This is a genomic window from Algoriella sp., assembly GCF_036647415.1.
Lineage (GTDB): Bacteria > Bacteroidota > Bacteroidia > Flavobacteriales > Weeksellaceae > Empedobacter.
Genome location: NZ_JAVXKG010000013.1, coordinates 1 through 57671, shown reverse-complemented (window position 1 = coordinate 57671; position 57671 = coordinate 1). Strand labels below are relative to the sequence as shown.

Genomic DNA, 57671 nt, shown 5'->3' with positions numbered 1-57671 from the left:
CTGCCCAAAACTCATCAGACTTTTCATTTAATGCTGATTTAGCTGGATCTAATCTTTCGTAATAATAACTTTCTGGATTAGATTTTTCGAAATCATAGTTATAGTAATTGACCGTTTTATGTGCAAAAATACCTTTCGAATCTTCTTTTTTACTTAAAATAGACATATCCAACATGGCATATTCTTTTTTAGGATAAAAAACCGAATCATTTGGAATATCATACTGTAAATTCATAAAGATATTACGCACAAAATTTACGTTAATTTCTTTTGTTGTTTCCATTACAACTTCTTTTACAGCATACGAATCTTTCGAAATATACAATTCACCCTTGAAAGTTAATTCACCTTCGCGACGTGGGTAATATTTGATACGATATGATTCTACTCCATCAACATCTATGGTATCTTTCAATTCATAATCATAAACTGCAAATCCGTCTGTCGCAATTGGACTTACAAATTTGATGTCTAAAATATTAACACGATTGTCGTAAACATCTATATCTCTAAAAAGATTTTTTACAGTAGATGCTACAACTTCATTTTTCTCGAAACCTGAAGTTTTGTTTGCCACTAACTCGCGACGTTCTTTTGTAGATGGCTTATTGATACCTGCAACTTTATAAATTGACTCGTTAAGAAAAGCTGGTAAATATGTTTTTCCATTAATAGAAGAAGTATCTACTTTTTCAAAAATAAATTCCATTCCTTTGAAAATCTTACGTTTCATAAACGTAGAATCTACATTACTGATATCAAATTCTAATTTCTCATATTCATCGTATTGATAATGAGGAATAGATTTTAAACCATTTTTCTTTTTACGTTTCCAAACTTCACGCAAAATTGCATAAGCAGGATTTTCTTTCTTTTTTAGGCGCTTTTTCTTTGCAGAAACTACAGCTGTTTGTAAATCTACCGTTCCATTGTCTTCTTCTGTTTCTTCTTCGGCTACAAATAATTGGGCTACATAGTTGTAATCAATCTTATTTTCTAAAATATAATTTGCGGTTTCAAATCCAGTTTTAGAGATGCTTAATTGATTTGTATTACCTGTAGATTCGATATAAAATGTACCATCAGAATTAGATGTTGCACTTATTTTTAATTCGGGAAGTCGAATATCTGCATATGGAATTGGTTTCAAGGTTTCTGAGTCGATGACTTTACCTTGAATTTTTACTTGCGCTTGAAGAAGCGCACAAACAACTATAAAAAAAGCTGTTAGTTGACTTTTCATGGATAAATTTTGGTTAAAAAGTAAAGTCTAGCAAAATATGTGCTAGACTTTACAAATATATATGATATATCTTATCTTATTTATACATTACCGATTTTACTGCATCTACAAGATCTTTAACTTGTGGCATCCATTCGTTATATAAATTCGGTGCATAAGGCGCCGATGTATCTTTTGTTGTAATACGTTTGATTGGTGCATCTAAATGATCAAATGCTTTTTGTTGTACCATATATGTAATTTCTGAAGCTACAGAACCAAATGGCCATGCCTCTTCTAAAATTACTAAACGATTTGTTTTCTTTACAGATTTTAAGATCGCATCATAATCTAACGGGCGAACTGTACGTAAATCTATAATCTCGATATTAATTCCGTCTTTTGCTAATTCTTCTGCTGCTGTGTAAGCTTGCTTAATAATTTTACCAAAAGAAACAACTGTTACATCAGATCCTTCACGTTTAATTTCTGCTTTACCAATCGGAATAGTGTATTCTTCGTCTGGCATTTCCATTTTATCTCCATACATCTGTTCAGATTCCATAAAGATAACTGGATCATTATCACGAATAGCTGATTTTAATAATCCTTTTGCATCATACGGATTAGACGGTACAACAACTTTAAGTCCTGGTACATTTGCAAACCAATTTTCAAAAGCTTGTGAATGTGTTGCTCCTAATTGTCCTGCAGAAGCTGTAGGTCCTCTAAATACGATTGGACAGTTGAATTGTCCTCCTGACATTTGATAAATTTTTGCAGCGTTATTGATAATTTGATCAATACAAACTAATGAGAAATTGAATGTCATATATTCTACAATTGGACGACAACCTGTCATTGTAGAACCAATAGCGATACCAGAAAATCCAGCTTCAGCAATTGGTGAATCAATCACTCTTTCTGGTCCAAACTCGTCTAACATTCCTTTTGACGCTTTGTAAGCACCATTATATTCTGCTACTTCTTCTCCAATTAAAAATACAGATTCATCGCGACGCATTTCTTCACTCATTGCCTCTGCGATTACCTCTCTAAATGTTTTTATAGCCATTTTATGCGATTTCGTTACGTAATTATATTTTTTTCCTAAAGCAAATGTAATAAAAACTTAGTAATTTTTAATAGGAATTGAATGCAATAAAAAAATCCCAAAACAATTAAAAGTTATTTTGGGACAGATTATTAATTAAAATATTGATGTTTTGTTTTAGAACCAACCTTTGCGTCCTTCTACATACGTTTTATCAAAATCTTCGTCAGTTTTTGTTAAATATATAATTCCTTCAACTAATCCTGTAAGACTTCCAAAAGTTCCGCAAGTTACAAGTGATATGATTAATTGAATAACTCCTTCCTTTTTATAACCTAAATAAAATTTATGAATTGCAAAAACGCCTAATAAGATTCCTAAAATTCCTGCAACTAGTTTTTTTTCTGATTTGTAGTACGGTTGATTGTTTTCCATAATTATATAGTTATTGATTATTTATATTTTTTCTTTTTACAAAGCTACTCTACTATTTAGAGATATAATATCCCTAAAAATAATGATTTTATATCAACCTTTTACAAGCTCTTATTATTTTAACATTAAGGTTTTAACACATCACATTACGCTACACTATCTACATTTTTTTTACATTTGTACAAAATGGTGCTCAACGAGTGAGTTAAAAGGGAATTTGGTGTAAATCCATAACTGTCCCCGCAACTGTAAATTCATTAAAAACTTTTACTACAAATCCACTGTTTAATAGATGGGAAGGAAAAAAAGAAGTTTGGATAAGTCAGGAAACCTGCCATTTATAATAATTTTAAAATAAGGTGTTTTCGGAGGAAAAACAGATTTTATATGAAAAAACTTTTTTTTAGTTTCGCTTTAATTTCTTGCACGTTGCATGCTCAAAATGACACAATTAGTCTTCAACCTTTGATACTAAATGATGCGTTTTTGGCAAATCATTATAAATCGCAAAGTATTATTGCGCTTAATGATAGTATAATTAATCAAAATCCAGGACAATTAACGCAACTTTTACAGGCAGAAACACCAATTTATTTTAAAGAAAATGGACGAGGAATGGTTTCTTCTCCATCTTTCCGAGGAACTTTAGCTTCGCATACAGCAGTTGTTTGGAATGGAATTAACGTAAATTCTAACATGAATGGTCAAACAGATTTTAATGTTTTTAATAGCAATTCATACGACGGAATTTTAATTCAACCAGGTGGTGGAAGTATTGGTTATGGAACGGGAGCAATTGGCGGAACAATTCATTTGTTGAATAAATTTGATTACAACAAAGGCTTGCGTCAAAGTGTTAATTTGGGTTACGGAAGTTTTGATACGTGGACAGGAAAATATCAGTTAAAATATAGTAGCAAAAAATTTAGTTCTTCGGTAGATTATTCAAGAAATCAATCTGATAATGATTATGAAGTTCCTAATTATCTTATATATAACCGAAACGGAAAATATTATTTCAATAACATAAATGCTAATTTTGGTTATCGTTTTAATCCTAAAAATGAGGTAAAAATCTATTCGATGTTTAACTTCGGAAAAAGAGAATTTCCTTTGGTTGATATTAATTCTACGCCAAATGGATATGAAAATTTAGATTATCGCATAATGTCAGAGTGGAATTTTAAACCAAATGATAAATGGTTATCTGAATTAAAATTAGCTTATATCCACGAAGAAAATGATTTTTTCACAAATATTCATCAAGATTTTTCGACGAATCTTGAGGTTGATAATTATATTTTAAAATATTATTTGAAACATCAAATCACACAAAATTTTCAACTTGCTGTATTATCAGAAGCTTTATATAGCGAAGGTGGTGGAAATAATTTGAAATCGAGCACGCGAAACTCATTCAATTTTGCTTTGATTGCAAAGCATCAACTTTCTGATTTTTTGAGTTATGAAGCTAGTGTTCGTCAAGATTTTTCGAACAAATTTAATAATCCTTTCATTTATGCTTTGGGTATTAATTATCGTCCAATAACAGCATATCAACTTCGTACAAATATTTCTAAAAATTATAGAATACCAACGTACAACGATTTGTTTTGGAGAACTGGTGGAAATCCTGATCTGAAATCAGAGTCAGCTTATCAATTGGAAATTGGAAATGATTATTTAGGTCAAAATCTTAAAATTCAATCTAATCTCTTTTACAATAAAATTGATGATATGATACAATGGATTCCGAGTCAGAATAATAGTAATATTTGGACTCCTATAAATATCAATCAAGTAAAAACGTATGGTTTTGAATTGATCGGAAGCTACATTTATAACGCTTTTCGTTTCAACACAACATACAGTTATATAAAAACTAAAGACGAAAAAACAGGCAAAGAATTAATGTATTCGCCAAACCATAAATGGACAGCAAGTGCGCAATACACGTACAAAAATTTATCTGCTTATATACAAAATATATACACGGGTAAAGTGTATACGGTTACAGATGAAAGCGCAACACTTCGTGATTTTTGGACAACAAATATTGGTCTAAATTATACAATTTCATCAAATTACAACGTTTCATTTAAAGTGAATAATATTTTTGATCAAGATTATCAAACACAAGAAAATCGTTGGCAACCTGGAATAAATTATAACATACAAATCCAAATAAAATTTTAAAAACTATGAATAAGTTTAAATCAATCGCTCTTGTAGCACTAGCTGCTGGTCTATTTTTACAATCGTGTTCTAACGACGATGACGGACCAAGCAATGATCCTGATAATGGAAAATATACAAGTGGAATTTTCATTCTAAATGAAGGAAAATTTAATGCTGCGAATGCAGATATTACCTATTACAATCCTAGTAAAAAAGTTGAAAATGGTGTAAATCCTATTCAAGAAATTTACAAAAAGGGAAATGGAAGAAATTTAGGTGACGTTGCCCAAAGCATGATTTTTAAAGGAAATAAAGCCTATGTTGTGGTAAATAACTCGAACAGAGTAGAAGTTATGGACAATACAACTTTTAAAAATGTAGCAACAATTTCAGATAAAGTTCAAAATCCTCGCTACATCACTTCTGACAGCAAATATATTTATGTTTCGAATTGGGGAGATTCTCAAAACCCGAACGATGATTATATTTCGTTATATAGTATTTCTGATAATAAATATGAAAAATCGATTCCTGTTTTAGAAGGTCCTGGACATATTATTGTTGATAATAACAAATTATATGTTGCCTATGAAGAAAGCGGACGTTTTGGTTTTTTCGGGAAATCTATTGATATTATTGATTTAAATGGAAGCACAAAAACAACCGTTAATGTTGGTGATGCACCAACTGGAATGGTAAAATCGGGTAACTTTTTGTTTGTTTTGACACAAGGTATTATTGATTGGAATAACAATCAAAACTCTACAGGTGGTCGTTTAGTTCGTATTGATTTGGCAAATAACAATAACTCGTCTACTTTCAATTTTGCAAATACAGATCATCCAGATTTTTTAGTTGAGAAAAATGGTTTCTTATATTATGCATTAAACAAGGACGTTTATAAAATGGCTGTAAATGCGACAAATTTACCAACATCAAGATTATTCAAATCTACAGCAACTTCATTATATGGTTTAGATGTTGATGCAAATTCTATTTATGTTTTAGATGCAAAAGACTTTGCTAGCGCAGGAAATTTAGCAATCTATAACTTAACGGGAGTTTTACAAGAAGATGTTACCACTGGTATCGGACCAAATTCTATCTATGTTAAATAATAAACTAAATAGTATAAAAAACAAAAAATCCGAAGTTTAAACTTCGGATTTTTTTATGTTTCTTGATTTGAATATTGTTTTCGAATTAAAGACGATAATAGCAATTAAAATTAAAGCATATCCTGCCATTTGTAATTCCGAAACAGGTTCGCCATAATAAAATATTGCTAAAATAAAATTGACAATTGGATTCAGATAAATTAGAATTCCAACTGTAGATGAATCAATTCCTTTTAATGCAAAATTGTTCAGAAACATTGGAATAATAGTGAACAATACCACAATCATCATAATACATTGATAAAAAATAATTTCCGTTGGCACAGGTCCTGCAAATAGAAAAACAAGTGGTAACATCAAAACTGCAACAATCAATAATTGTGTCATTAAGAGATTAAAACTATCAAATATATTTAGGCTTCGCTGAATGATTAGATACAAAGCAAATGCAATTGCAACAAACAAACTATACATTAAGTCTGTAAAATGTCCAATCGAAAGAATTAAACAAGCAATAACGCTTATAAAGACTGCAATCCACTTTATTTTAGTCAAATGTTCTTTAAGTAATACAAATGCCAAAACCGTTGTAATAATAGGACAAACCAAATACGAAAGCGAAGCAGCTTGTACGCTAACTTGATTCATCACGATAATAAAAACCAACCAATTTGACATCAAAATAATAGAACCACCGACAATCAAGCTCACTAATTTATTCTGTTTCTTTTTGGTCAAAGACCTAAATAAATCCCAATCTTTTTTGATTTTATCTCGTCTAAATCCAACATTAATTACAACTAAAAAGAAAACCGAAATGTACAAACGGTAAAATAAAATATCCAAAGAAGGATATTCTGCAATAGGTTTTAGTCCGAAACTAAAAAAACCCCAAAGAAAAAAGGCGATTATTGCTGCAAGTATATATTTTGATTGATTCATAATTTGGCGTCAATTTTTACAAATGTATCGAATATCCTATTCTGAAATGATTATTTTTGCTTTAAATTTTAGCCATGGAAAATCTTTTTACAGACGAATATTTTATGCGAATTGCCCTTAACGAAGCTACTACAGCTTTTGAACGTGATGAGATTCCAGTAGGTGCAATTATTGTAACAAATAACAAAATTATTGCGAAAGCTCATAATTTAACTGAAACTCTAACCGATGTTACAGCACATGCAGAAATGCAAGCCATAACATCTGCTGCAAATTATTTGGGCGGAAAATATTTGCAAGATTGTACACTATATGTCACATTAGAACCATGTGTTATGTGTGGTGGAGCTTTGTATTGGAGCCAAATATCAAAAGTTGTTTATGGTGCGTCTGACGAAAAGCGAGGATTTAAAGCAAAGATTGGAGAATTACATCCAAAAACTGAAATTGTTTCAGGAATTATGGAAGATGAATGTTCTTTATTAATGAAAGAATTTTTTCTGCGCAAACGTTAAATTGATTTCAGAATTTGTAAAACTTCGTTGTAATGCTCGATAAAAGCCATGTGTCCCCCGTCAAATTTGTACAAATGAATATTAGGTAAATTTGGAATTAAAGTCAAAAACAATGTAGGATTTACTGTTTCATCATTCATTCCCACAACAATGTATATTCCACCTTTGAAATCATACAAAATTGATGATCGATCTGGTCGTTCTCGCATTCCTTTCAACGCTGCACAAACTCCATCAATAGGTGTTTTCAACGCAATATTTTTCACAAATTGTAATTCCTCTTTAAAATTTTCTCGATGATGAGCAGCAAACAAAGCAGGCATACTAAAATTGACCAAAACCTTAAAATTTTTCTGTGCCGTTTCGCAAGCTCGTAGACGTTGTTTTTTCTTAGCATCATCATCTGCTAAAGTCGACGAATTAAGCAAAACAATATTTTCTGTTCGTTCTGGGTACAAATCTGCCAAGGCTGTAGCCACGTAACCACCCATAGAATGTCCAACAAATGTGGCTTTATCAATGTTTAATTCATCTAAAACAGTAATTACCTCATCTGCCATCTCTTCCATCGTATTTTCTTCTTTATAAGTTTTAGAATTTCCATGCCCTGGAAGATCTAACTTTATAATCTGATATTGATCTTTTAAATCATCACGAAGATTATTCCAAATAGAATGATTTTCTAAAAATCCATGTAGAAAAACAATGCTTTTTCCCTCTCCTTCAACTTCATAGTACAACATAAAAAATATTTGGTTTAAATTTTGTTTAGAACTAACCTCAAAATTACAACAATGAAAAAATATATTCCTGTTTTAATCTTATCCATTACAATTGCAATTCTTTTTACGTATTCTAAAATTAGCGATTACATTAATAAGCCAGAAAATACAATTGCTCTTACAGATAATATTATCACAATTAAAAATAATCAAACCTTACCTCTATCTCTAAAAAATAATACTGAATTAAAGTTAGTAAATGGTGAAGGAGAATTTATACTTGATAAAAAAAATGATGAACAACAAACTTTTAGTTTTAGAAATAATGATTCGAAACAAGTTTTTATCAAATTAACTTCTATTAATGATACAGCAAATCTTCGCATCAATCAAATTATTTCACCAACCAATAAAAGCGATGGACCTTTTGATCGCGATTTAGTTTACCATTTATCAGAAAAAGGATTGTATCAAATCAAAATTGGCAAAAATTTGATACAAGGTGATCCATTTCGAGGAAAATATACCTTGAAATTGCAGTTAAAATAACTACTTTTACAACAGAATTTTTCTGTTATGAAATGGACTTTTATCGTTTTTATTACATTATTGACTTTTTACAATTGCCAAGATAAATCTACGCCTACAATTTATCCAAGCAAAATTGGTGTTGATTCGGCTTATGCCGATTTAGTAAAAAAAGATAAGCCCGTACAGGAAGATGTAATGAAAGAAGAAGTTGTAAAAACAGCTACTCCTCAGAAAAAAGTTGCGAAAAAGTCTCCTGTAAAAATTAATTCGAAAACAGATAAAATTGTTCCTTTTAGCGCTAATAATACAACCGAAAATCTTGTCGTAAGTTATGCGAAAGCAAAAGCTGAACCGACTAAATTAGCAGGACAAACGAATACATTTACTTTCAATGCGGATTCGGCTAAAAAAGTTTGGATTAAAATTTCTGCACAAGATTCTACCGCAAATATCAGAATCAATCATATCAAAGGACCTGTAGATTCTATAAAAGGTGGACCTTTTAGCAAAGAAACTATTTTTGATTTACCAGCGCGTGGCGTTTATCAATTCTCTATTTCTGAGAAACCTACAAATGCAAAACCTTACGCTGGAAAATATAAAGTTGAATTAAAATTATTGTGGAAATAAGCTAATTTTAACTTTTATAAATCATTATCAATGATAACAATTTTAATTATTTTACTTTTTTGTATAATTTTCTTTTTATTTGGAAGCTGGATTAATACGTTTGGTCTAGAAAGAATTAATTATGAGAGCGATGAAGAAATTAATAAAATTGGTATCTTTTTAAATAAAAAAATTAATGCTTTTTGTATTTTTTTTGTTCTATTTGGTAGCTTATTTCTTCTTGTATATTCTTTTCTAAATAAAAATAATCTGAAAAAAGATTATTTAACTAGTGTAAAAAATTCAACTGTAAAATTTCAAAATTTAGATCAATCATTTTTCAAAACAAATAAAATTGATTCTATTGATTTGAAAACTTCAAATAATCAAAGAATTGATTACATAAGATTTTCAAAGAAGTTTCAGGTTATATATAAAAATGATACAACAAACTACAAAATTGTAGAATCTGAAGAAAAAAAAGGAAGTCCTTTTTATTTATATCATCTTACTAAAGATAATAAAACAGAAACTCTTTTAGGAAAATTCATTCCTAAAGAACAACTTCATAAATAGCTTATTTATAGTAAATAACGTAATTTAAAGCATAATTACCAAATAATTCTTGTTTCTTAAATCCTGAATTTGGTTTGTCATTAAAATGAACAAAAATATCCGATTTTTTCTTTGTTTCTATCAAATCAAAATAACCATTGGCCTCTGAACAAAACGTGTTTTCATAAGAGGATTCTATTCCAATAAAATAGTTTTTAACTTCGGAAGGTTTTAGTTTTAGATGAATTGGAAAAATATATTTTCCAGCATAATCTTTGTCAACCGAAAACCATTTCTCATCAATCAAACTTGTTTTATTATCTACTGATTTTGTAATAATTGGTTTGAAATAATAATATTCATTGCAATAATTTTTCTTCTGAATTTCTGATTCAAATAAAATTTCTATTGCCACAATTTCTATTTCTTTTTCATTAGGAAGTAAAAAATTCGAAAATATTTTTAACCCAAAACTTGTGTGATCGGTCAACCTCACAACTTTCTTATATTTTGGTCGAAATTGTTTGTATTTGGAATAATTCTTCACCTCAACTTGATTCAAATTTATAGTATCAAGTTTTTGTGCAAAACAAATCAGAGAAAGAAGAAAAAAGAGTAGAAATTTCATTAACTTTTTTGCTTCAAAATTTCTTTTAATTCCTTTAATTCTGATAAAATTTCATTATTCTGAATTTCTAATTCTTTAATTCGTTCAGTATTTTTAAAAACATTATCAAAACGTTTAAAAAATAATCGAACAAAAAATAAAATAAAAATCAACCCAATTATTAAAATTATATTTTCCATTATTTAAAAGTAATAAAAAAACGACTCAATATTGAGTCGTTTCTATCTATAATTATATTTTTTTGATTAAATCAAACTCAAAACTTGTTCTAAATCTTCTAATAAATCGTCGATGTCTTCGATACCAACAGACAAACGAATTAAATCATCTGTAATACCAATTTCAGCACGTTTTTCTGCTGGAATAGATGCATGCGTCATGGTAGCTGGATGATTTGCCAATGACTCTACTCCTCCTAAAGATTCTGCCAAAGTGAAAACTTGTAAGTTTTCTAAAACTTTGAAAGCATCTTCTTTTTTACCAGAAACTAACGTAAACGTTACCATTCCTCCGAAATCTTTCATTTGTTTTTTCGCGATTTCGTGTTGTGGATGATTTTCTAAACCTGGATAATAGGTATGCGCAACTTTTGGATGAGCTTCTAAAAACTGAGCGATTTTCATTCCATTAGAACAGTGGCGATCCATACGAACAGCCAAAGTTTTGATTCCACGTAAAACTAAATACGAATCTTGTGGTCCTAAAATTCCACCCGTCGCAAATAAATTGAAGTGAACATCTGTTGCCAATTGCTCAGAATTTACAACGATTGCTCCCGCAACTAAATCCGAGTGACCACCTAAATATTTTGTTGCCGAATGCATGACGATGTCAGCACCCAACTCGATTGGTCGTTGTAAATATGGCGATGCAAATGTATTATCTACTGCAACTAAAACATCTGCTTTCTTTGCTTTTGTCGCATCATTTACCACTTTTATATCAACCACTTTCATCAATGGATTGGTTGGTGTTTCAATCCAAATCATTTTTGTATTATCGTTGATTAATGCTACAACCGCATCAATATTTGTCATGTCTACAAAATGGAATTTTAATCCGTATTTTGCATAAACACGTGTAAATAAACGGTAAGAACCTCCATATAAATCATCCATTGCAATGATTTCATCACCTGGATTGAATAATTTTAATACACCATCGATTGCTGCTAAACCAGAACCAAATGCGAAACCTGCAACTCCGCCTTCTATAGATGCTAATGCATTTTCTAAAGCAGAACGTGTTGGGTTTGCGCCACGAGAATATTCGTATCCTTTATAATCTCCTGGTGATCTTTGTGCAAATGTAGATGTTTGATAAATTGGCGTCATTACCGCTCCTGTAGAAGGATCGTGATGTTGACCACCGTGTATAGCTTTTGTATTGAATTTCATTTTATTGCTTTTTAAAAAGTATAACAAATATAAGCCTTTTCTTTATTCTAAGTTTTAAAGAAATGTTAGAAATTATTTTAACTAAACAATTCATGTAAAACTTGTAGTGATTTTGGTTTCTTAAAATTAGTCGTATGAATTTGATAATATTTGACTAAAATTTCGAGTAATAGTGAACGTTGTGGTTGATTGAATGTGTTTTTTGAATCTTCGGTAAAACTTAATTCTAACAATTTTTTGAACAAGACTGTTTCACCAGCTTTCAACATATTGATTGATGAATTAGAATTGGAGAAAAATCCATTTTCTAAATCAAATAAATTTCCGTCTTGTTCTAAATTTGGATAAAATCCTAAGAAATGCGATAATTGAAGTAAAAAAATCAAGTGAAAATCTGCAAAATCTTCTTTCTTTTGATCAAATTCTTTCAACGAATGTTCAATATAGAAATAAACTTCTTGATTAGATGATTCTTCTTTCAGCACTAAATTCAGAATTTCTGCCAAAAAGAAAACAATCGCCGATTTGATTGGATGAAAGTGTAACGATTCGTAATAATAGGACGCTTGCGCAGATTTTAAGAATACTAATTGTTGCTCATTTGATTTCGGCTGAAAACTTAAATCTATTTCAGACAAAGGAAAATACAACGACGTATTTCTCTTTTTTTTAGAAAAAACGCCTTTTGCTATAAATGATTTTAGACCGAATTCTTGGGTAAAACATCTAATGATTAAACTTGTTTCTCCATATTTTAAGCTAGAAAGTACAATGGCTTTAGTTTCTAAAATTTTCATTTAACGAACAACTGCAATTTTTAATGTTTTGGTTTCTGTTCCATCAGAATTTGTCATCAAAACTAAGTAAATTCCAGAAGCTACGGGCTTTCCTTTTGCATTATTTGTGTTCCATTCTACAATTCCACCATCAGCTTTTGATTCAAAAACTAGATTTCCTACAATATCTGTAATCTTTACTGAAGCACGATTTGGTAGATTTTTTATCGTGATATTTCCTCTATATTCTGGACGATATGGATTTGGATATGCAATGGCTTGACTAAAATCTGATGCTTCCGAAGAAACATCTCCGTTATAAGAAACGACACCTTTTTCTGTCGCAAAAAATACTTTACCCGTTGTTTCATCTATCGAAACATCATATACAATATCTGATGGTAAAGGTGAATTTTTCGATGTAAAATGTAAAATTGTTCGTTCTCCAGAATCTGAAACATAGTAAGCACCTGCTCCATTTGTTGTAATCCATTTACGGTTTGCATTATCTACTTTTATCGCATAGACACCAACATCTGTCAATAAGGCTTCTGGTATACCATCTTGAACTATAACAATTGGTTCTGCTTTCAAATTATTTTCATCTGCAGCAGCCTCAATCCCTGGAACAATAGCCAAACCTTGACCTGTTCCTATCCAAAGAGTTCCTGTTTTATCTAAAGCAGATGACCAAACATCATTAGTTGGTAAACTTTGTTCTCCAGATCTCAAAACACTTCCTACAAATTCGTATGTATCTTTTCTCAAAACTGCAACTCCTCCTTCTCTAGCTTGCGGAATATAGATGTATTTATTGTCTATAATTGGTGTTAATGGATTAGATACACTTTGATTAATGCGTTTATTTACTGTCCAACTTCCATTTTTTCTGACAACAAGATGATTCGTTTTTCCTGCGTCATCTCCTTCAACTAAAGTATGTGAGATATACAATGTTCCTTCATTATCAAAAGTAGAACCTGCTACACGATATAACCATGGAATTGGATTTGTGATGTGTGTTTGTTTTTTAATCGTTGAATCTGAGTTTAATTCAAATTCAAAAACACCCACTTTTTTAGATTTTGTTTCCCAATTATTGTATTCAAAATATGATGAAGCTAAGAAATGATTATCATTTGTAGGATCTACTGCAATGTTTACAATATCTTTTGCTTCGTACATACTATTTGAAGAGAAGTGTATCCATTTTTTCTTATTAAAATAACTAAAACCATCTGCGTTTACAGCCGGAGCTGCATAAGCATCCATTCCTCCAGGAGCAATCCATACTTTTCCATTTTTTGTAGTAACTGACCATGATTTGTTATTATATGGACCATCTGGTGAATAACCAAAAGGATTTTCTACTTCATAACTACTTTTTTTAGAGAAATCTATTAATCCAAATTTTGTTGTTCCTCCGTATAATTTATTATTAATGAAAATTCCTGAATTGAAATTCATTTTTAGGTTTTGTAGAATACCATCTCCATCTTTCTCTTGATAAATAATATTTTCTAGATTTTCTCCTAAAATAGAAATTTGATCATTTTGAGTAATAATTAATTGATTGCTTGATGATTTTAAATCTTCAATAAAATTATACCCTTGCGAAAATCCATTCAAATCTCTTAAATTAGAACCTTCAGAATAATAAACTACATTGTTATTTAACTCTATATTCGAAATATTTTGTCCACTAATAACAGTAGTCCACGCATTAATATTCGGATTATTTAATTTATTCTTTAATTCATTTGAATAAATTCCATTGGAAGTCGCTATATATAATGTATTATTTAAAACCGTTGCATCATTCACTACAAACAAATTAGTTCGCGTCGTTTCTTTAAATTCTTCATCTTTCAAATCATACGAAACAATTCCGAAAGCGCCTGAAATAAATGCAATTCCATCGTGAATATAAATATTATTTATTTGTTTATTTCCATTAAATCCATTCCACTTAATATCCAAAACCATTGTTGATTCGCCTGATTTCAACAAATCTAAACCACCATTTGCATAACCTACCAAAAACATATCCGAAGTCTCATCATAAGCCATTGCAGATACATCTACGTTATTCAGATAATTAGTTTTATTCAACTTAATCCAGTCAGCAGTTGGATTTTGCGGATTGAACAAGAAAATTCCGTTCTCCGTTCCACAATAAACAATTCCTTTCACTTCTTGTAAAAACTTCACGTTATTGTACGAGAACAAGTCGTTCCAACGTACTTTATCATTTTGAGCGTTTAAACAAGTGAAAATCATCGCAATGATTAAGAATAATTTGGTCTTCATATCTACAAAAATACTGTAATTTATAACATCATTTTTTGTTAAAAATTGTCTTGATTAGTGTATTAAGTCAAAAAATTTACCTGGAAGTGTTGTAATTGCATGCTTCAATTCTAAATCTAATAAAATTGGCATTAGCTCATACGATTTCAAATTAAGATCAAAAGACATTTTATCTATATGTTGTTTTCCCTGATTTTGAAGATAATTTACAATCAGTTTTTCATCTTCTGTAAAATCAAAAAATAGATTTAATTGATTTTTTTGTTTTTTCGCATCAAAATTAAAATACTCAATCATATCTTTTGAATTTTCAATTAAATATGCTTGTTGTGTTTTAATCAAATAATTACATCCAACACTTAAAGAATCTGTTGTTTTTCCAGGAAGAGCAAAAACTTCTCGATTGTATTCATTCGCAAATTTTGCTGTTACCAAACTTCCGCCTTTAAATGCAGATTCTACCACAATTGTTACATCAGAAATACCAGCAATAATTCTATTTCGTTGTAAAAAAGCTTCTGGAATAACAGTTTTAAAACTTGGCTGTTCGGAAATCCATCCTCCATTTATCAGCATTTCAACTGCTACTTTTTTATGAGCAGCAGGATAAATTCTCTCAAAACTTGTTCCCATGACCGCATAAGTAGAAAGTTTATTTTTTAACGCTTGCGAATGTGCTTCGATATCGCAGCCATACGCCAAACCACTTACTATTGTTACATCAAATTCTGCAAGACCTTCACATAACTCAGCAATAAAATTTCGTCCATAATTGGTCATTTTTCTTGTTCCAACAATTGATATTTTTTTATTATTGAATTGATTAAACTCTATATTTCCTTTCGTAAAAAGTACAATTGGAGCATCTAAACATTCTTTTAACAAAGCTGGATATATTTCATCATAAATGGTTAAAATGTTGATTTGATTATTTTTACAATATTCAATTTCATTAAAAGCTAAATCTAACCACTTTTTATTTCCAAAATCTTTGCTTATTTGCTGTCCAATTCCCGAAATTTGCATCAAATCTCTTGAAGAGCTATTCCATGCTTTTTCGGCAGATCCAAAAAATTGAATTATTTTTCGAGCTGTTATATCACCAATTCCTTTCTGAAAAGATAGTGCTAATATATAGGGTAAATCGGTTTGCATCTTGTTAAATTATTAATATTTAGCTGAAAATGAATAACTTTAAGTATTTATTTTTTGTTAAATCTAAAAAAAATGTTAATTTCGTAATATGAGGTTAGAAGAGCATATCAGTCAATTACTTTATAAGCATGATTGTGTAATTGTACCGCAGTTTGGTGCATTTATTACAAATGCTGCAAATGTGTCGTTTGACGAAAAGACGAACACATTTCTTGCGCCTAAAAAAGATCTTTCTTTTAATTCTACACTTACAAAAAGTGATGGAATTTTAGTAAATAAAATTGCCTTAGACGAACCAATCTCTTTTGATACTGCTCAGACTTTTATAGAGGAACAAGTTTATTTTTGGCAAGAACATTTAAAAAATGGTAAATCGCTTACCTTAAAAAATATTGGTTCTTTACAATTTAACGAAGCTGGAAAAATCGATTTCAAGCCTTATAATGATCAAAATTATTTTGTTGCTGCCTACGGATTATCAAATTTACAAGCCAATTACATTTTAGATTCGTCTGAAACAAACACTTCTAACAAACACATGTCAAAATTTTTAGCCGCAGCCTCTTTAATTCCAATTATTGTTGGTGGCTTCCTATATTTTAATACACCGCAACCTGTCCAAAAATTTGTAACAGAACAATGGAGCGGTTTAGTTTTACCTATGATTGGAAAAACGGAAACAAAAGATGAAAAAACTGTACAATATGATGTGTATAATATGCCACAAACTATTGCAGAACCATCTTTGGTAGAATATCAAATTGCAGAAACTGTTACGAAAACTGATACAATAGAAACTCCTAAAAAAGTTGAAATTACAGTTGTAAAAGAAACAAAAATTAACGAAAACGAAAAGGAAGTTACTGCAATTATTAAAGAAAAACCAGCTACAAAAGAAACGGTAAAAACTGAAATAAAAAAAGGAACTAAAGTAGAAAATGTAAAAATTGAAGATAAAAAATCGACAAAAGTAGACGCTAAAATTCCTTCGAAAACTGATAAAAAAGAAGTTGTTGTTGCAACAAAGTCTACTGCAAAAAAATATCAAGTTATTGCTGGATCGCTTCGCCGTTCGGAAGATGCTGATCGTATGTTAGCTGATCTTAAAAAACAAGGTTACAAAAACGCAAGTGTTTCGTATGTAAAAGGTCGTTATTATTATGTAAACTTTGGAAGTTTTAATGATATGGCAGAAGCGCAAAAATACATGAACGAAATGAACAAGAAAAACCCTGGAACTTGGGTTAGAACAGAAAATTAATCTATTTCAAAATATCATAAAATCGAAAGAAGCTGCCCAAACGGACAGCTTCTTTCTTTGTTAGAAATGAAAATGAAAACTACTTCCAGCCACCGCCTAAACTTTTGTAAATAGCGACAACTGTACTTAATTGTTTTTCTTTTGTTTCGATTAATTGCATTTTTGTTTCTAATAAATCACGTTGTGTCATCAAAACTTCGAGATAATCTGCACGATTATTTTTGAATAATTGATTCGCGATGTCAATAGATTCGACCAAAGCATCAGATTGTTTTTGTTTAAAAGCATAACTTTTTTCCAAATTATCAATCTTTGACATTTGATTTGCAACTTCTAAATATGCATTCAATACTGTTTTGTCATACTCGTATAAAGCCTGGATTTGTTTCGCATTTGCGGTATTAAATTCAGCTTTTATCGCACTTTTATTAATTAATGGTCCTGCTAAATCTCCAGCAAATGAATATAAAATAGACTCTGGCATTTTAATTAAATATGAAGGTTTAAAAGCATTGAGACCCAACGAAGCCGAAATATTAAGCGATGGATAAAATTCTGCACGCGCAACTTTTACATCCAAAGCAGAAGCTTGTAATTCTAATTCTGCTTGTTTTATATCTGGTCGATTAGATAATAATTGTGCTGGAATTCCTGCATTCATCGATTGTGGAATCATATTCGTAAACTCCGAATTATCACGTTTTATTGGTTGCGGATAACGTCCAAGCAAGGCATTCAATCTATTTTCCGTTTCGGTAATATCTTGACGAATATCAAATTCTTCACTTTCAGATTTCAACAATTCTGCTTCAAATTTCTTAACCGCCAATTCTGTTTCACGAGCCGCTTCTTTCTGAATTTTAACCACACGCAACGCATCTTTTTGCAAGGCAATATTTTGATGAATATAATCTAACTGCGTATCCAACGAAAGTAATTCATAATAAGACGACGCAATTTCTGCAATCAAATTAGAAAGCACAAAATTCTTTCCTTCTACAGTTGATAAAAATCGTGCAACAGAGGCTTCTTTAGAATTTCTCAATTTTTTCCAAATATCAATTTCCCAATTCGCCGAAAATCCAGCCATATAATCCATCAAAGGATCGGGCATTTCTTGTCCAGGCTTAATTTCTGTAGATGCATCACCAGCTCCTTGACTTGTATAACGTCCAACTTTTTCTACACCTGCGCCTAATTTTCCTTCTACAGTTGGTGTTAATTTTCCGTTTTTGTACATGACTTCATTCTTCGCGATTTCAATTTCTTGAAGCGTAATCATCAATTCTTGGTTATTTTTCAATCCTTCATCAATCAAAACAACTAAGTTAGGATCTGTAAAAAATTGTTTCCAAGGTGTTAATCCAGAGTTTAATGATGCATCATTATTCTGAATATTTTCAAAATTAGCTGGAATTTTTGGCGCTTGATGGTTTTCAATTTCTTGACTTACCGCTGGCGCTTTACAACTCCAAATCATTGTTCCGAAAACACCTATTGCTATTATATTTTTAATTTTATTATTCTTCATCTTCAACAATTTCTTCGGTTAATGGATTTTCATCTTCATATTTTACCAATTGCATTTTATCAGCTAAAGTTCCGAATGCAACATACAAACCAGGTACAATAAATAGCCCGAAAATAGTTCCAAACAGCATACCACCAGCGGCAGCTGTACCAATTGTTCTATTCCCAACAGCACCAGGACCAGAAGCGATAACCAACGGAATAAGACCTGCAATAAATGCAAATGATGTCATCAAAATTGGACGAAAACGAACGCCTGCTCCTTCTATCGCAGATTTTACAATCGAAAGACCTTTGTTGTGTTTTTGTACAGCAAACTCTATAATCAACACGGCATTTTTACCGAGTAATCCAATCAACATTACCATAGCAACTTGCGCATAAATATTGTTTTCTAATCCTAACATTTTCAAAAAGAAAAATGCGCCGAAAATACCTGTTGGTAACGAAATAATAACTGGTAAAGGCAAAATAAAACTCTCATATTGCGCTGCAAGAATCATGTAAACGAATATTAAACAGATGGCAAAAATAATAACTGCTTCATTTCCACGAGAAACCTCATCTTTCGAAATTCCAGCCCAATCTATACCAAAACCTCGAGGCAAGGTATTTTTCGCCACTTCATTTATCGCTGCAATTGCTTGTCCACTACTGTAACCTTGCGCCGGCGTTCCACTAATTTCTGCCGCATTATACATATTGTGACGCGTAATTTCTGAAAGTCCGTACACTTTTTCTATCTTCATAAAAGCAGAATATGGAACCATTTCTCCAGAATCATTTTTCACATATAATTTTAGAATATCCTCTGGTAATGCACGATACTGAGGCGCTGCTTGAACCATAACTTTATAAGGTCGATCATATTTGATGAAACTTGTTTCGTAATTAGAACCAATCAACGTTGAAAGATTATCCATCGCATTTTCTATCGAAACACCTTTTTGTTCGGCAATATCATTGTCAATTTTCAATACATATTGTGGAAATGATGCACTATAAAATGTGAAAACCGAACTTAATTCTGGACGACGACTTAATTCTTTGACAAAATCACGGCTCACTTCTTCCATTTTATGATAATCTCCACTTCCAGCTTTATCCAATAATCTCAACTCAAAACCTCCAGCAGCACCATAGCCAGGAACAGATGGTGGTTGAAAATATTCGATATTCGCACCATTAATATTTCCTGCTTTTTCTTCTAATTCTTTAATAATTTGATCTGCCGATTTAGTACGTTCGTCCCAACTTTTAAGATTAATCAAACACGTTCCTGAATTGGCTCCAGTTCCTTCCGTTAAAATCTCATAACCTGCCAAAGACGAAACTGAAGAAACACCATCAATTCCTTCTGCAATCTTTTGTAATTTTTGCGAAACATCATTCGTTCTTTCCAAAGTAGAACCAGGAGGAGTTTGAATAATCGCATAAAACATTCCTTGATCTTCGTTTGGAATAAATCCTGTTGGCAAACTATTGTTGATAAAGAAAATTCCCGCACAAAATGCTATCAATACACCAAATGTTATGGTACGTTTACTTACTATTTTAGTTAAAACTTTCTCGTATTTGAATGATCCTTTGTTGAATAAATTATTAAACTTTAATAAAAATTTATTTAACATCGTTTTCTTTCTTGGTTGATCATGATTATTCTTCAAAATCATCGCACATAATGCAGGCGTCAATGTTAACGCAACAATCCCAGAAAGAATAATTGAAGTTGCCATTGTAATCGAAAATTGTCGATAAAAAATTCCTACTGGACCAGACATAAAAGCAACTGGAATAAACACGGCTGCCATTACAAATGTAATTGCGATAATTGCTCCACTAATTTCGCGCATTGCTTCTTCCGTCGCTCGTAAAGGCGAGAGATTTTTTTCTTCCATCTTGGCGTGAACAGCCTCGATAACTACAATCGCATCATCCACAACAACTCCAATCGCCATAACTAATGCGAAAAGTGAAATTAAGTTTAATGTAATTCCGAAAAATTGCATCAACGCAAATGTACCAATCAACGAAACTGGAACCGCCAACGCAGGAATCAACGTAGAACGCCAATCGCCCAAAAATAAAAACACCACAATACCTACCAAAATAAAAGCTTCGAAAAGTGTGTGAACAACTTTTTCCATAGAAGCATCTAAGAATTTAGAAACATCGTACGAAATTTCATATTCCATTCCTTTTGGTAAATTATTTTCTTTAAGATCAGCCATCAAAGATTTTATGTTCTTAATAACCTCACTTGCATTACTTCCGTACGATTGTTTGATGACAATTGCAGCAGACGGTTTTCCGTTCAGAGTAGAATAAATATCATACATCGAACTACCAAATTCTACATCTGCAACATCTTTTAATCGTAAGATTTCTCCATCTGGATTTGATCGTAAAATAATATTTCCGTATTGCTCTTTTGTATTGTATCGTCCCGAATATTTTAAGACATATTCAAACGTTTCTGAGCGTTTACCAGAACTTTCTCCCGTTTTACCTGGCGAGGCTTCGATACTTTGTTCATCTAAGGCTTTCATTACTTCATCTGCCGAAATACTGTACGCTTGCATACGATCTGGTTTTAGCCAAATACGCATCGCATATTCTCTATTTCCCAAAATATCGGCGTCACCAACACCATTGATACGTTTCAATTCTGATAAAATATTAATATCTGCATAATTGTACAAGAACTGTTGATCTGCTTTAGGATCTTTACTATACAAGTTGATGTACATTAACATATTCGACTCTTCACGTGTAATTTTCACACCTTCGCGAACAACCAATGGCGGCAGTTTATTTACAACCGACGAAACACGGTTTTGTACGTTTACCGCAGCAATATTAGGATCAGTTCCTAAATCAAAAATAACTTGAATAGATGCTTCACCATCATTTCCTGCATCAGATGTAATGTATTTCATTCCAGGAACTCCGTTCAAAGCTCGCTCTAACGGAATAACGACTGACTTAATCAATAATTCGTTGTTTGCACCAGGATATTCCGCTGTAATATTAACCTTTGGAGGCGAAATTGCAGGGAATTGCGTCACAGGTAATTTGACCAATGACAAGATTCCTAAGAAAACAATAATCAACGAAATGACGATCGAAAGAACTGGTCTTCGAATAAATTTATCAAACATAATTTTCGTCTTTAATGATTAATTTGATTTTAATTTTAGTGAGGCAAAAACTTTGCGTGGCGCCATAAATCTCGTTTTCACTTTATCATCATCTTTCACTTTCTGAACACCTTCTAACAAAATTTGATCTTTATCAGACAAACCACTTTCTACCACATACAAATCTGGCATTTCTGAGCTTACAGTAATGTTACGAGATTTTACTTTCCCGTTTTTATCCACGACAAAAACATATACTTTATCTTGAATTTCATAAGTCGTTTTTTGTGGAATTAACAACACATTGTGCAACGGAACAGTCATTTGTACTTTTCCCGTTTCTCCATTTCTCAACAAACGATTCGGATTTGGGAAACGCGCACGAAAGGCGATATTACCCGTTTCATTATTAAATTCTCCTTCTATCGTTTCTACTTTTCCTTTTTCTGGCAAAGGTTTATTATTCGCCAAAATCAATGAAACAGAATTGCTTCCACGATCTTGAATATTGGTTTGATAATCTAAATATTCTGGCTCAGAAACGTTGAAATAAGCAAACATTTGAGAGTTATCTGACAAGTTTGTCAACAACATACCTTCGTCAATCAAACTTCCTAATTTCATCGGAAGTCTATCTATAACACCAGAAAATGGCGCACGAATATCCGTAAATGATAAGTGTAATTGTGCCAATTGCATTTCTGCTTTTGATTTCTCTAAATGCGCTTGTGCAATGGCTTGTTCGTTTTTGGAAACGACATTATTATCCGCCAAAGTTTTCGAATTTTGTAACTCAATTTGCATTTCTTTTACTTCCGCTTTCGCTTTCAGATATTCTGCCTGATACATTTGCGGCATAATACGGAATAACAATTGTCCTGCTTGCACATATTGCCCTTCGTCTACATAAATCTTCTCAAGAAAACCTTTTTCCTGAGCACGAATTTCGATGTTACGAACTGACTTAATTTGCGAAACATAATCTTTATTCAAGATTGTATCCATTCTAAGTGGATTAGTTACTGGATAATCTTTTTCTTCTTCTTTTTCCTGTTTTTTTGACGAACAACTTGTTGCCAACAAAGCAGTACTCAGAGCGACAAACAATGCGACTCTTTTCATAATTCTTCTAACTATTAAATGAAAATTTGGTTTTAAAAAAGTTTTTGGCAGAAGTAGTTACGCCAAAAATAATACATACAAAAACGCATCAACCTGCTGTTAAAAAAGTAGAACAGAAGTTTAGTTTTGATGTAATTTTAAATTTTTAAGGAAAAATCAAATTCTAATTGTACGCAACAATATGTACTTACAACTTGATAATTTGACTGTATTATTGTAGAAGAGATGCTTTTTTCTTAATCCTTTTATCAATAAAGTTAAGACCAAAACAACACTTAATAGTTTTGCACAAGTTTCTATGTCAAACTGTTTTGATAACTGTAAATCATCATCAGTTTCTTCGATACTTGGGTTTAATTCTTGTATTTGAGATATATGTGAAGTTTGCGAAATTTTAGACTCCACCACTTTTTCTGCTTGATAAAAGTGTGAATTATCTTGCATGACTACGTGCGAAGTAAAATTTCCCTGAGAATGTTGTGTACCAGCAAACACTTTAGTTTCCGCAAAAAATAGCAGAAATAAAGCTGAAAATAGGTATGTGATAAACGTTCTCATAATTATTCATCAAATGTAAGATTAGATTTTATACAACAAAGCCTATTAACATTTTTTAACTATAAAATTTATGTTAATAAAATAAATAGCTTATTTACAAATAGTTACAATTTTTTTATTAAGTTTTTCTAAATCCGATTATTTTACAGAAATTTGCAACTCAACAAACAAAAGTTTATGGCGAAAGCAAAAACAGCAAAAGAATCGTTAGCGGTAATGACAAACTTGGTTTTACCAAACGAAACCAACAACTTAGGAAATATGTTCGGAGGTGAATTATTAGCATCTATGGATAGAATTTCATCGATTTCTGCAAAAATGCATGGTGGAAGTTTCTTAGTTGTAACGGCAAGTGTAAATCACGTTGCATTCAATATTCCGATTCCGATGGGAAGTACTGTGAAGTTAGAATCTAAAGTAACAAGAGCGTTCAAATCATCGATGGAAGTTTATGTTGATGTCTATGTTTACGATTATGATAGCTGCGTTTACAACCAAACAAATAGTGGTATTTATACTTTTGTTGCCGTTGATAATGACAATAAACCAGTTCAAGTTCCGGAATTGATTCCAGAATCTGAGCAAGAAGTTGAGCGTTTTGAAGCTGCTTTACGTCGTAAACAATTGAGTCTTATTTTAGCTGGAAGAATGAATCCTGCTGATGCACACGAATTGAAATCATTATTTATTACGGAATAATTTTTAATAAATCATATTTTAACTCTTTGATTTTAATTAACATAAATTGAATCAAAGAGTTTTTTTATGTCTAAAAATTTTTACTAACTTTATATTATTCTAAGAATAAACAACATGAGTATTTCTGATTTAAAATTGGAACTAATTCTTCAAATTTCAAAAATGAATGATAAAATGAAATTAGAAGAAGTTTTAGAATTATTAAAATTTCAGACTGAAAGTTCTATTTATGAAATTTCGGAAGAAGAGAAACTTGCAATAAATAAGGCTAAAAATGAGATTGCAAATAACAATATTTTTTCAAATTCTGCTGTAAACGAAGAAATGAATGAATGGTTGAAAAAGTAATTTGGTCAAGTCAAGCAAAAAATGAATTATTTGATATTTTAGATTATTGGAAAAATCGTAATAAATCTGTTGGATACAGTCAAAAGCTTTTTCAATTAATTCAAAATCAAATTGATTTAATTAAAATATTTCCAAATATTGGAAGAAAAACTAGCTTTGAAAATGTTCGAGTAAAAGTTATTAAAGATTATATGCTTTTTTATGAAATAAGAGAGGTCAATCTCTATATTTTGACTATAAAAAGTTCAAAACAAAATCCTAAAAATTTTAGAATTACATAAAAAAAAGTCGAAACTAAGTTTCGACTTTTCTATGTTGTTTTATATTTAATCTTTTCCCGCTAAACGGTCGATCACATATTCTATTTCTGTCTTTCCGTGCGGTTTTGGTTTACCATCAGCGTCTAAATTAACCATCGTAATTTGGTCTACTGTAATAATGGTTTCGTGCGTCATTTTGTTACGAACTTCACATTGTAAAATCAACGAAGTTGTTCCAAATTTTATCACTTCAAGACCAATTTCTACAATATCGCCTTCGCGTGCGGAAGCCATAAAATTTATTTCGGACATGTGTTTTGTTACCACATGCGAATTTTCTAATTGTATAATGCTATATAGTGCAGCTTCTTCATCAATCCAAGCCAATAATTTTCCTCCAAAAAGTGTTTTATTTGGATTCAAATCTTCTGGTTTTACCCATTTACGCGTGTGAAATTTCATAATCTTGCTTTTTAAAATCTTGTTTACTTTCTGATGCTAATCGATTAGCATCTGCAATAAACTGAACTAAATTTACGGCATATTTTCCTTCTAACAAAGATTCGTTTTGACTTATCAAAGCTTCAGAAATTTCTGCAATTGCATTAGGATGAAAATTCTTTTGGTCGGTAGAAATTTTATTAGAACAGCATACATTTTTTAAATCACTATAAATCATTTGATTTAAATATTGATCGCCAATTTTCACGGTTCCTTTTTCTGCAATAAGTGTAATATTACTTTCAAAATTTTTATTGAATGTTGAAGTTGTATATACCATGTGTCCAATTGCTCCGTCAGCCGTAAAATCTACACAACCAGAATCATCAAACTGAGTTACTTCTTGGTGCGTAAAATTATAACTTTTAGAGTTTGTACAGATTACCTCATCAAACCAAAAATTCATAATATCAACAAAATGAGAGAATTGTGTAAACAAAACACCACCATCCATTTCTTGATTACCGTGCCATTCTCTTAATTTGTAATAATTGCGATTTCGATTCCAATAACAATTAATATTAATCATAAAAACTTGACCCAATGAATGATTGTCGATCAAGTTTTTAACATATTGTACAACCGGCGAAAAACGAAGTTGCATGGATGTAAAAACACGAAGTTTTTTCTCTTCTGCAACTTTCAATATTTCATTTGCATCTTCTACTGTTAATGCAATTGGTTTTTCTATCAAGACATTTTTTCCTGCTTTTAAGCAACGTATTGCATGTTCTCGGTGTAGACCGTTTGGCGTAGATATTATGACAACATCTGTTTCTTTGTCATCTATCAAAAAACTTTCGAGTGTAGAATATCCTTTGATTGATAAATCTTCGGGCAAATTAAAATCGATAATCGAAATTAATTGTGCATTTTCTGCCTCTTCTATTGCTTGTTGATGTACACGTCCAATGTGACCGTAGCCTAAAATGGAAAAATTCTTCATTGAATTTATTTAATTATTTTCTCTAAAATCTTTTGTGTGATTAGGTAAGTTGGTTTTACACCTGTTAATCCTAAACCTCCAGATGCTAAAGTACTTCCTGTTTCCAATGGATTATCAGAAGCGTAATATGCGTACATTACTTTAACATCTTTATCAATATGATGTCTAATTTTTGAAGCAACTTGAATTGCTTTTTGGTAATGTGCACCTTCCATTTCTAATCCAATTGCTTGGAAAGATGAATATTTAAAGTACTCTAAAATATCTTTATTTTGTAATGAAGTTCCTAAAACCGAAATCATTGGTCCTTCATAAACTCCTAATCCTTGTCCTTCGAAATCTGCAGCAGTTAATTCGTTTTCGAAAACATAATTATCTGTTGTTCCTTCAAAAACGTGTGCTGTTGCAATCATAATATCACCTTTATTTCCTTCTAAAATACCGGCTTTACCCATAATCGCTACAGATTTTACATTCATCTTAAAACGAACATCACCTACTTTGTAAGGTTTTAATAATTCGTCCATCGCTTCAAATGCTTGCTCTCCAAATGCATAATCCATTACGACAATTACATCATCATTTTTTGCTTTCGCATAAGAAAATGCCGTGTTTGCAATGTTTACTTTAGACATATCAATAATCTGAACGTTGATGTTTGTTCCTGATTGATCTTTGATATAAACTAATCCATTTTGTTGTGCATAATCATTTAACGATTCGCGCATCATTTTGTTGTTTGCGGCACTCAAATCTTCGTAAATATCTACGCTATCTACTTTGTATTTCTTTTTTAATCCATCATAAGCGTATAACATGTTCGATACACTGTGCATATTTGCAGAAATGATGTGGATGTTTTTGTCTTGAAGATTATTTTCGAATAATACTTTTTTTATCTCATTTGCCCATTTTTCACCAATCATGTGATGTCCAATCGACTCGCGTAATGTAGATGTAAATGTAATTTCTCTTTTCTTTGTACCGATACGATCTTGTTGACTTGTGTACCCCATCCAATAAACGATTCTAAAGAAATTATCTTTATCATCTGGTTTACTAAAATAGCTATGAATTTCTTGTGTTTCTTCGAACGTTCTTCCCAAAATCGTTGATAAATGCATCAAAGCAACTTCACGGTCTTTACGAGAAATTTCTACTTCGTTGAACACTACATTTTCGATAAATTCCCACGCTCTACTTTTAGAAAGTGTTTCGTTATTAAAAGCTCTGTTTCTAATTTTATCTGCTTCGTTGTATAAAAACGTCAAGTGTGTTAAAACATCATAAATATCAGAACGTCCGCGAGAAATCTCGATATTCATTTGGTCATCATCTATTCGGTAACAAAAACGTCTTCTTTTTGCTGGAATAATTGGTGTAAAAATAGAACGATCATATCCTTCATCAGATGTAAAACTTACATAAGCAGTTTCTACAATTCCTTCTGGTAAACGATCTAAAACATACATTAATCCGCTTAATTCAACTTTATTTGGGTCTGTCATCGATCCATAAATTTCTGGATCAATTTCGAATAATAAATTTCTTAAAATTTTTCCAGGTGCAGCTGATGGACGATACACTCCTCTATGAAACAAATGGCGCATTGAAATATATAATTTTTCAATCGCATCAGTAGATCTTCTTGCTCTTGTTATTGACATAAATAATTTTTTTACTTTTTTTGGTTGTTTAATTCTTGTTGAATGGCCATCAATTCGTCGTACCAATCTTGTCCAAATTTTCGTACTAAAGAATCTTTCGCAAATGTTGCGACATTAACCTTCAATTCTTTTCCTAAGGTACAAGCATCTGAACAAATATCCCATACATCGTAGTTTACAGAAGTGAAATTTGAGAATTCCTTAACACGAACGGGATATAAATGACACGAAATTGGTTTTTTATACTCAATTTTACCGTCTTCGTAAGCCTTTTCAATTCCACATTTAGAGAAACCATTATCTTCGAAAACAAGATAAGCACATTCACGATTATTGACAAGTGGTGTAACCCAATCGCCATCCGTATCCATTGTATATTTACCTTCTTGCTCGATCACCGCAATTCCTTCGGGACGCAAATAAGGTTTTACATCTTGATAAATATCGTCTAAAACAGTAAGTTCATCTTCATTAAGTGGCGCTCCTGCGTCGCCCTCTACACAACAAATCCCTTTACATTTGTTCAGATTACAAACAAAATCCTCAGTTAGTAGTTCTTCGGATACAAGGGTTTTTCCTATTTGAAACATGTTACACGTATAATTTTGTAACAAGCAAAGATACGGAGAATTCCTCAGAAAAATGTAATTTTGTAAAAGAATAATGGATAGTCTACTTTCAAAAATCAATCATCCTAAGGAACTTAGGACTTTTGAAACATCTCAATTAAGCACAATTGCACACGAGATGCGCGAATTTATTTTGGAAACTTTGAGTGTAAAACCGGGACATTTAGGCGCAAGTTTGGGTGTTATCGAGTTAACAATTGCCTTACATTATCATTACAACACGCCAAATGATTTACTAATTTGGGATGTTGGGCATCAATCCTATCCTCATAAAATTTTGACAGGTAGACAACAAGTTTTCGATTCTTTGCGTCAAAAGGAAGGAATTTCAGGTTTTCCTGCGCGTACCGAAAGTGAATTTGATACGTTTGGTACTGGACATTCTTCTACCTCTATTTCGGCAATCGTCGGAATGGCAACAGCAGATAAAATAAATCAAATAAATCGTAAACACATTGCTATAATTGGCGATGCTTCTATTACTTCTGGAATGAGTTTAGAAGCGCTGAATCATCTTGGATCAACAGATTTAGACGTTTTAGTAATTCTGAATGATAATGATATCGGAATTGATCCTTCGGTTGGTGGATTGAAAAAACATTTTAAATCATTAGAAAATCATTCCGAAAATATTTTCACCAATTTTGGATTAAATTTTATCGGAACTATCGATGGTCATAACTTTGATGAACTCTTAACTTCTTTCGCAAAAGCAGATAAAATCAAAGGTCCAAAAGTTTTACACATCAAAACAACTAAAGGAAAAGGTTACGAAAAGGCTGAAAATGATCAAGTAAAATGGCATGCGCCAGGTTTATTTGACAAAGAAACAGGTGAATTAAAAACGAATAAAAAAGAGAAATCTTACCAAGATGTTTTTGGCGAAACTATGCATCAATTATTACAAAATAATGAGCAAATTGTGGCGATAACTCCTGCAATGTTAACGGGAAGTAATTTAGTGAAATGTCACCAAGATTTTCCTAATCGTGTGTTTGATGTTGGTATTGCAGAGCAACATGCCGTTACATTTTCGGCTGGTTTGGCAACGCAAAATACAATTCCGTATTGTGTTATTTATTCCACATTTTTACAACGTGCTTACGACCAAGTTATTCACGATGTAGCGTTGCAAAATCTACCTGTTGTATTTTGTATAGATCGCGCAGGATTTGTTGGTACAGACGGCGCAACGCATCATGGTATTTTTGATATTTCGTATTTATGCGAAATTCCGAATATGATTGTCACTTCGCCTCGCAACGAAAAAGACTTCAAAAATTTGCTTTACACTGCACAATTTACATCTCAACCTTTTGCGATTCGCTATCCAAAAAATAACATCAAAACTCATGATTCTGATTTTGAGAAAATAGAAATCGGGAAATCTGAAATTATTTTCGAAGGAAATAAATTGGCGATTCTTTCTACTGGATTAATTAGTTATCGAATTGAAGAAATCATCATTCAAAATAATTTACAAGATAAAGTTGCTTTGATTGATTTTCCATTCATCAAACCTTTGGACGAAACTCGATTGAAAGCTATTTCGCTGAAATATTCTACCATTCTAACTTTTGAAGATGGAATAAAAAAGGGTGGATTTGGAAATGGAATTTTAGAGTTTCTAAATTCTATTCATTACAAAGGAAATATTACCATCAACGGTTATCCTGACGAATTTATCGAACATGCTTCAATTTCTGAATTAGAAAAAATGATTGGTTTAGATGATTCATCGATTTTGGAAATGATAAAAAGTTATTTGTAATGGAACACGAATATTTTAAAAATGCTTGGATCTTTTTTTATTTGGTCTAATAATTTTGATTGTAGCTTATATTCTAAACAATCCTTTTAAAAAGAGAGAGGTTAAATCAAATTTAAGTTTTGGATTAGAACAAAAAAATAAAATGGATTACATTAATGATACTTTTAAAACTCTTAATACAGCAAGATTAAAAAGTATCTATTTATTTGCAGCTATTTTTATCATTGCATCAATTGTATTTCTAATTTTAGGAATTATTGAATATTTTCAAACTTAATAATTTTCGGTACGAGAGTTGTAATAGCATTTCTAAATATAAAGACACACACAATGAAAAAAATAATCGGTTTATCCTTTATAGCTGTTTTATTCACATTGCAATCTTGTGGAACAACAAGTAATATGCAAGAATTTTACACAAAATATGACAATCAAGCAACTGTAATTCCGTTACCATCTTTCGCGTTGAAATTAGCAGGAAAAGCTGGTGGAACAGATTTATTTAATTATTTAAAATCTGCTAAAGTATTTGTTGTTAGCGATGCAGGAGAAGGAAAACAAAAAAGAATCATGAATGATTTACAATCTTCTATGCGTGGTGAAAAATATGAAAACTTAGTAAAGTTTAAAGCAAAAGATAGCCGTTTGAATATTTCATTGCAAGAAGATAATGGACAAGTAAAGAAAATGATTTTCGGAATTAATGGATTACGAAACGTATTGGTAATCGATTCTAAATTAGATATTCCGAGAACGAATTTAGATAAAATCTTAGACAAAGTTTCCGCTGAAGATATTGCAGATTTAGCAGATATTTTAAAATAATAAAAGAAGCCAGCTGTTTAGTTGGCTTTTTTCTTAGAAATTATTTTTATTTATAACCAAAATTATTTAATCTACTTATAAAAGCATCAATATTGTGCATATAAATTTGATAAGGATAAGGTTCATAAATAGAATTTGCTTCAGTAAAAGAGTAACCTTCTTTTAAGAATTTTTTTGATAAATTAAAATATTCTAAAGAAGTTTTATAATATCCTAAATGATAGTGACAAAATCCAATATAATACATCGCATCTGAGAATTTATTGTAAAACCCTACAACCTGTTGTAATATAATCAAAGCCTCATTATATCTTTCTTTTTCCATCAGAATTATTGCGTAGTAAAACAAATCTAAATAATTTACACCATTCTTACCAAAGCTTTTTTCTTCATATTCAATAGAATTTAAAATATACTTTTCTGCCTGCTCTAAATCTCCTAACTGTAAATAAGACAACGAAATATAGAAATTATAAGAATGATCCATTACGTAACCATTCATGTATTTTTCTTTAGATTTAAAAAAGTCGTCTAATGATGATTGATAATTTTTCTGAAAAATACATTTTATGAATGCTCTATATTCCAAATATTCTCCAGTAGTATCCAATTCAACCGCTCTATTTAGATACGACATTCCTTTTTCATATTTTCTTTGCTTAAAAAATGGCATCGATTTCTGTTGCCAAAAGTAAGGTTCTTGAGGTTTTATTGATATTGCAGAATCTAAATATTTCTGAAAATTTGGACTATAATATGAATAACTATATGCTTTTTCTAAATAAGAAATAGCAAGAGAATCATTTGTTTTTAATTTTTGAGAAAAAACACTAAGAGTATTAAAAAAGAGTAAAATAAATCCAAGAAATTGATTATTTTTCATCATAATGATATTAGTGTAATACATTAAAGATAGATAAATTTTATCTCAAAACAATTCTTCTTAACTTTACCACATGAGTGGAAAATTATATTTGGTACCTACGCCAATCGGAAATTTAGGAGATATGACATTTAGAGCGGTTGATGTGCTAAAAGAATCAGATGTGATTTTGGCAGAAGACACGCGAAATAGTGGTATTTTACTGAAACATTTCGAGATTTCTACTCCAATGCGCAGTTATCACATGCACAACGAGCATCAAGCAACAGAAGATATTATTCGTCAATTAAGAGAAGGTCAAATTATATCAATCATTACAGATGCCGGAACGCCTGGAATTTCTGACCCTGGCTATTTATTAGCAAAAGAATGTGTTGCAAATAATATTGTGATAGAATGTTTGCCTGGTGCAACTGCTTTTGTGCCTGCATTAGTCGTTTCTGGATTACCAAATAACGAATTTACATTTGTTGGATTTTTACCTGTAAAAAAGGGAAGAAAATCTAAATTAGATTCATTAGTAGAAGAAAAGAAAACAATGATTTTCTACGAATCTCCACACAAAATTGGACGAACATTGAAAGATTTAGCCGAAGCTTTTGGAGCTGAAAGACGTGGAAGTTTATCACGCGAAATCTCGAAAAAATTTGAAGAAACATTACGTGGAACTTTGACTGAATTAGCCGAAATAGCCGAAAAAAGAAATTTAAAAGGTGAAATGGTTTTGGTGGTAGAAGGAAATCATTAATCCGTAAAACGAATATCCTTAATATTCAATTGCCACGTTCCTTTTCCTTGCCAATAATTCATCCCGATTGTATAAACCATTTCGAAAATTTGTCCTTTCTCTAATTGAGGACCAAATTTTCCAAGTTTAAAACCTATTGCAGGAAATGTAACACGTGTATCATTTTGATGCACAAACAAACGTGCATGCTCTTTACCAACCAAACGAAAATCTGTTGCGACTAAATTTCTCGATATAAAAACAGGCGTCATATTTTCTGGTCCAAAAGGCGCCATTCTCATCACAGATTCTAAAAAAGAACGCGTCATATCGTTAAAAGAAATCTCTTTATCAATCTCTATAAAAGGTGTAAAATGTTGTCCATTCGACATTTCTTTTACGGTTTGCTCGAAGTTAATTTTAAATTGTTCAAAATTTTCTTCTTTCATTGCCAAACCTGCGGCAGCCATGTGTCCACCGAACTGAGTCAGCAAATTTGCATTTTTTTCTATCGCCGTATGTATATCAAATTCTTGAATAGATCTTGCCGAACCGACAATTTCTCCTTCGTGATTTTTTGTAAAAACAAGTGTTGGTTTATAATATAAATCGACCAAACGAGATGCAACAATTCCTATAACTCCTTTGTTCCAAGTTGGATCATAAACAATTGTTGAAAAATCTCCAGAAACATCAATTTTATTTAATTGATTTAAAGCACTTTCTGTAATATCAATATCGATTAATTTACGCTCATTATTCAATAAATTTATATCACTCAAATAACGTTTACAATCTTCCTCATTTGTACTCAACATAAAACGAACTGCTTCAGAGCCATGTTTTATGCGTCCTGCAGCATTAATTTTTGGAGCAATAGAAAAAACTACATTCGAGATATTGACATTATTCTTGATATTGGTCGGAATTAAGTGTTGAAAAGCCAAACGTGGCTCAGAATTTAATCGTTTCAAACCTTCAAAAGCTAACACACGATTTTCACCCGTAATTGGAACAATATCTGCTGCAATACTTACGGCTACTAAATCTAAAAATGGTAAAATATTTTCTTTGGGAAGATTAAATTTCTCGATATAAGCTTGTACCAATTTAAAACCAACACCACAACCGCTTAATTCCTTGTACGGATATCGGCAACCTTTTTGTTTGGGGTCTAAAACTGCGTATGCTTTGGGAATTGATTTATCTGGTAAATGGTGGTCGCAAATAATATAATCTATTCCCTTAGAGTTTGCATAATCTATTTGTTTATGCGCTCTAATTCCACAATCTAATGCAATAACAAGCGTTATATTATTTTCAGCTGCAAAATCTATACTTTGAATAGAAATTCCGTAACCTTCTGCATTTCTATCGGGAATATAAAAAGAGACTTTCGAATAGATGGAAGTCAGAAACTCATAAAAAAGTGTTACTGCAGTCGTTCCATCTACATCGTAGTCTCCAAATATTAAGATATTTTCTTGGTCATCAATTGCATTTTTAATACGAGAAACGGCATCTGCCATTCCTTTCATCAAAAAAGGGTCATGTAAATCGGCTAAAGATGGATTGAAAAATGATTTTGCTTGATCATAATTTCCAATTCCTCGTTGGGTTAATAAAATAGCAAGCGCCTCAGAAATGTCAAGAGATTGTTGTAATCTACTAATTATTTCATTTGAGGGTTGTTGTTTTATTTCCCATATTTTTTCCATCTCTACAATTTACATAAAATTTTAATTCGTGAGAAGGCTAAAACAAAATCTTATTTAGATTTGTTCGCTTCTTTTACGTATTTATCTAATGCCATTGTCATCGAAGGAGTTTGAGGTGTTGGCACCTCAATATCTACACGTAATCCCATCTCTTTTGCTTGGTCTACAGTAGATTTTCCGAAAACGGCAATTCGTGTATTTTCTTGTACAAATTTCGGGAAGTTTTCAAATAATGATTTTATTCCAGAAGGTGTAAAAAACACTAAAATATCATACTTAACATCTGATAAATCTGACAAATCGCTAGAAACTGTTCTAAACAATGTTGCTTTTTGCCAATTTAAGTTCAAACTGTCCAAAAGTTTTGGTACATCTGGTTTTAAAACATCTGATGCTGGTAATATAAAATTTTCTTCCTTGTGTTTTTTGAATAACGGAACCATATCAGCAAAAACTTTTTCGCCAATATAAATTTTACGTTTTCTATACACAATATACTTTTGTAAATAAAAAGCGATTGCTTCAGATTCACAAAAATACTTCATTGTGTCTGGCACAGTAAATCTTAATTCTTCTGCTAAACGAAAGAAATGGTCAATTGCATTTCGACTTGTAAAAATAACAGCTGTTGCTTTTGTAAAGTCAATTTTTTGCAATCTTACTTCTTTTGCATCAATGCCGACAACTTGGATAAAAGGTCTAAAATCAATCTTGATTTTATTTCTTTTTTCAATTTCGTAGTAAGGCGAGTTTTCTGCCTGTGGTTTGGGTTGTGATACTAATATCGATTTAACTTTCATAGTAATTTTAGATTACTTTACCTATAATTAAAAGTTTTGCTAAAACCATAATAGGTAAAATTTCTAGGGTGCAAAGGTACAAAATATTATAATACCAAATTGATTTATTGTCACTAATTTGTTTGGTGTAAATATGATAAATTTCCCATATTCTATTCATAAACAACAAAATAAACCCTACAATTAATAAATATTCTTTATTAAGAGTCGTGTAAAAGAATAGAAAACAAATAACTAGTAAAAGCAAAACATTTTTTGCATTTACAAAACTTGAACTTTTCATAAAATACGAAACTGAGCTTGATTCGTAAAAAACACGGTAAAAAGTAACCTCTATCAGCAACCTAAAAAGCATTATTATACTGATGATACTAAACGTAATACCAACACGAGAAAGATAACTAAATCTAAAATTATCAAAATGATTATAAGAGATGTTAAAATACGAAACCAAGAGAATACTGATTAACAAAACCGTAACTCCATTTACAATAAAACTGAATAAAGTTGTATTGTCGTCCGTAAAACTCATGTATTCCGTTTTATTATTAAGTGTCTTAAAATTCTTTGCAAACAAGTATTTTGCAGCGCACACCAATAACAAACATACAGTCAGTATGATAAGTACAATATCATTACCAAGTGTATTTTTTCCTATCGAAATTAAGTCGTCTGTTTTCATAATTTTTTCAAAAATACAAAAGACTAACAATCTTATAACTATCTTTATGCCCACAAAACAAAAATTATGTCGGACAAATTAGTCATCATCCCGACCTATAACGAAAAAGAGAATATCGAAGCCATTATACGCGCCGCTTTATCTGTAGATGAAGCGTTTGATGTTTTGATTGTTGATGATAGTTCTCCTGATGGAACAAATGATATTGTAAAACGTTTGATTCCTGAATTTAACGGCCGTTTACATTTAGAAGTTCGTACAACAAAGGATGGTTTAGGCCGAGCTTATGTGCATGGTTTCAAATGGGCTTTGGCGAATAATTTTGAATATATATTTGAAATGGATGCCGATTTTTCTCACAATCCAAAAGATTTACCACGATTATATCAAGCATTGTTTGATGGGGCAGATTTAGCAATTGGCTCTCGTTATTCTAACGGAGTTAATGTCGTAAACTGGCCAATGAATCGCGTTTTAATGTCATATTTTGCATCTAAATACGTTAGGATTATTACAAATTTACCTGTACATGATGCGACAGCTGGTTTTGTAGGTTATCGTGCAAATGTATTATCGACATTAGATTTAGATAAAATTCAGTTTAAAGGTTATGGTTTTCAGATTGAAATGAAATACAAAACGTGGATAAAAAAGTTTAAATTGAAAGAGGTTCCAATTATTTTTACAGATAGAACTTTGGGCGAATCAAAAATTAGTTCAGATATAATTGGTGAAGCTGTTTTTGGCGTTATATCTTTACGTTTAAGAAATATGTTTGGTAAATTATGAAAAAACTCGTTCTAATTTTCGTTCTACTTGTAGGTTTTTATAGTTGTACTTCTAAAAACTACGATAAACCAAAGAACTTGATAAGTAAATCTGAAATGATTGATATTATGACTGATTTGTACATCAGTCAACAAGGTTTATCTATGTTTCCTACTCAAAATGAAGATCAAAATTTGAATTTTGCAAAGGATGCTGTTGATATTATGAAAGCTTATGATATTACGTTTCATACTTTTGAGGAAAGTTATAAGTATTACGCAATGAATCCAGAAAAATTTAAAAAAATGTTGGATGAAGTAAAGGTGAAATTAGAAGATCAATACTCCAAAGAAGAAAAAGAGCGTCAAAAAAATCAGACAAATAATCTCGAAGATCTTAAAAAAGAATAAAAGTTCAATCTCAAAAAGATTGGACTTTTTTATTATTTATCACATCAAATCTATAAACCCAAATAGCATATACTTAATTTTCTCATTAACAAAATGTTACTTTCAATAAAAATAAAAAATATATTTCAAAAATTCATTTATATTTGCTTAAATATAAATCCCTACTTATGCATTCGAGGAAAATAAGTAAAACAAAAAAGGTTGGATTTGGTTCGAAAACCATTAATATCAAAGATATTATTATTGTTTCTATTGTGATTGTAATTGTAGCATTAATCATACTACGTTTTATCAATCGCTAAACCAAATTCTTTTGTACTTATTTAAAAAAAATTAAACTTATCTCATTTTGCATTTGTAATAACTACCTCTGAGTAGTGTATAGTTAAAATAGTTACAAAAAAGTCTTCAATAAATATTGAAGACTTTTTTATTTAGAATTTTTCACAAACAATAGAATAACTATTTGTTGTAGTTGTCATTTTTCGTGCTAAAAAAATCACGCGATACAAATTATTATCTCCTGGATAGCTTATATTGTATTCACTTACTTGATCTAATTTATATTCTCTATCTAAAACAGAAAATGTTTTAGAATTTTTTATCGTTGTATTTCCCTGTGTTACCGCTCTTTGATTAGATTCATATTTTCTAATTCTCATAAAATAAACTGGTGTAGACGCTGCTAAATCTGAAATTGGTGCAATTTCTGGAATTGTTGAGCTAGAAAATCTAAAATTAAATTTACCACATGGTACTATTTTCGTTCCGTCTGGAGTCGTTGCGAAATATAATTCTTTTGTTTCCACAGTAAGATCTGAAATAGCATTTGTAATTTCTATTTTATCGTACTTCTCCACCTCTCCATCTTGATTTACAACAACAATATTGTTATAATTCGCATCTTTATTAACCAGTTTTAATTCTCGAATTCTCAAATCTCCATTCACGTCTAATGCGCGTGTTGGTTGATTTGTATTTATACCAACTTGAGCGTTGAGAAATATTATCGTAAATAAATTAAGGATTAAGGTTATATATATTTTCATTATTCTTCTGTTTTATAAAATCGTTCGCAGATTAAACTATAGTTAGATTTTGTATTATCATTTTTCAATTGTGAAGCTGTAATTCTGTACATATCGCCATCTCCAGGTATAATAAAATGATAGTTTACAAAAGCGCCTTGTCTTAGAGTAAAATTTGTATCAATATTTTTATATGTACTCCAATCTGTTGTTGTAAAATTTAAGTTAAGATTAGAATAACTATATCCTGTAGTGGTTGATGAACTTATTGCTCCCCATCTTTTACCACCATATACAAATGAAATTGCAGATGCTGGTTGATCATTAAGTTTCATGAAAATTTTAGAATTTTCTAATCGAAAACTTAATTTTCCACATTCTACAATTCGTGTATTATCAGTCGTTGTAGCATTATAAATATTTTTTACAATCTGAACTTGCTTTGTTGCATCTTCTATTATTGCAGGAATACTTACTTTATCTATATTATTATTATCATCAGCTGCCAAAACATACTTATGATCTGTAGAATTTGTTTTGTTTTCTAAATTTGTAACACGTAAATTTCCATTAATATCAAGTAATCTTGTTGGAGTTTCCGTACCAATTCCCACTTGCGCAAACATAAGAGTAGAAATAGTTAAAACTATTGAGGTAATGTATTTTTTCATTTTTCTAAAATTTTTCACAAACAGTTACAAAGTCATTTGTTGCTGGAGTAGTTTGTTGTAATCTATAAAATGTTAGTCGGTATAAATCAGACTCTCCAGGGTATAATAAATACAAAACATTAAGTTCTGAATTCGCTATATTGGCTCCAAAAGTTGGTAAATCTGTAAATTTATTCGTTGTTGATGTAAATGTTTTTCCTGTAGAAGGCACCTGAAACTGATACCCATTTTCATTATAATTTTGTTCTAATGTTATATAAACCGTCACATCACTAGCTGGCGTAGATTTCAATCTATATTGGATATTTATATTAGAACCGCTATTTCTAAAAGCAAAGTCAAACTTTCCACAAGACACAAATTTACTATCATCGGCTTTCCCTGAAGTTGTACTATATATGTTATTTAAGACTTGTTTATCTGCTGTAAACTCATCTTTAACGGGCTGTAAATCTTGCTTATTAATATAATCAATATTACCATCCGGATTTACAACAAGAATCTTATTATAACTTGGTGTTTGCGATTTATCAGCAAGTTCTCTAACACGTAGATTACCTTCGACATCTAAGGTTCGTTTCGGATTATCGGTATTAATACCGACTTGAGCTGACAATATTCCTGAAAAGAATACAAAACAGCTTAATAAAATAAAATTATTCTTCATCATCATTTAATATTTCCTTAAGTCTTTATACATAAAGAACCAAAAATTCATATAACAATAGTTAAGAATTCGAACAATCGAACAGATTGCTCACACAGTAAGTAAATTTTAGTAGTAGGTTAATACGTAAGAAATTACTCTCTAAATATTAACATGGCAAAATTAAATAAACAAAATGTTATTTAATCCTAAAAAGACGTTAAGCTATTCATAATTAAAATCCTATGCTTGCATAGATAAAATATTAAGTAATAACAGTAATGAGAAAGTATATAAAAACAAAAAAGCTTTAATCGTTATGATTAAAGCTTTTAATGAGGTTCCTAGCGGATTATAAGTATGCAATATGATAATTTGTTATATTGTATTGAATTCATTAAATCTTAATTAAATGCAATGAATATCAAAGTTTAATGACTTTTTCAACATTGCACATAATTGTTTCTAATTTCATTTGATTTCAATTTAGTCGGACTAATGTCGGACTCGATCTCTTACTTATAAATTAGTAATCAAAAAATAACAATTATGGCTAAAGTAAGATTTGTAGTAAAAGGATCTCAAGAAATCGTACAATTAATCATTCGAGTATCAATCTCAAGACAAAATGATTTTCAGAAAGGATCTAAAATATTCATTCCAAAAAAATATTGGAATTTTGAAGAAAAGAGACTTTACGATAAAAAAGATAAATCTTCATTTAAGAATGATGCGGATTTTATCACAACAATCAATAACTCCAATAGGCTTTTATCTTCGATTGAAAATTTCGTTTTTAATAATTTGTCAAATCCGGAATTCATTACCTCATCATTAATAGAAGATGAAATACTTAAATTTCATGGACTCCCTACATCTCATGAAACATTAATTAAAGAAAAAGAGATCGAAAGGAAAAAAGAAATTGAAAATAACAATAAACTATTATTATATATTCATAATTACAATAATATTAGAGCTAATGATTATTCTATTGAAAACTCAACAAAACAAAAATATAAATATCTTGAAAGTGTAATATCCAATTATCAAGAATACATAAATAGAGAAATTAACATCCTCGACTGTAGTAAAGAATTCTTTTTAAACTTAGAAACTTTCTTATTTGATTACAAAATGTTAATGAAATCAACAATTAGACGAATATTAAAGAATCTTAAAACCATTATATATGATGCACGAAATAACGGACTTGATGTTAATCCTAGTATAAATTTTCCTATTCAAAGAATAAAAGAAGGTGATGTAGTATATCTCAACTTTAAAGAACTGGATCAAATAAGAGATTTTACAACTGATGATAAAATATTAACCTTAACAAGAGATTGGTTGCTCATTGGATGTTATACCGGACAAAGAATTAGTGACTTTATGAGGTTTACTACTGATTGTATTAGAAAATATTTAGACAATAATGGTAATGAATATAGTATAATAGAAATAACTCAAGTCAAGACTAAAAAAAGGGTTGCTATACCTATTCATCCAATTGTAAATGAAATAATTATTAAATATAATGGATTCCCTCCATTATTCAGTTCAAAATACTCTTCTAATGCAACAATATTCAATCAACACCTTAAAATTCTATTAGAACAAATAGGTATAAATAGATTAGTATTTGCAAAAGAATTTGATGAAAATGATAAACGAAATTACATGAAAGTGATTCCGTTATATAAAGCTGCTTCATCCCATATATGTAGACGATCATTTGCTAGTAATTACTATGCACACCCAAACTTTCCAACACCATTATTAATGAGTATTACCGGACATCAATATGAAAACACTTTTTTACAATATATAGGAAAGAATGATATTAGTAATGCATTGCAAGTAGCAAAAATATTCAACGATTAATATAAATGCGTCATTAACGATATAATGACGCATTATTTTTATTTGAATTTAGTGATGCATAATCAAATCTAAATTTCTTACTCTATATTTAGTTATTCCAATCACATTAAGTTTTTTGCCTGAAATTCTTCAATACTATAAATTATTCCCTGGTACATTTGATTTTTTTGATATTATATATTGTTTTATTGCATTAATGTTTAATCACTTGATATATAAAAAACTTAAATCAGAGGATCAAAATTTACATAAAACAAAATCAATAAAGCTTAAAGAAAACAAAATTTAAAATACAACTATTTGTATCTTTACAATCTTAGATATAAATACATGATTTCAACTAACTTCCATGCAAAGTATTTTGCACATGATTTAACGCGACGATTACCATCAGATAGTGTAGGGAAATTCGTAGCTTCATTACAAGATGCTCAAGTTGATTTAAATCCTCATCAAGTTGATGCGGCTTTATTTGCTTTCCAATCTCCTTTATCAAAAGGTGCAATATTAGCTGATGAAGTTGGTCTAGGAAAAACAATTGAAGCCGGAATCATATTATCACAAAAGTGGGCTGAACGAAAAAGAAAATTATTAATTATTTCTCCATCGAATTTACGCAAACAATGGAATCAAGAACTTCTAGACAAATTTTTCTTACCATCTACAATTCTTGAATCTAAATCTTTTAACGATGAAATAAAAAAAGGTAATTTGAATCCTTTCAACCAAGAGGATCAAATCATCATTTGTTCCTATCAGTTTGCTAAAACTAAAGATGCATACATCAAACAAACAAAATGGGACTTAGTTATTATTGATGAAGCACACCGACTTCGTAACGTATACAAACCAGCAAATAAAACAGCAAACGCTATTAAGGAGGCTTTACACCCGTATAAAAAAGTATTATTAACAGCAACACCACTTCAGAATTCTATATTAGAATTGTTTGGTTTAGTTTCAATTATTGATGATTATGTTTTTGGAGATTTAAAAAGCTTTAAAGAGCAGTACTCACGTAATCTGGATGAAGATTATCTTGAGGATTTAAGAAATCGTATTCAACCTGTTTGTCATCGTACATTACGCAAACAAGTATTGGAGTACATAAACTACACGAATAGAATACCAATTTGTGAAGAGTTCTTTCCTACACCAGAAGAAGAAGATTTATATGATCTAGTTTCTGAATATTTACAGAGACCAAAACTTTATGCACTACCGAATAGTCAACGTCAATTAATGACATTAATACTTCGTAAACTACTTGCATCCTCATCATATGCTATTTTCGGAACATTAAACACATTAGTTAATCGACTTGAAAGTATTTTAATTAAAGAATTGAATTCTGATTTGTTTGATGAAATTGATGAAGATTACGAATCGACTGATGAATTACAGGACGAATGGGATGACGACAATGATGATGATATTTCGGATGTGGTTTATTCACCTGAAGATTTAGTTAACATCCAGAAGGAATTAGATGAATTAAAGCAATATAGAAACCTAGCTGAAAAAATTCAAAAAAATTCAAAGGCGGAACACCTTTTTACAGCACTTGATAAAGGATTCAAAGAACTAGAAAATCTTGGTGCAAATAAAAAAGCATTAATATTCACAGAAAGTAGAAGAACTCAAGATTTCTTATATAAAACATTAGAAAAAAGAGGATACAAAGACAAAGTAATATTGTTTAACGGAATGAACAATGATGCTAAGTCAAAAGAAATTTATAAAAATTGGATTCAAAAGAATAAAGGTTCAGATAAAGTCACTGGATCTAAAACAGCTGATATGCGTGCTGCATTAGTAGACTATTTTAAAAACGAAGCTACTATAATGATTGCTACAGAAGCTGCATCTGAAGGAATCAATTTACAATTCTGTTCCTTAATTGTTAATTACGATATGCCTTGGAATCCTCAGCGTATTGAACAACGTATTGGTCGTTGTCATCGTTACGGACAAAAACATGACGTTGTAGTGGTTAACTTTTTAAACAAAAAGAACGAAGCTGACATCCGTGTATATGAATTATTAGAACAAAAATTTCAATTATTTGATGGCGTTTTTGGAGCTTCTGATGAGGTTTTAGGAGCAATTGGTAGTGGCGTTGATTTTGAAAAACGTATTGCAATGATTTACCAAAACTGCCGTAAACCTGAAGAAATAAAAGCTGCTTTTGATGAATTACAAGAAGATTTAAAACCGCAAATTTCTGAAAAAATATTAGAAGCTAAAACTACTTTACTAGAGAATTTTGACGGAGAAGTTAGTGCAAAACTAAAAGCTAATTTATTAGAAACTACTGATTCATTATCAAAATTTGAGGAAAAATTATGGAAACTAACCAATTTTGTTTTAGTTGATAATGCTACATTCAATGATAATTTTTCATTCGAACTAAAGAAAAATCCTTTTAATGACATTAATATCAATAAAGGGAAATATATTTTACTGAGAACAGATGATAAAGGAAAAAAGAATGAAGTTCCGGAACATACTAATATTTACAGAATTGGTCATCCATTAGCGCAACAAATTATTCAAGAAGCTTCTATATTAGAAACTCCAACTCAAAAAATATCATTTAATCTTTCTAGTTCAAAATCTAAAATTAGTTACTTAGAACAGTTTATAGATGAAGAAGGTTGGATGAAAATTGTTAAACTTGAAATTGATTCTTTTGAAAAAGAAGATTACATCATTGCTTCAGCTATTTTAGATGATGGAACAGTATTAGAATCTGATATGGCTCTAAAATTATTCTCATTGGACGGAACTGAAGAAGGAGGAGTTTCACTTGATCCTGAATTTGCACAAAAACTTGAAGAAATTCACTTTGCCAATTGTCAAGAAATCATCAGTACTAACGCAATGAAAAATAATGATTTTTTTGATGAAGAAATGGATAAACTTGATCAATGGGCAGATGATATGAAACTTAGTTTAGATAAAGAGGTAAAAGACTTAGATGCCGAAATAAAACTACGTAAAGCTGAGGCTAAAAAAATCTTGAATTTAGATGAAAAAGTGAAAGCTCAAAGAACGATTAAAGAGCTTGAAAATAAGAGATCTGAAAAGCGTAGACGTTTATATTTAGCACAAGATGAGGTAGATGAAAAGAAAGAAAACCTACTTTCTGAAACAGAAAAACGTTTAGAACAAAATATAACTGAAACGGAATTGTTTGCAATTCGTTTTAAAATTCTTTAATATGACAAACGAAGAATTAATAACATTAGTTAATGAATTGCTCCAACAAGGCAAAGAATTAGAATGGCTTGAATTTAAGCAAGGTGATGCAACAGATGCACAACGCTTGGGTAGATACATTTCTGGGCTAGCCAACGCTGCTAATTATAATAATGTGCCTTTTGGTTATTTAGTCTTTGGTATTAAAGATGAAACTTTGGATATTGTAGGTACAAACTATAATTACATCAATAAAAAAGAGAAAGGAAGTGACTTAGATTTTTACATTCGTAGAAACCTTAGTCCTTCGGTACATTTTCAGCATTTTGTTTGTGATTATGATGGTAATAAAATAGAAATATTTAAAATATCTGCTGCTCAAAATATCCCTGTTTCTTTTGAAAATGAAGCCTATATAAGAGTAGCTTCTAGTCTTACTGAATTAAAAAAATATCCAGATCGTATGAGAGCAATTTTAAATTCTCATATTGATTGGTCAGCAGAAATCGTACCTAATGCCACTTTAGAAGATTTAGATACTTACGCTATTCAAAAAGCAAGAGATATTTATAAAGAAAAAAACAAAAACAAGTCTTTTTATAAGGAAATAGACAATTGGACTAATGAAGTATTTCTCGATAAACTTAAAGTAACCATTAACGGTAAGGTCACTAATACAGCCTTAATATTATTGGGTAAATCAGAAGCATCACATTTATTGTCTCCTAAAGTAGCTCAAATCACTTGGAAATTAGATACCGAAGAAAAAGCATACGAGCATTTTTCTATGCCACTGTTTCTAGCAGTAAATGAGGTATTAGCTAAGATCAGAAATGTCAACTATAAGTTTTTTCCAACCAATCAATTAATTTCTATTGAAGTACCTAAATACGATAACGAAAGTATTTTAGAAGCTTTAAACAATTGTATTGCACATCAAGATTATAGTTTAAATTCTAGAATTATAGTTACTGAAAAAATAAACAAATTGATATTTGAAAATGCAGGTGGTTTTTTTGAAGGAAATGCTGAGGATTATTTTTTAGGTGAGAAAACACCTAAGAATTACCGTAATAAATGGTTGGTAGAAGCTATGGTCAATCTGAATATGATAGATTCAATGGGCTATGGTATTTTCAAAATGCTGAAAAGCCAAAAAGAGCGATATTTTCCATTACCTGATTATAGCAAGTCTAAGGGAAACGAAGTCATTTTAGAAATATATGGTCATTCTATTGACGAAAATTATTCAAAATTGCTGATAGAAAATAAAGATGGATTAGACCTTACACAAGTGATTTTACTGGATCGAATACAGAAAAAAACACCTATTACAGATGCTGCAGCCAAAATGCTGCGCACCAAGGGCTTGATTGACGGCAGAAAACCTAATTATTTTATATCGGCAAAAATTGCAGAATTGACCAACCGAAAAGCCGAATATACCCGAAATAAAGGATTAGATAAAGAAGTGCTTGAGTCATTTGTTTTAAAGCATATTGAGCATCATGGATTTGCTTCAAGATCAGAAATTAATCAATTGTTGATGGATAAACTCCCTGATTATTTGGATGAAAAGCAAAGAAAAAAGAAAATAGACAACCTATTACAGGGCATGAAGGATAGCATTCACAATGTGGGCTCTCGTACGGAATCAAAATGGGTGAAAATTAGGAAAGACTAGGAAAGGTTTAGGAAAGAAAAAAGAGATTTATCAGATAATAATAAAATGCAAATAAATGATTTTCAGCATTTTGCAATAAAATATTTTAGGAAAGCTCAGGAAAGAACTTAGGGTACGATTAGGAAAGGGAAAAGGGGTTTGTTTAACAATTATAAAATACAAATAAATGATTTTCAGTGTTTTAAAAGAGAATATTTCAGGAAAACTCAGGAAAGATAGGAATAGACTTTGGGATACTTAGGTGATGTAAAGCAATGAAAAAGACAATGCATAATAAGGATTATTCTATTGTTAATCAGGGTTCTACAAGAAAGCCTATTTGGGTATTAAGTTTATCTAATGAGTAACCAAAGAATATTTTTAGACAAACTTTTCCAATTTTAGACAAACTTTAGTTGAACTTCGGAAAGATTAGGGATAAACTTAGGGCAATCTAGGGAAGATTAGGGATAAAAAAGCACGAATCCTGTCCATCCTAAAATCTCTAAATCATGTTCAAGACTATTTTAACAACAAAATAAAGATTATAGTAACACACTATGGCTCAAAATAAAAACTTACAAAAATTAGAATTAACGTGGATTGGCAAAGGTGAAGAACCCAAGCTTGAACCTCGTATTTTAATAGAAAACCCAGAATACAGCTATTGGGAAGGAAAAGATAAAGGAAAACCAGCTCCTTGGGGAAACAATAATAGTTATAATCATTCAAAAAATAATCCTGGCAATCCTAGTAATCCTCAAAATCATGTTCCAGACAATATGCTGATACATGGCGACAACCTATTAGCATTAAAAGCCTTAGAACAAGACTATGCAGGTAAGGTTAAATGCATCTATATAGACCCACCATACAATACTGGTAATGCTTTTGAGCATTATGATGATGGTATTGAACATTCTTTGTGGCTAAATTTAATGAAACCTCGTTTAGAGATTCTAAGAACTTTATTAGCCGATGATGGCTCTATTTGGATTTCAATAGATGATGATGAATGCCATTATCTAAAGGTACTATGTGATATGGTTTTTGGAAGGAGAAACTTTGTAATAAATGTAATTTGGGAAAAAAAATCTTCACCACAAAATGATGCAAAATGGATATCTGATAGTCATGATCATATTTTGGTATATGCAAAAAATAAGGATATATGGAGACCAAATAGACTGCCTAGAACAGAAGAACAGAATTCTATATATAAAAACAGTGATGAATTTGACGGTGTAGATAAACATGGAAAAATTTATGGCAGAGGTCCATGGTTTCCAGGAGATATGACAGTTAAAACAGTATCTGAAAAAGCATTATATCCAATTACAACTCCTGCAGGGAATGTAGTTTATCCTGCAAAAGGAAGGGCTTGGGTATATTTCGAAGAAAAATTCAACGATCTACTTAAGGACAATAGAATTACATTCGGTAAAAATGGCAGTAATAAACCTTGTATAAAACGTTTTTTATCAGAAATTGAAGATAAAGGTATTGTGTCGAAATCAGTGTGGCATTATCAGGATGTAGGAGAAAATCGTAATGCAAGACAAGAGACTTTAAAATTCAATGATAAAAATCCATTTTCAACTCCAAAGCCTGAAAGACTAATAGAAAGAGTAATTCACCTTGCATCTAATAAAGGTGATCTAGTCTTAGATTCGTTTTTAGGATCGGGAACTACGGCGGCTGTGGCTCATTAAATGGGGCGTAAATACATTGGTATTGAGTTAGGAGAACACGCTATTACGCATTGTTATCCACGTCTTAAACAAGTGGTAGATGGTGAGCAAGGTGGTATCTCTAAAGCAGTCAATTGGCAAGGTGGCGGTGGCTTCAAGTTTTATACTTTAGCCCCAAGTTTATTAAAGAAAGACAAATTTGGGCAATGGATTATGTCCGATGAGTACAATGCCGATATGTTAGCCGCTGCCATGGCAAAACAAGAAGGTTTTAAATACAACCCAAGCGAAACGCAATTCTGGAAACAAGGAAACTCATCAGAGCAAGATTTTATTTTCACTACCACACAATTTCTTACCGTTCAGCAGTTAGAAGCTATTGCAGAAGATATGCAAGCAGGTGAGAGTTTATTAGTTTGTTGCAAAGCATTTCAAACAGAATGTAAAAACAAGTTTCCAAACATTACCATCAAAAAAATACCGCAGTTGTTATTAGACCGTTGCGAATTCGGTAAAGACGATTATAGTTTAAATATCGTCAACATACCACAAGAAGATAACCAAGAAGACTACGATGTAGAAGAAGAAATTGAAAATGGCGAGGAAGTAGTTGATACAAAGGAAAATAACCAAAAATCATTATTTGATTAACTATGAATCAAAACACTATTAACCAAATAAAACAACGTTTATCGTTGCGTTTACCTTTAGCAGAAGCGTTAGAAGTTACAGCAACCATAGCAGATCATATTCCTCTAAATAAAACGAAAAGAAATACTACTGTTCAGGAAGATTTACAAGTCATAAAAGGCTTGTATCCTTCTTGTACAGATTTTCAGCGTGCATTTCCTTCCATCACCCACAATATAGCTACGGGGGTTGGTAAAACACGTTTAATGGGGGCTATCATTACCTATTTGTATTTAACCAAAGGAGTGAAGAATTTCTTTATTCTAGCACCTAACTTAACCATTTACGAAAAACTAATCAAAGATTTTGGAGATCCAGCATACAGCAAATATGTTTTCAATGGTATATCAGAATTTGTACACAATCGTCCTGTAATTATTACTGGAGATAATTATGCACAGCAAGGGGCTTTGTTCAACGAATCAGAAGTACGTATTAATATTTTTAATATCTCTAAATTCAATTCAGACAACAAAGGTCAGAAAAAAGGTGGTGTAGCATTAGCACCTAAGATGAAACGTTTATCAGAATATCTTGGCGAATCGTATTGGCAACATTTATCATCTTTAGATGATCTAGTCGTATTAATGGACGAAGCACATCGTTACCATGCAGATGCTTCTAAAAAAGCGATTGATGAATTAAATCCTGTATTCGGGATTGAATTAACCGCTACGCCAACTGATGAAAAAGGAAAACCGTTTAAAAACATCGTTTACGAATATACCTTAGCTAAAGCATTAGCAGATGGTTTGTATGTGAAAAATCCTACCATTGCTAAACGTAAAAACTTCGATCCAAAAGGTGAAAGTTCAGAAAAAATAGAGCAAGTGAAGTTAGAAGATGCCATTTCTATTCACCAACAAACCAAAACGGATCTAGAATTATACGCACTAAATAACGATCAAAAAGTCGTAAAACCTTTTGTTTTAGTGGTTTGTAAAGATATTACCCATGCTAAAGCGGTTTATGATTATATCAACTCATCTACTTTTTACGATGGGCAATACATCGGTAAAGTTTTACAAATCGATTCTTCTACTAAAAAAGATGAAGAAATAGAGCAATTATTTGTTTCGTTAGAAAATCCAGAGAACGAGATAGAAATTGTTATTCACGTGAATATGCTCAAAGAAGGTTGGGACGTTTCTAACCTGTACACAATTGTGCCTTTACGTGCTGCAAATGCATCAGTTTTAATTGAGCAAACGATTGGTCGTGGATTGCGTTTGCCTTTTGGTGGTAAGCGTACAGGGGAAGCTAATATAGATAAATTAACGGTAATCGCTCATGATAATTTTGATGCAGTTATTGCTGAAGCTCAAAATCCAGAATCTATTCTTAATAAGATTTCATTTATTGAATTTGATGAAGATGAAGTAAAAGAGAAAACTATTGCTACAACATCTGTATCGAAAGCTGAAAAAGAAATTGAAGAAGAGCAAGCAAAAGTTGATGCGATTGTTGATGTACAAGAAAAACAGACAGCCCAAAATCAAGTTGATGCTAAAAAGGCTATTATTTCTGTTTTACCTACATTAAATAAAATTCCAGAGATAAAGAAAGTTGAAGATTTTGCTAAACCCGAAGCGAAAGCTAAAGTTATTGAGCAGTTAAAAGAGACATTCAATCAAGGACAAGGTAATTTATTTGCTGATGACATTGTAAAGGAAGCTGAAACAATATATGAAACAGTAGTTTCTAATTACAAAAAACAAATTATTGAAATACCTCGTATGGACTTAGTTCAAGGGGATGCTCATGCTTATTTTGAAGATTTTGATTTAGATATTTCCGGATTTCAGCTTAAAGCATTCGATGATGAAATTTTAAGACAAAGTTTATCTGATAAAAAAGATATAGAAACTCTTAGAGCTGTTTCTAGTGGTAATTATGGTAATCCTATCAATAATATCATTGTAGAATTATTAAATTATTCGGATGTAGATTATGATGATAATGCTGAATTATTACATAAGCTAGCAAAACAAGCCTATGGTGCAATAGAAGCTAGTAATTCAGATGAAAAAGATATGAAAAAAGCAGTATTTCAATTTAAGAAAACCATTGCTGATCGTATCTACCTTCAAATGAAAAACCATTTCAAAATTGAATACAGCAACTACGAAAAACCAAACGTATTACCATTTACCAAAATAGAATCACATAATTTTAAGGCATTAGATAATAATGGTTTTAAAGATTATAGAGATACTATCTCACCTGTTAGTTTAGTACCAAAGTATGTATTTACAGGTTTTGAAAAAGCATGTCATTTTGAATACAAGTTTGATTCAAACACAGAAAAAGAATTAGCATTTGTACTTGAGAATGATAGTACAGTAGTAAAATGGTTAAGACCGGCAAGCAATCAATTCCGTATTTATTGGGATAATAACTCTAAACGTTACGAACCGGATTTTGTAGTTGAAACTGAAGATGCAATTTATATGGTTGAACCAAAATCGAAAGATAAAATGCAAGATTCCGATGTATTACAAAAAGCTGATGCAGCAAAAATATATTGTAAATACGCAACAGAAAACAATCTTGAAAACGGAGGAAAACCATGGTATTATGTTTTAATTCCACACGACGAAATTAATAAAACAATAAATTTTGCATACTTACTAAATAAGTTCCTAACAAAATAATCTATGTTTAATAAAGAAGAACTATATAATTTTGAAGACGTAAGTGATCTAGAGCTTAATTACACTTCGAAACTGAATCAATGGCTTATTCAAAATGAAGATTACAACGAACGTAAATTTTTAAAAGAAGCTATTTTATTTAATGAAAAAAGTATTTCACACCTAACAATATTATCTGAATTAGAAGAAGAATACTCAATAAATAATGCTGAAGCAATTTTAAAAAGTTATCAACTATCCGTTAGAAACATTAATAAACCGCTCGATTTTCAAATTAGCAGAAAAGATACTGATTCAACCAAATCTTTAATTTCATATTTATATGAACTATACGGATTAGTAGGCAGATATCTAAAAAAAATAAAGACCGAAGACGCTGCCGTTACTAAAGTTAATATTAAAAATATTTTAAAAGAATACACTAAAGAAATATTTGTCGATTATATTTTAGTAGATGATTATATCAATGAGTTTTTAAATGAAAACTTCTATTTCACAAGCTTTTTAAAAAAATATAATTTAAATAACTGGGAGAATGATATTGAAAAATATAGCTTTTTTGACTTTAATAAATTTCACGAACATTTATATCACAAAAATGAAGTTGTAAAATTTTTAAAGAAAAAATTTAAAACTAAAAAATCATTTAGTAATCTAAAATTCGATTCAAAAGGCGACGGTGATTTTGCTCTAAAGATTTACATGTTAGAAAAAATGGGAATAATTGATCAACTAAAAGTCAATTATCAAATTGAAGACAGTAAAATTGAAGATTTTATAGCTGACTTACTAGGTTGCACTAATAGAACAGTAAGAAAATCATACCTAGTTAAGTCCGTATCTCCTTCATATAAAAGAATAGCTGAATCTTATATCGAAAATCTTAATAGCCTAATGAGAAAAGAGATGGAAGGAACTCCCCGAAAAAAATTAGGTTTATTTCTTAAGAATAAAAAATAAACTACTGTTTAACAATTATTTAAAAAGTGTGGAAAGCGTTTTTAGCTTTCCACATTTTTTTTTGATAAATCTTTGCATCAACAAATTAAGAAAACAGTTATGAACACATTAACACTCTACAATGTAGACGCAGATGATCTTATTATAAAGATCAAAACAATAGTAGAAAAAACTATTAACCAACAAAAAGAGATCTTGACAATGGAAGTTGAATTTCTTACTCGAGAAGAAACTGCAAGAATCTTAAAAATAGATTTAAGCACACTTTATCGTTGGACAACTAAAGGAATAATTTCTCAGTACGGACTGGGTAACAAACGCTATTACTTACGCTCTGAAATCGAACAGAAACTTCTAAGTAATAAATTAAACTAACCTCACTTATATTGGTTTAAACGACCTTTTATTAAACTGAATTTTAATAATTAAAAAAGTATCCAATATCAATAATGATAATCTGGACAGGGCTTCTCATGCCCAAAATGTAACTTTCAAATTTATATATTTATGAGTATTTTAAATGAAAAGTCTTACGTAGTATGTAAGCAAATAGAAAACTTAGAATTTACAGTTGCTAACGTTTTAAAAGAATTTCTTCATCAATTTTCAATAGTTGATCAAGACGATATTCTAATCTCGGCTCGAGATAAAAAACTTATATCAAATTTCATTTGTCTATCCGGATATGTTGAACGTTTTGAGAACGAAAACGACATATTTGAATATGAGAATCTTTCTGAAGATCAATTTAATGAACTATTAAACAGCAATTTAATTGCTAGTAATGCATATTCAGAAATAATAGAAACTCTGAATATTGATTTTAATTTATTTAAAGAACTATTGAACTCCGCTTTAGATTTATTTGTAATAGATAAACATGAAGATGTTTTTATTGGCAGTAGTCATTATTTAGCTCAATTTATGGTGAACAATTATCATAACATGAACTTTAATGATAAAATTTCTTTAAAAAATGATAAATCATTGTATGGTTTTAAAATTCTTAAACGTAATCTACCACTTGTCACAAAAGTAAATAGCTTAATTATTAATAGTCATTTAAATGGAATTTTTGAATTAATTGACTATGCTTTAAAAAACTTAAAGAAAACATCGAATTTTGATCAGTTTTATCAAGAGTATTGTGAAGACAATAATCTGAAGTTTATTATAAAATATATTTTTAAGGATATCGAATTAAAAGGATTAGATAATCGAAAAATAAGATTCTTTATCAATAAATTTAAAAAGGCAGCAAAAAATTATCTGGTGAATAAAACTTATGAAATTGACTATTTAATAAATTATTATGATTACGTATTAATAACTGAACTTGAAAAATACAAAATATTAAAAACAACGATAACTGATATAAATAGGATTGAAATAAGTCATCCGGAATATGTTCATTATTCATTTTTAAAAAGATTTATACAGGTTTATGGATTTTCAAAGACCATTATTACTGAAGACAATCCAATTTATCAAGTTATTCAAAAAACATATCAATATTACTTGATAAATAAAAGTGAACTATCATTTCAGGATTATAACGAAATCATTTCAGAAATTGGAATAAAACTAAATCAAGAAAGAAATGATTTAAATAAAATTGATTTTAATTATGATAAAAAAACATTTGAAATAATTGATTTATTAGTGAGTGAAAATCCGGAATTCACTATAACAAACAGTAATGGAAAAAAAGAATATTATTGTTCTACACATAATTTATTTTGGGCAGAGGTAATACCATTTATTATTGATGATCTAAAGAATGATGAATACTTATGGTTTGTTTTCAATAATCTTAATAAAGCGAATCTTGAATACGTAGTAAGTCATGACGTCAATTATAAAATACTTTTTAGAGATTATTTGAATCATGAAACTCAATTTATCAAAGATGAAAACATTGAAAAGGTATTAACAATAATTGATCAGATAAAAAAACTAAACTAGATTATTTAAAGGCTCCATTTGGAGCCTTTTTTAAAAAAATTAAATATGAAAAAGATTTTTATACCCAATAAAATCGATATCGAAAAAATAATAATTGCATCTAACAATCAATTTCTAAATAGCATAACTGGAAAATTAGAAAAGTACGATTTCGATATAAAAAAGCTAAGAATTGAATCTATTTATTATATTTTATATCTAATATTCTATTCAACAATTCATCGATTAAATGTTAAAAATCAAGAAGAAAAAAATAAATATGTAAATACCAATCAATTTATATTTAACGATGTGTATATTGATTTACCATCAACTTTATTACAATCTATTGATCGTGATTATCATAAGATCATGAAATTTCTTACTAATCAACATTTGAATTATGATAATTTATTATTTAGAAATGAATATAAAAATGGAAAATCATTTAGTTATTCTATGAACTATACTTATATTAATTCCGGATATAAAATTATTGATCTTTCAAGATTATCAATCATTAATAATATAAAAAAAAACTGCACAATATCGATCAAAGGGAAAATAATTGACAAGAAACTAAAAAAACTAAAAAATGATTTTCTAACTAAGTTCGATATCAATTTTGATAAACTTTCAAATAAATTAATGAGTCAAAATATTATTTCAGAATACTCATCACTAATATCTCTATTTGATTATCACAACGGAAAAAGATGGATGAGCTTAAATGATAAAACTGACGGTAGACTTCATACAAATTTCACTAATTTATCTTCACAATACAGAAAATTAATTACGAATAAATCTGAGGAAAATCTGGTTGAATTAGATATTGGCAGTTGTATTCCCTATTTATTTATTATCAGCTTAATGTATAATACTAAATTAAAAAATCTAATTATTGAAAATGATAATTTAGTATTATATCAAGAGATTTTTGAAGATAATATTAATTATTATACCAAAAATGAAATTATCGAACCATTAATTACAGAATTAAAACATGTTTATGTGGATATTCTTGATAATAATTTTTATAAACGCTTTACTACTGGCAGTGATTTAAAAAAAAGCGATATACTCAGTCTTTTCTTTTGTGAAATAGGAACTAAACCGAAAGTAGAACAAAAATTAAAAGAATTATATCCACATATTCATTATATACTAAATCAATTAAAAAATAATCAAACATGGATAAAAAAATATGGTTATCCACCATATGAAAATTGTAACAAGGTTTTAGCACATTATCTATTCCATATAGAAGCTTCAATTATGTTATTTAAGTTAATTGACAATATAAAAAAATACAATAAAAATATAGAAATAATAACTATACACGATTGTGTTATGATTTCAGAGAAATATTTAGATGAAGTAAAATTAATCATGGAAAATACATTTAAAGAACATATAGGTTTCCCTCCTAAATTAAAAGTAAAAATATTAGATTAACTATTACCATATTATGTTAGTAAAAACAGCTTAAACACTTATAAACAGTGATTTTAAAAAGTATAAAACCCTTTAGTAATTTATTTTTTTACTAAAGGGTTTGCTATTAAAACATATAAGCTACCGAAACTTTAAAATTGCTATTTTTTAATGTTCCTGTTACATCATAATCTTCTTCATTCTTAGATTTATTATAAGTATCAATTAATCCAAAATCATAGCCGATAGATAATTGATAATTATTTTTATATTCAACACCTGCTTTAAAACCTAAACCTAAGTCAAATCTTTTTAAACCAGAATCATCAGAAAAAGTGTCATACTTTGTATTTACATAGCTATCATAATACCAATCCGATTCTGCTACTTCCATCTTACCTCCAATTCCATAAGCGAAATAAGTACCCACACTACCTCTTAAATCCAAATCAGGATTAATATTATAAACATATCCAATATGAATTGGAACTTCAATATAATTAGCATTAATTTTATTTGAACCTAAATCACCAAAATCCATTTTAGCTCCTTTTGCAGAATATAGTACTGAACCTTCAATAAAGACATTTTCCGTAATAGATTTTTCCGCTTTTAATCCTAAATGAAATGAAGCTTTAGAATCAAAATTTGTCATGTTACTCAAATTTAAACCTCCAGTAACACCAAACCTTAAATCCTCTAAACTTTGTGCATTTACATTACTTAAAGCGAATGGTAATAAAAGACTTAAAATAAATATTTTTCTCATAATGTATATAGATAAATTTTATACAAATGTAGTTATTTTTTTTACTTTTAAGTATTATTGTTATTATGCTTTTTTTAATAATTATCAATACGTTACATTCAGAATATTATTAATGATTATATATTATTAATAAACGATATTAATTAAGCCAAAATAACATCCATTATTTTCTACTCATTAATTATACATACAATAATTCATTATTTATCAATGTTTTAAAATGATCAATTTAGAAAAAGAATAATTTTTTATAAAATCTGATTAATCCACTTGATTTTGATACATCTAAGATTTCAGAATCCGGAAAATTTTAAAAAATTTTTGAAGCAACATGCAGTGCCTTTATACGTTTAGAGGGAGGGAGGGCTATATAAGCGGATACGGAGGGAGGGGGTAAATATTTAAATTTTTCTAACCAATTAAAATTTCATATAGTTATGCTAAAATTATGAAAAATTGAAAAATAACATTTACCTTTATAATATATTGTTAAATAAAAAAATTATGTTTAATAAGTTTATAGTTGTTTTTATAATACTCTTAATTCTAATTCCAGTAATGATTATTGGTTTAACAAAACCTAAATCTAATTTTAATACCACAAAAAATTCTACTATTGAAAATGTTTATGATAGTGCAGAAATTAATAAACAAGTTTCAAAAAAAATAACAGTTTGTAGCATCTGTCACAAAACATTTACACATAATGGTTATAAAGAAATATCCGATGGAGTTTGGAGACCTCAATCAGATCCATATACTTCACAGATATGTAGCATAAATTGTGGCAAAAAATATACAAAGAAAGTACATGATTTAATTGATAAAGTTGAAGACAAATATAATAATGGAATAGATACACATTCTAATCAAGAATATCAAAGAGGAAATGATGGGAGAATTTACGAAACCAAAAAATGCAGTATGTGTTTCGGTAAAGGGTATACTGATTACGTAAATCCGGCTAATGGATATCCTAACGAAAGTTCCAGAGTAAGAAAAGGTATATAATACTTATCTTACAATTATGAAAGGAATAAA

Annotated in this window: 54 protein-coding genes and 1 riboswitch (1 of these 55 running past the window's edge); of the genes, 27 read left to right on the top strand and 27 right to left on the bottom strand. The window is 30.2% G+C overall.

The features are described 5' to 3' along the window. The 3 genes from RSC72_RS07565 to RSC72_RS07555 all read right to left on the bottom strand — a co-directional run. Positions 1-1243, bottom strand: the start of a protein-coding gene (locus RSC72_RS07565) for a DUF5686 family protein (protein WP_332543781.1). Its footprint begins 1292 nt before the window's first position; the window shows 1243 of its 2535 coding nt (coding positions 1-1243); its start codon is at positions 1241-1243; its stop codon lies off the left edge, out of view. A gap of 76 nt (positions 1244-1319) precedes the next feature. Continuing rightward, positions 1320-2348 (bottom strand): pyruvate dehydrogenase complex E1 component subunit beta, encoded by a 1029-nt coding sequence (locus tag RSC72_RS07560; RefSeq protein WP_332543790.1) that lies wholly within the window; start codon positions 2346-2348, stop codon positions 1320-1322. A gap of 105 nt (positions 2349-2453) precedes the next feature. Further along, positions 2454-2711, bottom strand: coding sequence for a TM2 domain-containing protein (locus tag RSC72_RS07555; RefSeq protein WP_332543780.1), 258 nt, complete (start codon positions 2709-2711; stop codon positions 2454-2456). 170 nt (positions 2712-2881) lie between these two features. Continuing rightward, a riboswitch (cobalamin riboswitch) is annotated at positions 2882-3064 on the top strand. Between the two features lie 34 nt (positions 3065-3098). Here RSC72_RS07555 and RSC72_RS07550 point away from each other — a divergent pair. Together RSC72_RS07550 and RSC72_RS07545 are read left to right on the top strand one after the other, a co-directional pair. Then, positions 3099-4907: a TonB-dependent receptor gene (locus RSC72_RS07550; protein WP_332543779.1), complete on the top strand. Its 1809-nt coding sequence runs from the start codon at positions 3099-3101 to the stop codon at positions 4905-4907. A 5-nt stretch (positions 4908-4912) separates the two neighbouring features. Then, positions 4913-6007 (top strand): DUF5074 domain-containing protein, encoded by a 1095-nt coding sequence (locus tag RSC72_RS07545; RefSeq protein ID WP_332543778.1) that lies wholly within the window; start codon positions 4913-4915, stop codon positions 6005-6007. Between the two features lie 36 nt (positions 6008-6043). On the opposite strand, the gene RSC72_RS07540 is transcribed toward RSC72_RS07545, so the two are convergent. Further along, positions 6044-6949: an EamA family transporter gene (locus RSC72_RS07540; RefSeq protein ID WP_332543777.1), complete on the bottom strand. Its 906-nt coding sequence runs from the start codon at positions 6947-6949 to the stop codon at positions 6044-6046. A gap of 74 nt (positions 6950-7023) precedes the next feature. On the opposite strand from RSC72_RS07540, the gene RSC72_RS07535 reads away from it, so the two are divergent. Continuing rightward, the gene (locus RSC72_RS07535) at positions 7024-7464 is read left to right on the top strand and encodes a nucleoside deaminase (RefSeq protein WP_332543776.1); all 441 of its coding nucleotides are present in this window, start codon (positions 7024-7026) and stop codon (positions 7462-7464) included. Here RSC72_RS07535 and RSC72_RS07530 read toward each other — a convergent pair. Further along, on the bottom strand, positions 7461-8207 hold the full coding sequence (locus RSC72_RS07530; RefSeq protein WP_332543775.1) for an alpha/beta fold hydrolase: 747 nt from the start codon (positions 8205-8207) through the stop codon (positions 7461-7463). The two genes, RSC72_RS07535 and RSC72_RS07530, sit on opposite strands and share 4 nt — an antisense overlap. 51 nt (positions 8208-8258) lie before the next feature. Between RSC72_RS07530 and RSC72_RS07525 the strand changes: the two genes are divergently transcribed. Genes RSC72_RS07525 through RSC72_RS07515 form a run of 3 tightly spaced genes read left to right on the top strand, consistent with a single transcriptional unit; the run spans position 8259 to position 9902 of the window. Next, positions 8259-8735, top strand: a complete 477-nt coding sequence (locus RSC72_RS07525; protein ID WP_332543774.1) for a hypothetical protein — start codon at positions 8259-8261, stop codon at positions 8733-8735. 27 nt (positions 8736-8762) lie between these two features. Then, positions 8763-9347 (top strand): hypothetical protein, encoded by a 585-nt coding sequence (locus RSC72_RS07520; RefSeq protein WP_332543773.1) that lies wholly within the window; start codon positions 8763-8765, stop codon positions 9345-9347. 30 nt (positions 9348-9377) lie between these two features. Then, positions 9378-9902 (top strand): hypothetical protein, encoded by a 525-nt coding sequence (locus RSC72_RS07515; RefSeq protein ID WP_332543772.1) that lies wholly within the window; start codon positions 9378-9380, stop codon positions 9900-9902. Between the two features lies 1 nt (position 9903). On the opposite strand, the gene RSC72_RS07510 is transcribed toward RSC72_RS07515, so the two are convergent. The 6 genes from RSC72_RS07510 to dprA form a co-directional block, all read right to left on the bottom strand. Beyond that, entirely contained in the window at positions 9904-10509 is a 606-nt protein-coding gene (locus tag RSC72_RS07510; protein WP_332543771.1) for a hypothetical protein, read from the bottom strand. Continuing rightward, on the bottom strand, positions 10509-10688 hold the full coding sequence (locus RSC72_RS07505; protein ID WP_332543770.1) for a hypothetical protein: 180 nt from the start codon (positions 10686-10688) through the stop codon (positions 10509-10511). Before RSC72_RS07505 ends, RSC72_RS07510 begins: the two co-directional genes overlap by 1 nt. 66 nt (positions 10689-10754) lie before the next feature. Next, a complete protein-coding gene (locus RSC72_RS07500) occupies positions 10755-11906 on the bottom strand; it encodes a cystathionine gamma-synthase (protein ID WP_332543769.1) in 1152 nt (383 codons plus the stop codon). 77 nt (positions 11907-11983) lie between these two features. Beyond that, on the bottom strand, positions 11984-12703 hold the full coding sequence (recO, locus tag RSC72_RS07495) for a DNA repair protein RecO (RefSeq protein ID WP_332543768.1): 720 nt from the start codon (positions 12701-12703) through the stop codon (positions 11984-11986). After that, complete coding sequence (gene porZ, locus RSC72_RS07490; protein WP_332543767.1) at positions 12704-14992, bottom strand: type IX secretion system anionic LPS delivery protein PorZ; 2289 nt, start codon at positions 14990-14992, stop codon at positions 12704-12706. It abuts the gene before it with no gap. A gap of 54 nt (positions 14993-15046) precedes the next feature. Beyond that, positions 15047-16147 (bottom strand): DNA-processing protein DprA, encoded by a 1101-nt coding sequence (dprA, locus tag RSC72_RS07485; protein ID WP_332543766.1) that lies wholly within the window; start codon positions 16145-16147, stop codon positions 15047-15049. 88 nt (positions 16148-16235) lie between these two features. On the opposite strand from dprA, the gene RSC72_RS07480 reads away from it, so the two are divergent. Beyond that, a complete protein-coding gene (locus RSC72_RS07480) occupies positions 16236-17408 on the top strand; it encodes an SPOR domain-containing protein (protein WP_332543765.1) in 1173 nt (390 codons plus the stop codon). Between the two features lie 79 nt (positions 17409-17487). On the opposite strand, the gene RSC72_RS07475 is transcribed toward RSC72_RS07480, so the two are convergent. The 4 genes from RSC72_RS07475 to RSC72_RS07460 form a co-directional block, all read right to left on the bottom strand. Then, complete coding sequence (locus tag RSC72_RS07475; RefSeq protein WP_332543764.1) at positions 17488-18939, bottom strand: TolC family protein; 1452 nt, start codon at positions 18937-18939, stop codon at positions 17488-17490. Beyond that, on the bottom strand, positions 18929-22099 hold the full coding sequence (locus RSC72_RS07470) for an efflux RND transporter permease subunit (protein WP_332543763.1): 3171 nt from the start codon (positions 22097-22099) through the stop codon (positions 18929-18931). Before RSC72_RS07470 ends, RSC72_RS07475 begins: the two co-directional genes overlap by 11 nt. 18 nt (positions 22100-22117) lie before the next feature. After that, entirely contained in the window at positions 22118-23200 is a 1083-nt protein-coding gene (locus RSC72_RS07465; RefSeq protein WP_332543762.1) for an efflux RND transporter periplasmic adaptor subunit, read from the bottom strand. A 156-nt stretch (positions 23201-23356) separates the two neighbouring features. Continuing rightward, positions 23357-23758: a hypothetical protein gene (locus RSC72_RS07460; protein ID WP_332543761.1), complete on the bottom strand. Its 402-nt coding sequence runs from the start codon at positions 23756-23758 to the stop codon at positions 23357-23359. A gap of 177 nt (positions 23759-23935) precedes the next feature. Here RSC72_RS07460 and RSC72_RS07455 point away from each other — a divergent pair, with 177 nt between their 5' ends. The 3 genes from RSC72_RS07455 (at position 23936) to RSC72_RS07445 (ending at position 25086) form a co-directional block, all read left to right on the top strand. After that, positions 23936-24457 (top strand): acyl-CoA thioesterase, encoded by a 522-nt coding sequence (locus RSC72_RS07455; protein WP_332543760.1) that lies wholly within the window; start codon positions 23936-23938, stop codon positions 24455-24457. Between the two features lie 174 nt (positions 24458-24631). Next, on the top strand, positions 24632-24805 hold the full coding sequence (locus RSC72_RS07450) for a hypothetical protein (RefSeq protein ID WP_332565862.1): 174 nt from the start codon (positions 24632-24634) through the stop codon (positions 24803-24805). Then, on the top strand, positions 24790-25086 hold the full coding sequence (locus tag RSC72_RS07445; RefSeq protein ID WP_332543758.1) for a type II toxin-antitoxin system RelE/ParE family toxin: 297 nt from the start codon (positions 24790-24792) through the stop codon (positions 25084-25086). Before RSC72_RS07450 ends, RSC72_RS07445 begins: the two co-directional genes overlap by 16 nt. Positions 25087-25131: 45 nt before the next feature. Here RSC72_RS07445 and RSC72_RS07440 read toward each other — a convergent pair whose 3' ends face one another. Genes RSC72_RS07440 through RSC72_RS07425 form a run of 4 tightly spaced genes read right to left on the bottom strand, consistent with a single transcriptional unit; the run spans position 25132 to position 28769 of the window. Next, complete coding sequence (locus RSC72_RS07440; protein ID WP_332543757.1) at positions 25132-25527, bottom strand: acyl-CoA thioesterase; 396 nt, start codon at positions 25525-25527, stop codon at positions 25132-25134. Next, complete coding sequence (locus RSC72_RS07435; RefSeq protein WP_332543756.1) at positions 25508-26512, bottom strand: Gfo/Idh/MocA family protein; 1005 nt, start codon at positions 26510-26512, stop codon at positions 25508-25510. Before RSC72_RS07435 ends, RSC72_RS07440 begins: the two co-directional genes overlap by 20 nt. Positions 26513-26517: 5 nt before the next feature. Then, the gene (locus RSC72_RS07430) at positions 26518-28179 is read right to left on the bottom strand and encodes a DUF6909 family protein (protein ID WP_332543755.1); all 1662 of its coding nucleotides are present in this window, start codon (positions 28177-28179) and stop codon (positions 26518-26520) included. Positions 28180-28190: 11 nt separating this feature from the next. Further along, positions 28191-28769 (bottom strand): DUF3109 family protein, encoded by a 579-nt coding sequence (locus RSC72_RS07425; RefSeq protein WP_332543754.1) that lies wholly within the window; start codon positions 28767-28769, stop codon positions 28191-28193. 73 nt (positions 28770-28842) lie between these two features. On the opposite strand from RSC72_RS07425, the gene RSC72_RS07420 reads away from it, so the two are divergent. The 3 genes from RSC72_RS07420 to RSC72_RS07410 all read left to right on the top strand — a co-directional run bounded on the left by RSC72_RS07420 (position 28843) and on the right by RSC72_RS07410 (position 31404). Further along, positions 28843-30579 (top strand): 1-deoxy-D-xylulose-5-phosphate synthase, encoded by a 1737-nt coding sequence (locus RSC72_RS07420; protein WP_332543753.1) that lies wholly within the window; start codon positions 28843-28845, stop codon positions 30577-30579. A gap of 142 nt (positions 30580-30721) precedes the next feature. After that, positions 30722-30856, top strand: a complete 135-nt coding sequence (locus RSC72_RS07415) for a hypothetical protein (RefSeq protein ID WP_332543752.1) — start codon at positions 30722-30724, stop codon at positions 30854-30856. A 53-nt stretch (positions 30857-30909) separates the two neighbouring features. After that, positions 30910-31404 carry a DUF4252 domain-containing protein gene (locus tag RSC72_RS07410; RefSeq protein WP_332543751.1) on the top strand — a complete coding sequence of 165 codons (495 nt, stop codon included), beginning with the start codon at positions 30910-30912 and terminating at the stop codon, positions 31402-31404. A gap of 46 nt (positions 31405-31450) precedes the next feature. Here RSC72_RS07410 and RSC72_RS07405 read toward each other — a convergent pair whose 3' ends face one another. Next, positions 31451-32290, bottom strand: coding sequence for a tetratricopeptide repeat protein (locus RSC72_RS07405; RefSeq protein ID WP_332565861.1), 840 nt, complete (start codon positions 32288-32290; stop codon positions 31451-31453). A gap of 70 nt (positions 32291-32360) precedes the next feature. Here RSC72_RS07405 and rsmI point away from each other — a divergent pair, with 70 nt between their 5' ends. Further along, a complete protein-coding gene (rsmI, locus tag RSC72_RS07400) occupies positions 32361-33035 on the top strand; it encodes a 16S rRNA (cytidine(1402)-2'-O)-methyltransferase (protein WP_332543749.1) in 675 nt (224 codons plus the stop codon). On the opposite strand, the gene recJ is transcribed toward rsmI, so the two are convergent. From recJ to RSC72_RS07385, 3 genes are read right to left on the bottom strand one after another with little or no spacing between them, the layout of a single operon-like run. Further along, a complete protein-coding gene (gene recJ / locus RSC72_RS07395) occupies positions 33032-34732 on the bottom strand; it encodes a single-stranded-DNA-specific exonuclease RecJ (RefSeq protein WP_332543748.1) in 1701 nt (566 codons plus the stop codon). The two genes, rsmI and recJ, sit on opposite strands and share 4 nt — an antisense overlap. Before the next feature lie 50 nt (positions 34733-34782). After that, on the bottom strand, positions 34783-35532 hold the full coding sequence (locus tag RSC72_RS07390; protein ID WP_332543747.1) for a uroporphyrinogen-III synthase: 750 nt from the start codon (positions 35530-35532) through the stop codon (positions 34783-34785). A 7-nt stretch (positions 35533-35539) separates the two neighbouring features. Then, the gene (locus RSC72_RS07385) at positions 35540-36214 is read right to left on the bottom strand and encodes a DUF4271 domain-containing protein (RefSeq protein ID WP_332543746.1); all 675 of its coding nucleotides are present in this window, start codon (positions 36212-36214) and stop codon (positions 35540-35542) included. 66 nt (positions 36215-36280) lie between these two features. Between RSC72_RS07385 and RSC72_RS07380 the strand changes: the two genes are divergently transcribed. Further along, on the top strand, positions 36281-37003 hold the full coding sequence (locus RSC72_RS07380; protein ID WP_332543745.1) for a polyprenol monophosphomannose synthase: 723 nt from the start codon (positions 36281-36283) through the stop codon (positions 37001-37003). Then, positions 37000-37392 (top strand): DUF4296 domain-containing protein, encoded by a 393-nt coding sequence (locus RSC72_RS07375; protein WP_332543744.1) that lies wholly within the window; start codon positions 37000-37002, stop codon positions 37390-37392. Before RSC72_RS07380 ends, RSC72_RS07375 begins: the two co-directional genes overlap by 4 nt. Positions 37393-37826: 434 nt before the next feature. On the opposite strand, the gene RSC72_RS07370 is transcribed toward RSC72_RS07375, so the two are convergent. From RSC72_RS07370 to RSC72_RS07360, 3 genes are read right to left on the bottom strand one after another with little or no spacing between them, the layout of a single operon-like run. After that, positions 37827-38441, bottom strand: coding sequence for a hypothetical protein (locus RSC72_RS07370; RefSeq protein WP_332543743.1), 615 nt, complete (start codon positions 38439-38441; stop codon positions 37827-37829). Next, on the bottom strand, positions 38441-39091 hold the full coding sequence (locus RSC72_RS07365; RefSeq protein WP_332543742.1) for a hypothetical protein: 651 nt from the start codon (positions 39089-39091) through the stop codon (positions 38441-38443). The genes RSC72_RS07370 and RSC72_RS07365 overlap by 1 nt, the downstream gene beginning before the upstream one ends. Positions 39092-39095: 4 nt before the next feature. Further along, entirely contained in the window at positions 39096-39761 is a 666-nt protein-coding gene (locus RSC72_RS07360) for a hypothetical protein (RefSeq protein ID WP_332543741.1), read from the bottom strand. 525 nt (positions 39762-40286) lie between these two features. On the opposite strand from RSC72_RS07360, the gene RSC72_RS07355 reads away from it, so the two are divergent. The 10 genes from RSC72_RS07355 to RSC72_RS07310 all read left to right on the top strand — a co-directional run bounded on the left by RSC72_RS07355 (position 40287) and on the right by RSC72_RS07310 (position 55882). After that, entirely contained in the window at positions 40287-41621 is a 1335-nt protein-coding gene (locus tag RSC72_RS07355; RefSeq protein WP_092906503.1) for a tyrosine-type recombinase/integrase, read from the top strand. 330 nt (positions 41622-41951) lie between these two features. Beyond that, positions 41952-44843, top strand: coding sequence for an SNF2-related protein (locus RSC72_RS07350; RefSeq protein ID WP_291096183.1), 2892 nt, complete (start codon positions 41952-41954; stop codon positions 44841-44843). Position 44844: 1 nt separating this feature from the next. Next, a complete protein-coding gene (locus RSC72_RS07345; protein WP_291096182.1) occupies positions 44845-46506 on the top strand; it encodes an RNA-binding domain-containing protein in 1662 nt (553 codons plus the stop codon). A 539-nt stretch (positions 46507-47045) separates the two neighbouring features. Further along, on the top strand, positions 47046-48197 hold the full coding sequence (locus RSC72_RS07340) for a site-specific DNA-methyltransferase (RefSeq protein ID WP_332543737.1): 1152 nt from the start codon (positions 47046-47048) through the stop codon (positions 48195-48197). Then, the gene (locus tag RSC72_RS07335) at positions 48198-48827 is read left to right on the top strand and encodes a hypothetical protein (RefSeq protein WP_332543736.1); all 630 of its coding nucleotides are present in this window, start codon (positions 48198-48200) and stop codon (positions 48825-48827) included. A gap of 2 nt (positions 48828-48829) precedes the next feature. Further along, positions 48830-51520, top strand: a complete 2691-nt coding sequence (locus RSC72_RS07330) for a DEAD/DEAH box helicase (protein WP_332543735.1) — start codon at positions 48830-48832, stop codon at positions 51518-51520. A 3-nt stretch (positions 51521-51523) separates the two neighbouring features. Then, positions 51524-52480 carry a hypothetical protein gene (locus RSC72_RS07325; protein ID WP_332543734.1) on the top strand — a complete coding sequence of 319 codons (957 nt, stop codon included), beginning with the start codon at positions 51524-51526 and terminating at the stop codon, positions 52478-52480. A gap of 99 nt (positions 52481-52579) precedes the next feature. After that, positions 52580-52855 (top strand): helix-turn-helix domain-containing protein, encoded by a 276-nt coding sequence (locus RSC72_RS07320; protein WP_092906493.1) that lies wholly within the window; start codon positions 52580-52582, stop codon positions 52853-52855. A 132-nt stretch (positions 52856-52987) separates the two neighbouring features. Beyond that, positions 52988-54445, top strand: coding sequence for a hypothetical protein (locus RSC72_RS07315; protein ID WP_332543733.1), 1458 nt, complete (start codon positions 52988-52990; stop codon positions 54443-54445). 45 nt (positions 54446-54490) lie between these two features. Next, on the top strand, positions 54491-55882 hold the full coding sequence (locus RSC72_RS07310) for a hypothetical protein (protein ID WP_332565860.1): 1392 nt from the start codon (positions 54491-54493) through the stop codon (positions 55880-55882). A 106-nt stretch (positions 55883-55988) separates the two neighbouring features. On the opposite strand, the gene RSC72_RS07305 is transcribed toward RSC72_RS07310, so the two are convergent. After that, complete coding sequence (locus tag RSC72_RS07305) at positions 55989-56630, bottom strand: porin family protein (protein WP_332565859.1); 642 nt, start codon at positions 56628-56630, stop codon at positions 55989-55991. 456 nt (positions 56631-57086) lie between these two features. Between RSC72_RS07305 and RSC72_RS07300 the strand changes: the two genes are divergently transcribed. Continuing rightward, positions 57087-57641 carry a hypothetical protein gene (locus RSC72_RS07300; RefSeq protein WP_332565858.1) on the top strand — a complete coding sequence of 185 codons (555 nt, stop codon included), beginning with the start codon at positions 57087-57089 and terminating at the stop codon, positions 57639-57641. Positions 57642-57671 lie beyond the last annotated feature (30 nt).

Bases quoted from the DNA above. Each gene is read 5' to 3' on its own strand.
- RSC72_RS07555 (WP_332543780.1), bottom strand. From the start codon at position 2,711: ATGGAAAACAATCAACCGTACTACAAATCAGAAAAAAAACTAGTTGCA.
- RSC72_RS07550 (WP_332543779.1), top strand. From the start codon at position 3,099: ATGAAAAAACTTTTTTTTAGTTTCGCTTTAATTTCTTGCACGTTGCAT.
- RSC72_RS07545 (WP_332543778.1), top strand. From the start codon at position 4,913: ATGAATAAGTTTAAATCAATCGCTCTTGTAGCACTAGCTGCTGGTCTA.
- RSC72_RS07540 (WP_332543777.1), bottom strand. From the start codon at position 6,949: ATGAATCAATCAAAATATATACTTGCAGCAATAATCGCCTTTTTTCTT.
- RSC72_RS07535 (WP_332543776.1), top strand. From the start codon at position 7,024: ATGGAAAATCTTTTTACAGACGAATATTTTATGCGAATTGCCCTTAAC.
- RSC72_RS07530 (WP_332543775.1), bottom strand. From the start codon at position 8,207: ATGTTGTACTATGAAGTTGAAGGAGAGGGAAAAAGCATTGTTTTTCTA.
- RSC72_RS07525 (WP_332543774.1), top strand. From the start codon at position 8,259: ATGAAAAAATATATTCCTGTTTTAATCTTATCCATTACAATTGCAATT.
- RSC72_RS07520 (WP_332543773.1), top strand. From the start codon at position 8,763: ATGAAATGGACTTTTATCGTTTTTATTACATTATTGACTTTTTACAAT.
- RSC72_RS07515 (WP_332543772.1), top strand. From the start codon at position 9,378: ATGATAACAATTTTAATTATTTTACTTTTTTGTATAATTTTCTTTTTA.
- RSC72_RS07510 (WP_332543771.1), bottom strand. From the start codon at position 10,509: ATGAAATTTCTACTCTTTTTTCTTCTTTCTCTGATTTGTTTTGCACAA.
- RSC72_RS07505 (WP_332543770.1), bottom strand. From the start codon at position 10,688: ATGGAAAATATAATTTTAATAATTGGGTTGATTTTTATTTTATTTTTT.
- RSC72_RS07500 (WP_332543769.1), bottom strand. From the start codon at position 11,906: ATGAAATTCAATACAAAAGCTATACACGGTGGTCAACATCACGATCCT.
- recO (WP_332543768.1), bottom strand. From the start codon at position 12,703: ATGAAAATTTTAGAAACTAAAGCCATTGTACTTTCTAGCTTAAAATAT.
- porZ (WP_332543767.1), bottom strand. From the start codon at position 14,992: ATGAAGACCAAATTATTCTTAATCATTGCGATGATTTTCACTTGTTTA.
- dprA (WP_332543766.1), bottom strand. From the start codon at position 16,147: ATGCAAACCGATTTACCCTATATATTAGCACTATCTTTTCAGAAAGGA.
- RSC72_RS07480 (WP_332543765.1), top strand. From the start codon at position 16,236: ATGAGGTTAGAAGAGCATATCAGTCAATTACTTTATAAGCATGATTGT.
- RSC72_RS07475 (WP_332543764.1), bottom strand. From the start codon at position 18,939: ATGAAGAATAATAAAATTAAAAATATAATAGCAATAGGTGTTTTCGGA.
- RSC72_RS07470 (WP_332543763.1), bottom strand. From the start codon at position 22,099: ATGTTTGATAAATTTATTCGAAGACCAGTTCTTTCGATCGTCATTTCG.
- RSC72_RS07465 (WP_332543762.1), bottom strand. From the start codon at position 23,200: ATGAAAAGAGTCGCATTGTTTGTCGCTCTGAGTACTGCTTTGTTGGCA.
- RSC72_RS07460 (WP_332543761.1), bottom strand. From the start codon at position 23,758: ATGAGAACGTTTATCACATACCTATTTTCAGCTTTATTTCTGCTATTT.
- RSC72_RS07455 (WP_332543760.1), top strand. From the start codon at position 23,936: ATGGCGAAAGCAAAAACAGCAAAAGAATCGTTAGCGGTAATGACAAAC.
- RSC72_RS07450 (WP_332565862.1), top strand. From the start codon at position 24,632: ATGAAATTAGAAGAAGTTTTAGAATTATTAAAATTTCAGACTGAAAGT.
- RSC72_RS07445 (WP_332543758.1), top strand. From the start codon at position 24,790: ATGGTTGAAAAAGTAATTTGGTCAAGTCAAGCAAAAAATGAATTATTT.
- RSC72_RS07440 (WP_332543757.1), bottom strand. From the start codon at position 25,527: ATGAAATTTCACACGCGTAAATGGGTAAAACCAGAAGATTTGAATCCA.
- RSC72_RS07435 (WP_332543756.1), bottom strand. From the start codon at position 26,512: ATGAAGAATTTTTCCATTTTAGGCTACGGTCACATTGGACGTGTACAT.
- RSC72_RS07430 (WP_332543755.1), bottom strand. From the start codon at position 28,179: ATGTCAATAACAAGAGCAAGAAGATCTACTGATGCGATTGAAAAATTA.
- RSC72_RS07425 (WP_332543754.1), bottom strand. From the start codon at position 28,769: ATGTTTCAAATAGGAAAAACCCTTGTATCCGAAGAACTACTAACTGAG.
- RSC72_RS07420 (WP_332543753.1), top strand. From the start codon at position 28,843: ATGGATAGTCTACTTTCAAAAATCAATCATCCTAAGGAACTTAGGACT.
- RSC72_RS07415 (WP_332543752.1), top strand. From the start codon at position 30,722: ATGGATTACATTAATGATACTTTTAAAACTCTTAATACAGCAAGATTA.
- RSC72_RS07410 (WP_332543751.1), top strand. From the start codon at position 30,910: ATGAAAAAAATAATCGGTTTATCCTTTATAGCTGTTTTATTCACATTG.
- RSC72_RS07405 (WP_332565861.1), bottom strand. From the start codon at position 32,290: ATGATGAAAAATAATCAATTTCTTGGATTTATTTTACTCTTTTTTAAT.
- rsmI (WP_332543749.1), top strand. From the start codon at position 32,361: ATGAGTGGAAAATTATATTTGGTACCTACGCCAATCGGAAATTTAGGA.
- recJ (WP_332543748.1), bottom strand. From the start codon at position 34,732: ATGGAAAAAATATGGGAAATAAAACAACAACCCTCAAATGAAATAATT.
- RSC72_RS07390 (WP_332543747.1), bottom strand. From the start codon at position 35,532: ATGAAAGTTAAATCGATATTAGTATCACAACCCAAACCACAGGCAGAA.
- RSC72_RS07385 (WP_332543746.1), bottom strand. From the start codon at position 36,214: ATGAAAACAGACGACTTAATTTCGATAGGAAAAAATACACTTGGTAAT.
- RSC72_RS07380 (WP_332543745.1), top strand. From the start codon at position 36,281: ATGTCGGACAAATTAGTCATCATCCCGACCTATAACGAAAAAGAGAAT.
- RSC72_RS07375 (WP_332543744.1), top strand. From the start codon at position 37,000: ATGAAAAAACTCGTTCTAATTTTCGTTCTACTTGTAGGTTTTTATAGT.
- RSC72_RS07370 (WP_332543743.1), bottom strand. From the start codon at position 38,441: ATGAAAATATATATAACCTTAATCCTTAATTTATTTACGATAATATTT.
- RSC72_RS07365 (WP_332543742.1), bottom strand. From the start codon at position 39,091: ATGAAAAAATACATTACCTCAATAGTTTTAACTATTTCTACTCTTATG.
- RSC72_RS07360 (WP_332543741.1), bottom strand. From the start codon at position 39,761: ATGATGAAGAATAATTTTATTTTATTAAGCTGTTTTGTATTCTTTTCA.
- RSC72_RS07355 (WP_092906503.1), top strand. From the start codon at position 40,287: ATGGCTAAAGTAAGATTTGTAGTAAAAGGATCTCAAGAAATCGTACAA.
- RSC72_RS07350 (WP_291096183.1), top strand. From the start codon at position 41,952: ATGATTTCAACTAACTTCCATGCAAAGTATTTTGCACATGATTTAACG.
- RSC72_RS07345 (WP_291096182.1), top strand. From the start codon at position 44,845: ATGACAAACGAAGAATTAATAACATTAGTTAATGAATTGCTCCAACAA.
- RSC72_RS07340 (WP_332543737.1), top strand. From the start codon at position 47,046: ATGGCTCAAAATAAAAACTTACAAAAATTAGAATTAACGTGGATTGGC.
- RSC72_RS07335 (WP_332543736.1), top strand. From the start codon at position 48,198: ATGGGGCGTAAATACATTGGTATTGAGTTAGGAGAACACGCTATTACG.
- RSC72_RS07330 (WP_332543735.1), top strand. From the start codon at position 48,830: ATGAATCAAAACACTATTAACCAAATAAAACAACGTTTATCGTTGCGT.
- RSC72_RS07325 (WP_332543734.1), top strand. From the start codon at position 51,524: ATGTTTAATAAAGAAGAACTATATAATTTTGAAGACGTAAGTGATCTA.
- RSC72_RS07320 (WP_092906493.1), top strand. From the start codon at position 52,580: ATGAACACATTAACACTCTACAATGTAGACGCAGATGATCTTATTATA.
- RSC72_RS07315 (WP_332543733.1), top strand. From the start codon at position 52,988: ATGAGTATTTTAAATGAAAAGTCTTACGTAGTATGTAAGCAAATAGAA.
- RSC72_RS07310 (WP_332565860.1), top strand. From the start codon at position 54,491: ATGAAAAAGATTTTTATACCCAATAAAATCGATATCGAAAAAATAATA.
- RSC72_RS07305 (WP_332565859.1), bottom strand. From the start codon at position 56,630: ATGAGAAAAATATTTATTTTAAGTCTTTTATTACCATTCGCTTTAAGT.